The 57,144-nt window shown below is 49.8% G+C and carries 55 protein-coding genes (2 of these 55 running past the window's edge); 39 read left to right on the top strand and 16 right to left on the bottom strand.

All coding sequences use genetic code 11. From position 1 onward, the window contains the following. Positions 1–229, top strand: the 3' end of a protein-coding gene (locus SIB46_RS07570) for a galactose mutarotase (protein WP_413295560.1). It extends 626 nt beyond the left edge of the window; 229 of the gene's 855 nt are visible here — the last part of the coding sequence; the start codon falls outside the window, past its left edge; its stop codon occupies positions 227–229. On the opposite strand, the gene SIB46_RS07565 is transcribed toward SIB46_RS07570, so the two are convergent. After that, positions 208–1,344: an FAD-binding oxidoreductase gene (locus SIB46_RS07565; protein ID WP_413295559.1), complete on the bottom strand. Its 1,137-nt coding sequence runs from the start codon at positions 1,342–1,344 to the stop codon at positions 208–210. The genes SIB46_RS07570 and SIB46_RS07565 overlap by 22 nt on opposite strands. 8 nt (positions 1,345–1,352) lie before the next feature. Here SIB46_RS07565 and SIB46_RS07560 point away from each other — a divergent pair, with 8 nt between their 5' ends. Then, a complete protein-coding gene (locus SIB46_RS07560; RefSeq protein WP_413295558.1) occupies positions 1,353–2,597 on the top strand; it encodes a four-carbon acid sugar kinase family protein in 1,245 nt (414 codons plus the stop codon). On the opposite strand, the gene SIB46_RS07555 is transcribed toward SIB46_RS07560, so the two are convergent. Next, positions 2,557–3,828, bottom strand: a complete 1,272-nt coding sequence (locus SIB46_RS07555; RefSeq protein ID WP_413295557.1) for a (Fe-S)-binding protein — start codon at positions 3,826–3,828, stop codon at positions 2,557–2,559. The two genes, SIB46_RS07560 and SIB46_RS07555, sit on opposite strands and share 41 nt — an antisense overlap. A gap of 57 nt (positions 3,829–3,885) precedes the next feature. Between SIB46_RS07555 and SIB46_RS07550 the strand changes: the two genes are divergently transcribed. Genes SIB46_RS07550 through SIB46_RS07535 form a run of 4 tightly spaced genes read left to right on the top strand, consistent with a single transcriptional unit; the run spans position 3,886 to position 7,355 of the window. Further along, positions 3,886–5,733, top strand: a complete 1,848-nt coding sequence (locus SIB46_RS07550) for a carbamoyltransferase (RefSeq protein WP_413297737.1) — start codon at positions 3,886–3,888, stop codon at positions 5,731–5,733. 5 nt (positions 5,734–5,738) lie between these two features. Continuing rightward, entirely contained in the window at positions 5,739–6,131 is a 393-nt protein-coding gene (locus SIB46_RS07545; RefSeq protein ID WP_413295556.1) for an SxtJ family membrane protein, read from the top strand. Positions 6,132–6,154: 23 nt separating this feature from the next. After that, positions 6,155–6,316, top strand: a complete 162-nt coding sequence (locus SIB46_RS07540) for a DUF5989 family protein (protein ID WP_413295555.1) — start codon at positions 6,155–6,157, stop codon at positions 6,314–6,316. Positions 6,317–6,368: 52 nt separating this feature from the next. Next, positions 6,369–7,355: an SGNH/GDSL hydrolase family protein gene (locus SIB46_RS07535; protein ID WP_413295554.1), complete on the top strand. Its 987-nt coding sequence runs from the start codon at positions 6,369–6,371 to the stop codon at positions 7,353–7,355. Positions 7,356–7,378: 23 nt separating this feature from the next. On the opposite strand, the gene SIB46_RS07530 is transcribed toward SIB46_RS07535, so the two are convergent. The 3 genes from SIB46_RS07530 to SIB46_RS07520 form a co-directional block, all read right to left on the bottom strand. After that, complete coding sequence (locus SIB46_RS07530; RefSeq protein ID WP_413295553.1) at positions 7,379–8,554, bottom strand: hypothetical protein; 1,176 nt, start codon at positions 8,552–8,554, stop codon at positions 7,379–7,381. 15 nt (positions 8,555–8,569) lie between these two features. Beyond that, a complete protein-coding gene (locus tag SIB46_RS07525) occupies positions 8,570–9,571 on the bottom strand; it encodes a hypothetical protein (protein WP_413295552.1) in 1,002 nt (333 codons plus the stop codon). Positions 9,572–9,690: 119 nt separating this feature from the next. Beyond that, entirely contained in the window at positions 9,691–11,115 is a 1,425-nt protein-coding gene (locus SIB46_RS07520; RefSeq protein WP_413295551.1) for an NADP-dependent isocitrate dehydrogenase, read from the bottom strand. A 58-nt stretch (positions 11,116–11,173) separates the two neighbouring features. On the opposite strand from SIB46_RS07520, the gene SIB46_RS07515 reads away from it, so the two are divergent. The 4 genes from SIB46_RS07515 (at position 11,174) to SIB46_RS07500 (ending at position 15,287) form a co-directional block, all read left to right on the top strand. Continuing rightward, on the top strand, positions 11,174–11,581 hold the full coding sequence (locus SIB46_RS07515; RefSeq protein ID WP_413295550.1) for a hypothetical protein: 408 nt from the start codon (positions 11,174–11,176) through the stop codon (positions 11,579–11,581). Between the two features lie 74 nt (positions 11,582–11,655). Next, positions 11,656–12,372 (top strand): heme oxygenase (biliverdin-producing), encoded by a 717-nt coding sequence (locus SIB46_RS07510; protein ID WP_413295549.1) that lies wholly within the window; start codon positions 11,656–11,658, stop codon positions 12,370–12,372. 16 nt (positions 12,373–12,388) lie between these two features. Continuing rightward, on the top strand, positions 12,389–13,381 hold the full coding sequence (locus SIB46_RS07505; protein WP_413297736.1) for a glycosyltransferase: 993 nt from the start codon (positions 12,389–12,391) through the stop codon (positions 13,379–13,381). Positions 13,382–13,409: 28 nt separating this feature from the next. After that, positions 13,410–15,287 carry an ABC transporter ATP-binding protein gene (locus SIB46_RS07500; protein WP_413295548.1) on the top strand — a complete coding sequence of 626 codons (1,878 nt, stop codon included), beginning with the start codon at positions 13,410–13,412 and terminating at the stop codon, positions 15,285–15,287. Between the two features lie 120 nt (positions 15,288–15,407). Here SIB46_RS07500 and hisS read toward each other — a convergent pair whose 3' ends face one another. After that, positions 15,408–16,655, bottom strand: coding sequence for a histidine--tRNA ligase (gene hisS / locus SIB46_RS07495; RefSeq protein WP_413295547.1), 1,248 nt, complete (start codon positions 16,653–16,655; stop codon positions 15,408–15,410). A 74-nt stretch (positions 16,656–16,729) separates the two neighbouring features. Here hisS and galE point away from each other — a divergent pair, with 74 nt between their 5' ends. The 3 genes from galE to SIB46_RS07480 are packed head-to-tail and all read left to right on the top strand — an operon-like array spanning position 16,730 to position 21,821. Beyond that, entirely contained in the window at positions 16,730–17,764 is a 1,035-nt protein-coding gene (gene galE, locus SIB46_RS07490; protein ID WP_413295546.1) for a UDP-glucose 4-epimerase GalE, read from the top strand. Next, on the top strand, positions 17,761–19,803 hold the full coding sequence (gene selD / locus SIB46_RS07485; protein WP_413295545.1) for a selenide, water dikinase SelD: 2,043 nt from the start codon (positions 17,761–17,763) through the stop codon (positions 19,801–19,803). Before galE ends, selD begins: the two co-directional genes overlap by 4 nt. Next, entirely contained in the window at positions 19,803–21,821 is a 2,019-nt protein-coding gene (locus tag SIB46_RS07480) for a tetratricopeptide repeat protein (RefSeq protein WP_413295544.1), read from the top strand. The genes selD and SIB46_RS07480 overlap by 1 nt, the downstream gene beginning before the upstream one ends. On the opposite strand, the gene SIB46_RS07475 is transcribed toward SIB46_RS07480, so the two are convergent. Next, positions 21,796–22,053: a hypothetical protein gene (locus tag SIB46_RS07475; RefSeq protein ID WP_413297735.1), complete on the bottom strand. Its 258-nt coding sequence runs from the start codon at positions 22,051–22,053 to the stop codon at positions 21,796–21,798. The genes SIB46_RS07480 and SIB46_RS07475 overlap by 26 nt on opposite strands. 43 nt (positions 22,054–22,096) lie before the next feature. Between SIB46_RS07475 and SIB46_RS07470 the strand changes: the two genes are divergently transcribed. Next, entirely contained in the window at positions 22,097–22,969 is an 873-nt protein-coding gene (locus SIB46_RS07470) for a glycosyltransferase family 2 protein (RefSeq protein ID WP_413295543.1), read from the top strand. Here the strand turns inward: SIB46_RS07470 and SIB46_RS07465 are convergent. Beyond that, the gene (locus tag SIB46_RS07465; protein WP_413295542.1) at positions 22,953–24,218 is read right to left on the bottom strand and encodes a CCA tRNA nucleotidyltransferase; all 1,266 of its coding nucleotides are present in this window, start codon (positions 24,216–24,218) and stop codon (positions 22,953–22,955) included. The two genes, SIB46_RS07470 and SIB46_RS07465, sit on opposite strands and share 17 nt — an antisense overlap. An 85-nt stretch (positions 24,219–24,303) precedes the next feature. Here SIB46_RS07465 and SIB46_RS07460 point away from each other — a divergent pair, with 85 nt between their 5' ends. Genes SIB46_RS07460 through SIB46_RS07450 form a run of 3 tightly spaced genes read left to right on the top strand, consistent with a single transcriptional unit; the run spans position 24,304 to position 27,985 of the window. Beyond that, entirely contained in the window at positions 24,304–25,692 is a 1,389-nt protein-coding gene (locus tag SIB46_RS07460) for a glycosyltransferase (protein WP_413295541.1), read from the top strand. Then, positions 25,689–26,840 carry a glycosyltransferase gene (locus SIB46_RS07455; RefSeq protein ID WP_413295540.1) on the top strand — a complete coding sequence of 384 codons (1,152 nt, stop codon included), beginning with the start codon at positions 25,689–25,691 and terminating at the stop codon, positions 26,838–26,840. The genes SIB46_RS07460 and SIB46_RS07455 overlap by 4 nt, the downstream gene beginning before the upstream one ends. Next, positions 26,831–27,985 carry an O-antigen ligase family protein gene (locus tag SIB46_RS07450; protein WP_413295539.1) on the top strand — a complete coding sequence of 385 codons (1,155 nt, stop codon included), beginning with the start codon at positions 26,831–26,833 and terminating at the stop codon, positions 27,983–27,985. The genes SIB46_RS07455 and SIB46_RS07450 overlap by 10 nt, the downstream gene beginning before the upstream one ends. Positions 27,986–27,988: 3 nt before the next feature. Here the strand turns inward: SIB46_RS07450 and SIB46_RS07445 are convergent, their stop codons facing one another. After that, positions 27,989–28,963 (bottom strand): GDP-L-fucose synthase family protein, encoded by a 975-nt coding sequence (locus tag SIB46_RS07445; protein ID WP_413295538.1) that lies wholly within the window; start codon positions 28,961–28,963, stop codon positions 27,989–27,991. A gap of 7 nt (positions 28,964–28,970) precedes the next feature. Beyond that, positions 28,971–30,065 (bottom strand): GDP-mannose 4,6-dehydratase, encoded by a 1,095-nt coding sequence (gene gmd, locus SIB46_RS07440; RefSeq protein ID WP_413295537.1) that lies wholly within the window; start codon positions 30,063–30,065, stop codon positions 28,971–28,973. A 62-nt stretch (positions 30,066–30,127) separates the two neighbouring features. Here gmd and SIB46_RS07435 point away from each other — a divergent pair, with 62 nt between their 5' ends. The 20 genes from SIB46_RS07435 (at position 30,128) to SIB46_RS07340 (ending at position 54,389) form a co-directional block, all read left to right on the top strand. After that, positions 30,128–31,522: a nucleotide sugar dehydrogenase gene (locus SIB46_RS07435; protein WP_413295536.1), complete on the top strand. Its 1,395-nt coding sequence runs from the start codon at positions 30,128–30,130 to the stop codon at positions 31,520–31,522. Beyond that, complete coding sequence (locus SIB46_RS07430) at positions 31,522–32,475, top strand: UDP-glucuronic acid decarboxylase family protein (protein WP_413295535.1); 954 nt, start codon at positions 31,522–31,524, stop codon at positions 32,473–32,475. The genes SIB46_RS07435 and SIB46_RS07430 overlap by 1 nt, the downstream gene beginning before the upstream one ends. After that, positions 32,472–33,494, top strand: a complete 1,023-nt coding sequence (locus SIB46_RS07425) for an NAD-dependent epimerase (protein ID WP_413295534.1) — start codon at positions 32,472–32,474, stop codon at positions 33,492–33,494. The genes SIB46_RS07430 and SIB46_RS07425 overlap by 4 nt, the downstream gene beginning before the upstream one ends. Continuing rightward, the gene (locus SIB46_RS07420) at positions 33,484–35,319 is read left to right on the top strand and encodes an ABC transporter ATP-binding protein (protein WP_413295533.1); all 1,836 of its coding nucleotides are present in this window, start codon (positions 33,484–33,486) and stop codon (positions 35,317–35,319) included. Before SIB46_RS07425 ends, SIB46_RS07420 begins: the two co-directional genes overlap by 11 nt. Next, positions 35,316–36,548 carry a hypothetical protein gene (locus SIB46_RS07415; protein ID WP_413295532.1) on the top strand — a complete coding sequence of 411 codons (1,233 nt, stop codon included), beginning with the start codon at positions 35,316–35,318 and terminating at the stop codon, positions 36,546–36,548. The genes SIB46_RS07420 and SIB46_RS07415 overlap by 4 nt, the downstream gene beginning before the upstream one ends. Before the next feature lies 1 nt (position 36,549). Further along, complete coding sequence (locus SIB46_RS07410) at positions 36,550–37,590, top strand: glycosyltransferase (protein ID WP_413295531.1); 1,041 nt, start codon at positions 36,550–36,552, stop codon at positions 37,588–37,590. Positions 37,591–37,641: 51 nt separating this feature from the next. Then, positions 37,642–38,769: a glycosyltransferase gene (locus tag SIB46_RS07405; protein ID WP_413295530.1), complete on the top strand. Its 1,128-nt coding sequence runs from the start codon at positions 37,642–37,644 to the stop codon at positions 38,767–38,769. After that, positions 38,769–39,869 carry a glycosyltransferase gene (locus SIB46_RS07400; RefSeq protein ID WP_413295529.1) on the top strand — a complete coding sequence of 367 codons (1,101 nt, stop codon included), beginning with the start codon at positions 38,769–38,771 and terminating at the stop codon, positions 39,867–39,869. Before SIB46_RS07405 ends, SIB46_RS07400 begins: the two co-directional genes overlap by 1 nt. Then, positions 39,866–41,002 carry a hypothetical protein gene (locus tag SIB46_RS07395; protein ID WP_413295528.1) on the top strand — a complete coding sequence of 379 codons (1,137 nt, stop codon included), beginning with the start codon at positions 39,866–39,868 and terminating at the stop codon, positions 41,000–41,002. The genes SIB46_RS07400 and SIB46_RS07395 overlap by 4 nt, the downstream gene beginning before the upstream one ends. Further along, a complete protein-coding gene (locus tag SIB46_RS07390; RefSeq protein ID WP_413295527.1) occupies positions 40,999–42,210 on the top strand; it encodes a glycosyltransferase family 4 protein in 1,212 nt (403 codons plus the stop codon). Before SIB46_RS07395 ends, SIB46_RS07390 begins: the two co-directional genes overlap by 4 nt. 332 nt (positions 42,211–42,542) lie before the next feature. Then, positions 42,543–43,418, top strand: a complete 876-nt coding sequence (locus tag SIB46_RS07385; protein WP_413295526.1) for a glycosyltransferase — start codon at positions 42,543–42,545, stop codon at positions 43,416–43,418. Then, on the top strand, positions 43,418–44,758 hold the full coding sequence (locus SIB46_RS07380) for a hypothetical protein (RefSeq protein WP_413295525.1): 1,341 nt from the start codon (positions 43,418–43,420) through the stop codon (positions 44,756–44,758). The genes SIB46_RS07385 and SIB46_RS07380 overlap by 1 nt, the downstream gene beginning before the upstream one ends. A gap of 7 nt (positions 44,759–44,765) precedes the next feature. Next, on the top strand, positions 44,766–45,860 hold the full coding sequence (locus SIB46_RS07375; protein WP_413295524.1) for a glycosyltransferase: 1,095 nt from the start codon (positions 44,766–44,768) through the stop codon (positions 45,858–45,860). Beyond that, the gene (locus SIB46_RS07370; protein ID WP_413295523.1) at positions 45,857–46,990 is read left to right on the top strand and encodes a glycosyltransferase; all 1,134 of its coding nucleotides are present in this window, start codon (positions 45,857–45,859) and stop codon (positions 46,988–46,990) included. Before SIB46_RS07375 ends, SIB46_RS07370 begins: the two co-directional genes overlap by 4 nt. 24 nt (positions 46,991–47,014) lie before the next feature. Further along, on the top strand, positions 47,015–47,767 hold the full coding sequence (locus SIB46_RS07365) for a glycosyltransferase family 2 protein (RefSeq protein ID WP_413295522.1): 753 nt from the start codon (positions 47,015–47,017) through the stop codon (positions 47,765–47,767). After that, the gene (locus SIB46_RS07360; RefSeq protein WP_413295521.1) at positions 47,764–48,330 is read left to right on the top strand and encodes a putative colanic acid biosynthesis acetyltransferase; all 567 of its coding nucleotides are present in this window, start codon (positions 47,764–47,766) and stop codon (positions 48,328–48,330) included. The genes SIB46_RS07365 and SIB46_RS07360 overlap by 4 nt, the downstream gene beginning before the upstream one ends. 277 nt (positions 48,331–48,607) lie before the next feature. Then, on the top strand, positions 48,608–50,530 hold the full coding sequence (locus SIB46_RS07355; protein WP_413295520.1) for a polysaccharide biosynthesis protein: 1,923 nt from the start codon (positions 48,608–48,610) through the stop codon (positions 50,528–50,530). A gap of 96 nt (positions 50,531–50,626) precedes the next feature. Further along, positions 50,627–52,132, top strand: coding sequence for an oligosaccharide flippase family protein (locus tag SIB46_RS07350; RefSeq protein WP_413295519.1), 1,506 nt, complete (start codon positions 50,627–50,629; stop codon positions 52,130–52,132). Between the two features lie 90 nt (positions 52,133–52,222). Continuing rightward, positions 52,223–53,494, top strand: coding sequence for a glycosyltransferase family 2 protein (locus tag SIB46_RS07345; RefSeq protein ID WP_413295518.1), 1,272 nt, complete (start codon positions 52,223–52,225; stop codon positions 53,492–53,494). Between the two features lie 121 nt (positions 53,495–53,615). After that, positions 53,616–54,389 carry a TylF/MycF/NovP-related O-methyltransferase gene (locus tag SIB46_RS07340; RefSeq protein ID WP_413295517.1) on the top strand — a complete coding sequence of 258 codons (774 nt, stop codon included), beginning with the start codon at positions 53,616–53,618 and terminating at the stop codon, positions 54,387–54,389. Positions 54,390–54,434: 45 nt separating this feature from the next. Here SIB46_RS07340 and SIB46_RS07335 read toward each other — a convergent pair whose 3' ends face one another. The 6 genes from SIB46_RS07335 to SIB46_RS07310 form a co-directional block, all read right to left on the bottom strand. Further along, entirely contained in the window at positions 54,435–54,635 is a 201-nt protein-coding gene (locus SIB46_RS07335; RefSeq protein ID WP_011934625.1) for a photosystem II reaction center protein J, read from the bottom strand. Positions 54,636–54,645: 10 nt separating this feature from the next. Beyond that, positions 54,646–54,765: a photosystem II reaction center protein L gene (locus SIB46_RS07330; protein WP_011934626.1), complete on the bottom strand. Its 120-nt coding sequence runs from the start codon at positions 54,763–54,765 to the stop codon at positions 54,646–54,648. An 11-nt stretch (positions 54,766–54,776) separates the two neighbouring features. Beyond that, a complete protein-coding gene (psbF, locus tag SIB46_RS07325) occupies positions 54,777–54,914 on the bottom strand; it encodes a cytochrome b559 subunit beta (RefSeq protein WP_011934627.1) in 138 nt (45 codons plus the stop codon). Between the two features lie 6 nt (positions 54,915–54,920). Further along, positions 54,921–55,172 carry a cytochrome b559 subunit alpha gene (gene psbE / locus SIB46_RS07320; RefSeq protein WP_011934628.1) on the bottom strand — a complete coding sequence of 84 codons (252 nt, stop codon included), beginning with the start codon at positions 55,170–55,172 and terminating at the stop codon, positions 54,921–54,923. Positions 55,173–55,242: 70 nt separating this feature from the next. Continuing rightward, positions 55,243–56,238 carry a photosynthesis system II assembly factor Ycf48 gene (locus tag SIB46_RS07315; protein ID WP_413295516.1) on the bottom strand — a complete coding sequence of 332 codons (996 nt, stop codon included), beginning with the start codon at positions 56,236–56,238 and terminating at the stop codon, positions 55,243–55,245. Beyond that, a complete protein-coding gene (locus SIB46_RS07310) occupies positions 56,235–56,624 on the bottom strand; it encodes a rubredoxin (RefSeq protein ID WP_413295515.1) in 390 nt (129 codons plus the stop codon). The genes SIB46_RS07315 and SIB46_RS07310 overlap by 4 nt, the downstream gene beginning before the upstream one ends. Positions 56,625–56,719: 95 nt before the next feature. On the opposite strand from SIB46_RS07310, the gene SIB46_RS07305 reads away from it, so the two are divergent. Beyond that, entirely contained in the window at positions 56,720–57,082 is a 363-nt protein-coding gene (locus tag SIB46_RS07305; protein WP_011934631.1) for an NAD(P)H-quinone oxidoreductase subunit 3, read from the top strand. A gap of 6 nt (positions 57,083–57,088) precedes the next feature. Beyond that, a protein-coding gene (locus tag SIB46_RS07300; RefSeq protein WP_413295514.1) for an NADH dehydrogenase subunit K crosses the window boundary here: on the top strand, positions 57,089–57,144 show its beginning. The gene runs 673 nt beyond the window's last position; 56 of the gene's 729 nt are visible here — the first part of the coding sequence; its start codon is at positions 57,089–57,091; the stop codon falls past the right edge of the window.

Genomic DNA, 57,144 nt, shown 5'->3' with positions numbered 1-57,144 from the left:
GACCGGGAATGTGGCTGTGGTGGATGCTGCGGCTGGCCAGAAGCTCACGATGGAGCTCAGCGATCCCTGGAACTTGGCGGTCTTTTGGACCGATCCTCCACGGTCGATGGTCTGCATGGAGCCCTGGACGGGGCCGCGCCAGAGCCTGATCAGTGGTGATCGCAAGCTTGAGCTGGCCCCTGGGGAACAGCGCAGCCTCTGCACCCGCTACGTGGTGAGCGCCGCTTGAACTCCCGGTAGGCGGCCGCGGCTGAGTTGCTGCAGCGGGTCGAACTGGCGTTTCACTGCCTCGATGATCGGACGCGCTGGAGCATTTCCCCAGGCCTGGATCTGTTGATCTGGGGGTGCCTGCAGCACCGTCAGGTAGCCCCCTAGGGATTCGCATTGCTGGCGCAGGTTTGCAACTTGGTGGCTGGCCGCTTGGCCGGTGGCCAGCCCGAGTCCGCTGGCGGCACCCAGCTGCAGTGTCCAGGGCTTGATGGCTGCCAGGCCAAGCAGGACATCAGAGCGTTGGGGTTCCACGCCAATCCGCAGCAGCCATGATCCCTGCTCAACCACTTCGGGGCTGGGTTCCCAGTCCTGGGCCTGCAGGTTGAGTTCCGAGGCCACGGAAGCCTTGAGCTGCTCTTGCTGCTGCTGCAAACCCTCAGGGTTGAGGCTCACCAGCGATAACCACAAACTGATCTCGCCTGCTTGATGCTTCCATTCCAGACGCTCTAGGGCCAGGGGGCTATGGAGCAAAAGCTCTTGGCGCAGTTGCTGCAGGGCAGGTAGAGAACCCTGCATGGCAAAGCACTTCCGGTGGCTCGGCAGCGGTTGGGTGCGCAGGGTGAGCTGGGTGATTAAGGCCAAGCTGCCCCAGCTGCCGGTGAGCAGGCGCATTAGGTCGTAGCCCGCTACGTTTTTCACTACTTGACCGCCGGCTCGGGCCGTTGTGCCATCGCTGCGCAGCAGGCTGATGCCGATCACTTGGTCTTTGAGCCCCATGGCCTTGTGGCGCAGTGGGCCACTGACGCCCCGTGCCACCACACCGCCGATGCTGCTGGGGCCAGCCAGTGGTGGATCGATGGGCAGCCACTGCCCTTGTTCAGCCAGCACGGCTTGAAGTTCGCCGAGCGCCATGCCGGCTTCCACCGTCACGGTGAAATCGCCGGTTGCATGCTCCAGCACTTGGTTGTGATGATGCAGGCTCAGGACTGAGCTTTGGAGTTGGGGTTGCGGGCCCCAGTGCAGATGGTTACCCAACCCGCTGGGGATCCAAGGGGAGGCCTGGCTGTGCAGTTCACGCACCAGCTCCACCAGCTCATGCCGTTCGGGCGTTAGGAGTGGAGCCTGATCCGGCATGCCAGGTAATGGCGAGCAGCCCCAAGATCATCGTCTTTGACGATGACCCCACTGGCTCGCAGACCCTGCGGGGTTGTCCTCTGTTGTTGGAGTTCAGCACGGCCAGCCTGCAGGCGGGCTTGACCGACCCCTCACCGCTGCTGTTTTTGTTGACCAACAGCCGTGCCTTGGAGCTCGAGCAGGTGCGGCAGCAGCTCACGGCCCTGTGCCAGCGCCTAAAGCCTTTGCTGGCGCAATTGGAGCGGCCTTGGCTGGTGGTGAGCCGCGGCGATTCCACCCTGCGCGGACACACGCCACTCGAGTTGGAAGTGATCCGCTCTGAACTAGGGCCGTTTGCCGCCAATTTGCTGGTGCCAGCGTTTCCGCAGGGTGGGCGCACCACCTCAGCAGGAGTGCACCTGTTGGATGGGAAGCCGCTGCATCACTCGGCGTTTGCCCTCGATCGCCGCTTTGGCTATCCCAGCAGCGATCTGCCCCAATGGCTTGAGCACAAAACAGCTGGAGCGATCCCGGCTGATTCTGTGACGCGGCTGAAGCCAGCCGATTCTTTGGCAGAGCTGAAGATGGGGCAGTGGGCTGTGCTCGATGCCAGCAGCCCCAATGATTTGGATGTAATCGGTGAGCAGGTGATCGCTGAGCTGGCTTTTGGGCGGAAGCATCTCTGCCAAAGCGCCGCCAGCTTGCTGAATGGCCTCAGTGGGATGCCGTCAGTGCCGCTAAAGCCCACGGAATTGCCGTCGATCGCTGCTCCTGGGTTGGTGCTGGTGGGCTCCCATGTGCCGCTGACCGATGCCCAGCTGGTGGATTTGCTTGAGCAGCCCGGCTGCTGCGGGGTGGAGTTCAGCCTGGATGAGCCCCAAGAGCTCTCTGCGCTCACAGCCCAGCTTCAGCAGTTGTTGAACACCGGCGTCACGCCCGTGCTGTTCAGCAGCCGCGGCGAACGGCCTGGCTACAGCCCAGCGAAGCAAAGGGAGTTGGCGCTGCAGATGGCCCAAGTGGTGATGGCCCTTGAGCCGCCCTTGGGGTACGTGATTGCCAAAGGCGGCACCACCAGCCTCACGTTTTTGCAGCAGGGATTGCAGTTACAGCAGGTGCGCCTTGTAGGTCAGTTGTTGCCGGGTTTGTCCCTAGTGCAGCCGTCTGTTTCTCACCCCCGCTTTGGCCGGCTGGCTGTGGTGACATTCCCCGGCAATTTGGGGGAGGCGAGCACCCTTAGACGTTGCTGGCAGTTGCTGGAAGCAGCCCGGCGCTGATGGCGAGCAGTTGCATCGGGTGCAGCACGGGCGGACCATCCGGGCCGAGATGCTGGCGAATCTGCAGGCTGCAGCCAATGTTGGCGCTGGCGATCAGCTGCGCTCCAGTGTCGGATAGATCAGCGGCTTTGAGCTGGCCCAGGGCAGCGGCTTCTTCGGGCTGCACCAGGTTGTAAATCCCCGCACTGCCGCAGCACACACCGGCTTCGGTGGCTTCTCGCAGTTGCAGCTCAGGGATGGCGCGCAGCAATTGCCGCGGTTGAGCGGCGATGCCCTGGCCGTGAATCATGTGGCAAGCATCGTGATAAGCCACCGCTTTCGGCAGGGGTTCAAGCCTGGCTTGGAACGCCTCGCTCAAGCCGATTTGGCTGAGAAACTCATGCACATCCAGAACAGGTGCTGAAAAGCCCGCTTCGCCGGGCAGAAGCTCCCCGTATTGCTTGAGGGTGTGGCCGCAACCGGAGGCTGCCACCAGCACGGCATCCAGGGGCTCCCCCTCGAACTGCTTCACTAAATCCCGGGCTAGATCGCGGGTTTGCTCGAGCTGCCCTTGGTGATGGCTGGCCGCGCCGCAGCAGCCTTGGCTAGCTGGCAGCACCACCTCCACACCATTGGCTTGCAGCACAGCGATGGTGGCGTGATTGACCGCTGGATCAAACACCCGCTGCACGCAGCCCAGCACCAAGCCCACCCGTGCACGCTGTTTGCCTGTCGCTGGTAGTACGCCTTGGGGGTCAGGGCCAAAGGCGCCTGGCGGTAGTGCCGGCAGGAGCTGCTCCATGGCAGCAACTTCCGGACCGAAAAGCTTTATCAGGCCGCTGAGGCGAGCCAGGCGTTGCAGCGGTCCACCGGCATAGAGCCGAAAAGGTTGCAGCAGAGCGCGGAGGCGTGGTGGGTAAGGGATCACACCCAGGAGCAAGCGCCTCAGTTGCTGCTGCCAGGGGCTCCTTAATTCGGCTTGGTTGAGCTGCGGTCGAACCTGTTCAATCAGCTGGTCGTAGCGCACCCCAGCAGGGCAAGCGCTGACGCAGGCAAAGCAGCCCAGGCAACTATCGAAATGGGGGGCCACGGCGGCATCGAGTTCCAGCTCACCGGCAGCGATAGCCTTGAGGGTGTGGATGCGCCCCCTGGGGGAGTCCATCTCTGTGCCGAGCACCCGGTAGCTGGCACAGGTCGGCAGGCAAAAACCGCAGTGCACGCAGGGGTCGCTAGCGGGCAATGAGTTGCTCATCAGTGCAGTCTGGCTTTTGAAGGCGCCTCATGGGAGACTGCGCGCCCCGGCTGGTATCTGGTGCGCATCCTCGGCCTCTCTGCCTACTACCACGACAGCGCAGCTGCTCTGGTGGTCGATGGTGTGGCTGCAGCAGCTGCTCAGGAGGAGCGCTTCAGCCGCAAAAAGCACGATTCCCGCTTCCCGCAGCATGCGGTGCGTTATTGCCTCGAAAGCCAAGGGCTGACCTTGCCTGATCTCGACGCGGTCATTTACTACGAAAAGCCGCTGCTCACTTTTGAGCGCTTGCTGGAGACCTATCTCGGCGCTGCACCCCGTGGAGGGCGTTCGTTTGTGGCGGCCATGCAGGTGTGGCTGAAGGAAAAGCTGTTCCTCAAAACCGAGCTCAAAAAACAGCTCAAGGCGGTGGCCGAATCGATGGGCTCAGAGGCTGAGCTTCCCGAGCTGCTGTTCAGTGAGCACCACCTCTCCCATGCAGGTGCTGCCTTCTACCCCAGCCCGTTTGAGTCCGCAGCTGTGCTCTGCATGGATGGGGTTGGTGAATGGGCCACCACCTCAGCCTGGCTAGGTGATGGCAGCAGCCTCAAGCCGCTTTGGGAAATCAACTTCCCCCACTCCTTAGGCCTGCTCTATTCGGCCTTTACCTATTACTGCGGTTTCAAGGTCAATTCCGGTGAATACAAATTGATGGGCTTGGCCCCTTATGGCGAGCCCAAGTACGTCGATCAGATCAAAGACCATCTGATTGATATCAAGCCCGATGGCACCTACCGGCTGGATCTGAGCTTCTTCAAGTTCCATCGCGGCTTCCGCATGACCGGCCGCAAGTTCCACAAGTTGTTCGGCAGGCCGCCGCGCAAAGGGGAAACCGAGCTCACCCAGTTCCACATGGATCTGGCCGCTTCAATCCAGGTGGTCACTGAAGAGATTGTGGTCAAGTTGGCCCGCAGCATTCAGCAGGAAACCGGTGCTCGCAATCTCTGCTTGAGCGGCGGTGTGGCCCTCAATTGCGTGGCCAATGGCAAGTTGCTGCGCGAAGGCATTTTTGATCAGGTTTGGATTCAACCAGCCAGTGGTGATGCAGGCTCAGCCCTTGGGGCTGCTTTGGTGGCTTGGCATCAGCACTTTGATAAGCCGCGCCAGGTGCAGAGCGGTGATGGCATGAAGGGCACCTATTTGGGCCCCCGCTTTGAGAACGCCGAAATTTGCTCCTATCTCGAGCAGATCAAGGCCCCCTTTTACGCCCTGGAAGATCCCCAGTTGTTTGAGCGTTTGGCTGAACTGCTGGATCAGGGCAAGGTGATCGGTTGGTTTAACGGCGCCATGGAATTCGGACCCCGTTCACTGGGCGGGCGCTCAATCATTGGCGATCCACGCAATCAGCAGATGCAGAGCGTGATGAATTTGAAGATCAAATATCGCGAGAGCTTCCGCCCCTTTGCTCCTTCGGTGTTGGAAGAAGAGGTGAGCAATCAGTTTGAGCTGACCAGCAAGAGCCCTTACATGCTTCTGGTGGCGCCCGTGAAAGAGACCCTCTGCAAACCGATGACGGCTGAGCAGGAGAAGCTGTTTGGCATCGACAAGCTCAACATCGCTCGCTCGGAGCTTCCGGCAATCACCCATGTGGACTACTCCGCCCGGGTTCAGACCGTGAGCCCCAGAACTAACCCCCGTTACTACAACCTGATCAAGAGTTTTCAGCGCCGCACGGGCTGCCCCACGGTGGTGAACACCTCCTTCAACGTGCGCGGTGAGCCCATCGTTTGCACGCCGCAGGATGCTTACCGCTGCTTCATGCGCACCGAGATGGATGTATTGGTGCTGGAAAATCAGCTGCTGCTCAAGGAAGAGCAGCCCGTGGAAGAGCGTGATGAGCGCTGGATGCAGGAATTCGAACTCGATTGATCACCATGACCACCTCGCCCACCACCAAGCAGCTCCGAGAGTTCGGCCTGCTGCTCGCCATAGTCTTCCCGCTGCTGTTGGGATGGCTTCTGCCAGCCCTCAGGGGCCATGGCTTCCATGCCTGGACCCTATGGATTGCGATTCCAGCACTGAGTTTGGGTTTAATCGCTCCGCGCACCCTGCGGCAGCCCTACCAGTGGTGGATGGCCTTGGGCCATGCCCTGGGGTGGTTTAACAGCCACATCATTCTTGGGGCAGTGTTTTTGCTGGTGTTGCAACCCATCGCATTCGTGATGCGCCTGACGGGCTATGACCCCCTGCGGCGGCGTACCCAGCAACTGACCACCTACCGGGAAAAACGCCACACAGCTGGTATTAATCTGACTCGCATCTTTTAAAGCCTAACGGCAGTTGTTCTCGTATGGATGCCTTTCTCGATCTGACCAAAGATGTCTGGGATTTTTTGCGGGTCCGCAAGAAGTATTGGCTAGCCCCATTAATTATCACCATCGTATTAATGGGCGCATTGATTGTTTTCACCCAGGGTTCTGTTGTGGCGCCCTTTATCTATTCCATTTTTTAATTCTATGAAGCTCCATCTAAGGGGTGTGTTGATTACTGTCTGCACATCCCTGATGGCGCTTGTTTTTCTTGAACTTGCTTATCGAGGCTATTCTTTTATTTCAAAAAGGCAAAAGCTGTATCAACAAGACTCCTTAACGGGGTGGTCTCCACGCCCTAATGTTTCTTATTCAAAAACCCTTGTTTCCTCAAAGGGAAGATCCTATGAAGGTAGATACACTACCGATAAGCATGGATTGCGGTTTTCGCCCAAAAATTTGAGCGTTAAGGATTCGAAGGCTAATAAAAAACTTTTAGTCATTGGTGATTCATTTACTGGTGATTTTTATAGTTCAGATTCAGAGGCATGGTTTGCTTATATAGCAAAGGAGTTGCCTCTGGACGTGTATGCATACGGGATGGGAGGCTCAGGTACTTTTCAACAGCACCTTGCATTCCAAAGGCTTTATCCAATTATTGAGCCCGACATTCTACTCATCCAAGTTTGTTCCAACGACCCTCAAAATGACTCATATTTGCATAGCTATAATTCAATAGTCAAAAACCAAGATCTCCGCAGGCCTTATTATTATCGAGGCCAAAAGGTTTATAGAAATGGAGTCTTGGAGTCCTCGTACCGAGCTTTGTATGACTACTCTGATTTATTTAAGAGGTTTGATTTAATTCATCAATTGAATCAATTTTCGCGAACTCAATCTTATTCGATAAGGCCCACCAGTCAAGAAGAGCTCAATGAGCAGATCTCTAACTGGAAGCATATATATAGGAAGTATGTTGCTTCTGCGCGTGATCTAGGAGTTAAAGACGTCTGGTCTGTTAGTTGTAATTCTGGAGAGGATGCCAGCTTATTTCACTCCGCATGGCTTGATGAATCAAGTGATCTTGGAGTGAAAACCTTTACCTCTTTTGCGTCTTCTATCTCTGATGCTAAAGAGTCTGGTCAGGATGTTTTTTTCGCGGATGGAGGTCATCTATCCGACATTGGCAATCAAATTGCCGGTCAAGCTCTCGCGCAAGAGATTATTCAATATCAAAAATAAAAAACTGACCAAATAGCAATCAGTTATTTGGATGCCTGCGATGTAATTTGGCTAAGCATTTGGCTTGTGCATTTGTAGATTTTATTGGATCCACGCTCGTTTTGATGGCCATCTTTTTCGTAATAGTCTTCGCTATTTAGATCGCATTTAGTGACATGACCATTAGGCAATAAATTGTTTGCAACATTAAGAACTTTTTTGCTGATAGGGGATATCTGACCTGTCGCAGCTTCATTGCGCTCGGGAATCCAAACCAGTCCAACATTTTCTTTGCCGTACAAATCAATGTGATCTCTGAAATGAGCTAGGCCGTGGCCTACAGCCTGCTTGAGATCTTTTTGATATTGAGTTGGAGGTTTCCCATCAAAACAAGGGTTGCCAATGACACTTGATATTTGCCGTATCAGCTCGCTTTTACCGCAAAGTCCATAACGAAGACGTTTATCCAAGGTTCTGTGGCGCTTGTTGATTAAGCTTGATGCTCGATCAGTGAGCTCCTCTTCAGATTGCTCGTTCCCTGCAATCGACTGATAATAGTGTTTACGGCATTTCTTAGAGTCACTTAAACATTGAAGGTCCTGGTCATTCCACCCACCCCGATTGAGTCGAGCAAAATCTTGTCCAATAACAACATAAATGGCTTTTTTTATATTCATTTTTTCCGATAGATTTTTACTGATTTGATCCCAGCGACCAATCCCTGTTCCTTGATACCCAAAATTGAGTAGTTGAGTATCAGAGCTTTGAGGGTTTGTTTCCCAGTCGTTCTCTAAATTGTAAAACCATGGGGTTGTTGCCTGGGGCTCAGTGAAGGAATCCCCAAAGACTGCGATTGATTTTTTTGTTGGGTTGAAATCTCGTGATTGTACTAATCCAATGTTGTTGGTGGTCGACCAAATCGAATATTCTGCTTTAGGTTTTTGGCCGGGATAGCCATAAAAAACATGCCAGTTGATGGCCGAGTTGGGCTTGTACCACTGGGCTGATGTGCCATCGGCAAAAGTTTTGTTGGTGTTTACTCCCTCGCTGACAAACATATAACGATGCTTCCATTCGTAGTAGTTTTTTGGAAGTCCTCTTGCGACAAATTCAGCCAAGCCGAAGCAGACAGCGCTAACCGTTAGCAGCAGAATGGCTGATTTACATCCGCTTCTCTTGCCGGAGCGTGTTGCTTGATCAGGTCGTTTCATCTCGTTCATGAACGTAGGAAAATATTATTCTTTGTTCATTTTCTCCAGTGATTGGCTAACGCATTTATATATTTTGCGCGAGCCCTCTTCGTTCTGATGGCCATCTTTCTCGTGGTAATCGTTTGGGCCCAACTCGCAAAGGATGATATTTTCTTTTGGGATATGATTCCCTGCAAAGCGAATTAATTTTCGGCTGAGTGGAGATTTGTTCCCAGTTGCAGCTTCATTTCTTTCTGGTATCCAAACCAAGTGCACATTCTCTTTTCCGTATAGCTCGATGTGCTTTTTAAAAAAGTAAAATCCCGTTCCCATCTGCTGCTGGAGTGAGGTCTGATATTCAGTAGGGGGGCTCTTGTAGCAGGGCTTGCCTGTCAGGCTAGATACTTGTCTGAGCAGTTCGCTTGACCCGCAAAGCGCAAACGTTATACGGTCATTCAATTGATGATGTCTACCTGCGATTTCTTGGCTTGCTCTTGTCCTGAGTGTTTTAGTGGATTGATCATTCCCTAAGATTGGTTGGTAATACAAACCAGGGCAGCTTTTTGTTGTGTCAAAGCAATCCAAGTCTCCTTCGCTCCAGCCGCTTTGGTTTAGTCGTGCAAAATCTTGAGAGATGGCTACGTAAACAGCTTTTTTTATTTTGTAATCATCTTTCAGATTGTTTGTAATTTGGTCCCATCGGCCTATTCCTGTGCCTTGATACCCAAAGTTTAAGAGTTGAAAGTTGCTGTTTGGAGAAATGCTATTCCAATGATTTTCCAGTGAGTAAAACCAAGGGTTTGTCGCTTGAGGCTCTGTAAAGGAGTCACCAAAGATGGCTATGGATTCCTTCGCTGGTTCAAAATTCCTGGATTGTATAAGTCCAATATCGTTGCTGGTAAGCCAGACTGAGTATTCTAACTTTGGTTTATGGAATGGGTAGCCATAGAAGACGGTCCAGTTGATTGCTTTGTTTGGCTTATACCATTGGGTTGTGCTTCCGTCTTTTAGGGTTTTATTTGTGATGACTCCTTCGCTTAAAAACATATAGCGATGTTGCCATTCATAGTAATTTTTGGGTAATAATCTTGAGGCTAATTCTGCCCCGGCTAGGCACAACGTTGCTACCCCAAATCCCAGAAGCCATGAATATCGTCGTCTTGTCATCAGAAATGTTCGATGACAGCATCAGCAAAGCCTGAGCAGCTCAGTGGATCCACGGGTGGCTCCATCAAGCGGGCCAAGTCATAGGTCACTTTCTGGTCTTCGATCGCGCCGCTGAGTCCTTTGGTGATTAGATCAGCCGCTTCTTGCCAGCCCATGAATTCCAGCATCATTACGCCGCTGAGAATCACTGAGCCGGGGTTGATCTTGTCGAGGCCCGCGTGCTTGGGAGCGGTGCCGTGGGTGGCCTCGAAAATGGCTGCCTTATCTCCGATATTGGCGCCTGGTGCCATGCCCAAGCCGCCTACAACAGCAGCGGCTGCATCGGAGATGTAGTCGCCATTGAGGTTCAACGTTGCCAGGATCGAATACTCCTGAGGGCGGGTCTGAATTTGCTGGAAGATGCTGTCGGCGATTCGGTCGTCGATCAGCACCATCTCTTTCCAGCGACCGGCTCCATGGCTGGCGCCGATGCTGCTGAGCACGCCATCCACCTCAGCATCGATCGCGGCTTGTTTTTCAGGCGTGAGGTTGTCGTAGCCCGGTTCAATCAGCCGTGAGTTGTCTGATATTGAAAGGTTTGGATTGCGGTCTTTGTTGTCGAGAATCCAGCTTTCGCGTTCGGTCACGCAATCAGCGCGGAATTCCGTGGTGGCGAGCTCATAGCCCCAGTCTCTAAATGCACCCTCGGTGAATTTCATGATGTTGCCCTTGTGAACCAAGGTCACATGTCGCTGTTTGCCTTGCAGGCGCAGCGCGTGCTGGATGGCACGGCGCACATGGCGTTGCGTCCCCTCTTTGCTCACCGGCTTGATGCCAATCCCTGAGCCAGCGCGGATGGTTTTGTTGCCCAGCTTCGGGGTGGCGGGGATCACTGTTTCATTCAGGTGCCTCAGTAGTTCTTGCCCCACAGGGTCATCGGCGGCCCACTCAATACCGATGTAGATGTCTTCGGTGTTTTCCCGATAGACCACAACATCAAGGTCCTGGGGCCGCTTGTGGGGGCTTGGCGTTCCGCTGTAGTAGCGGCAAGGCCGCACGCAGGAATACAGATCAAAGATCTGGCGCAGTGCCACGTTCAGCGAGCGGATCCCACCACCGATGGGGGTGGTGAGCGGTCCTTTGATCGCGACGCCGTATTGCTCGATTGCCGTCAGGGTGTCCTGGGGCAGGTACTGATAGGTGCCGTAGAGGTCGCAGGCCTCATCGCCGGCATAGACCTTGAACCACTCGATTGCTTTGCTGCCGCCGTAGGCCTTGGCCACAGCGGCATCGATCACTCTCTGGGTTGCAGGCCAGATATCCACCCCGGTGCCATCGCCGCGGATAAACGGAACGATCGGGTTGTCGGGCACCACCGGTTGGCCGTTTTCAAAGCGGATGACGCCGCCGCTTGTTGGAGGTGTGAGCTTCTCGTAACGAACCATGGGATGCGCAAGCCGGAGGTTGTCGGCATCGTGAGCCTAGAGATCGACCTGCGCTGTCATGAATGCCGCTGAGCAGGCCCGCAGCGTTGAATTGGCTCAGTTGATTGCTTCGGCGCTCAATCAGTTCAGGCAGCGCTTCCCCGAGCTGAAGCCCAATTTGCGGCCTTGGCGTGATGACCCGCAAACACGCGCCTTTGCTGAAGGCAGCTCATTGGATCTGGCCTTTCATCTACCCGGCTGGAGCCCCCGCTGGCAATGCCGCAGCCTCCTGGTTCAGCTCCGGCTGGCTGATGCCGAGCAGCCACGCCTGATGGGGATGCTGATCAGTGGCATGACCTTTCAAGGTGAGCAGTGGCGTCTGGCGACTGTGGGGCCTTGGACTGTGAGCGGTGAACGCGTGCCTGATGAAGCGATTTGCGACCAGCTTGAGCAGGTGTGCCGCGACCTGGTTGCACCGCTGCCGTAACCCTTCGCAACCAGATTGCACCTGATCCCAGTGATGGCACTTACGTTGGACAACTGTTAACCGCGTCTGGCCCCATGGCTGTTGCCCTCGCTGCCCAGCTCCGTGAAGGGACAAAGAAATCCCACACGATGGCGGAGAACACCGGCTTTGTGAGCTGCTTCCTCAAGGGAGTGGTCGACAAGCTGAGCTACCGGAAGTTGGTGGCTGACCTCTATTTCGTATACGAGGCGATGGAGGAAGAAATGCACCGCCTCAAAGACCACCCAGTGCTGGCCCCGATTGCTTTTGAGCAACTCGACCGCCGTCAGGCCCTTGAGGAAGATCTCACTTTCTACTTCGGTGCCGACTGGCGCAACCAAGTGGAAATCTCGCCGGCGGCCAAGGAATATGTCGCCCGCATTCGCGAAGTGGCTCAGAGCTCTCCTGAGCTGCTGGTGGGTCACCACTACACCCGCTACTTGGGTGACCTCTCCGGTGGTCAGATCCTCAAGACCATTGCTCAAAAGGCGATGAACAACCCCACCGATGACGGGCTGCACTTCTATGTGTTCCCTCAGATCGAGGATGAGAAAGCCTTTAAGACCACCTATCGCACAGCGATGGATGAGTTACCGATCGATCAACCGATGGCTGATCGCATCGTGGAAGAGGCCAACCATGCGTTCCACCTCAACATGAGGATGTTCCAGGAGTTGGAAGGCAATCTGGTCGCAGCCATCGGCAAGGTTCTGTTTGGCTTCCTGACCCGTCGTCAGCGGACCGGCAGTACCGAGGAGCCTGTGGCTGCTTGAGGTGAGTCAACGCCCTTTGCGTTTTTTGGTCCCCGGTACCGGGGACCTTTTCCGTTGCGGGGGCCTGTCAGTTGAGCTGCAGAGCGCCCGTCTTTGCGAGGGGTTAGCCCCCAGAGTTGAACTGGTGACCTACCGGCGCCGGGAGTCAGGGAGGTTGTTCCTGCTTGATCTGCTGAAGCAGGAACAATCGCCTGGTGAGGCCCTTTGGATCGTGAGTTGGGGATTTCATGTGCCCCAACTCCTGCGGAAGTTGAGGAGCAGGCCAGTGGCTTATCACGCCCACAGCAGCTGCTATGGCTTTGATTTGCCCGCTGGCGTGCCCGTGTTGGCGGTGAGCCGCAACACCCTCGGCTATTGGGGCGATCGTGCACCCAGATCACCGCTGCAATGGGTGCCCAATGCCATCGATTCAGGCTTTGGCGGTGGCAGCGGTGAGCGTCCCATTGATGTTCTCGTGCAGGCCCGTAAGAGCAGCGCTTATGTGCGTAACCGGCTGCTGCCAGCCCTTCGGCAGAGGGGCTTGATGGTGGAATTGCAGCAGGGCTGGGTGGACGATCTCAGTGATTTGTTCCGCAGCGCCAAGGTGGTGCTCTACGACTCGGCCGATCATTGGCGCAGGGCCGGGGTAAGTGAAGGCTTTGGTCTGCCGCCGATTGAAGCGTTGGCCTGTGGTTGCGTGGTCTTCAGCAGCTTCAACCACGCTTTGGCCGACACCTTGGATCCAGGTCATCTGGGGTGGCAGATCGGCCGCGGCACGCTCAGCGCCGATCTGGATCGCATCACAGCGGCAGCACGTTCACCTCAGCAGTGGCTGCCAAAGCAAAAAATGCTGCAGCGTTTGCTGGCCAGCCACAGCGAATCCGCGGTTCGCCAGCGATGGCGTGAGGCCTTGGAGGTGGTGAATGACCATTGGGATCGTGTTTTGGGTGGTGAGCAGCCGCTTAGTGCCATTGCCCCTTGGCGTTTGCGCTGGGGCCGGCGGTTCAGCCGGTTGCGCCGCCGCAGCTGAGTTGCCGTGCCGGCCATAGGGTGGGCTCGTGGCAAAAGCATCTGTTCAAGACAAGGGTTTCCGGGCATGGTTCAGCCGCCGCAGCAAAACGGTGGATCTGCTGCTGCGCTTGTTAAGCCACTTGCCGCAGCAACGTCGGCGCAGTCTTTGGCGTTTGCTTCCCTTTTCTGTCTTGCCGGGTTTACTTGACCTGGCGCTGGTGGCCGTTGGTGCCCGCATGGTGGGCTCGTTGGTGGGTTCACGCCTGGCTGATCAGATCCCAGGCATCAAGGTTTTTGGTGGCAACCAGTTCGATCAGAGCCTCTGGTTGGTCGCACTGTTTATTGGTTTGGCATGGTGCGCTTCGTTATCCAAGTTGTTTCTGCAGCTCTTTCAGGAGCGCGTGACCGCACGTATTTGGCGTGATCTATCCAACCAAATTCACGAAAGGGTCCTGCGTCAGGGCTATGGCTATCACCTCACAAGAAGTACAGCTGAACTCACAACACTGATTCTCTCCAATGTGCGTCAGGCGGCGAGCGGTGTGATTAGCCCGTCGTTGCGGATGGTGAGCGCCACCGTTTCGATTTTGTTGTTGTCCTTTGGCATTCTCTGGATTGGACGATTCCCTGGTTTTCTCCTGCTGATCACCGTGGTGCTCTGCTATTTGGGGCTCTCAACAACAGTCACGCCATACTTGCGCCACTCTCGTAAGCAAAATCTTCGTTTGGAGGTTCGATCAACGCATCTGCTGTTGGAATCATTGGGTTCCGTTCGAGATATCACTCTGACTGGAACTGAGCAGCATTTTCAAAATAGTTTTAGTCGCACAGGCGAACGTGCTCGTCATTATGCACTTCGCTCTGTTTTGCTCCCCATCCTTCCGAGGCAACTCATTGAGCCTTTGGGGATCACTCTTATCTTCGCAATTGGTGCGATTCCTGCGCTTTTGCAGGGGGATCCGCGTCAGGTGCTTGGAATTCTTCCATTTCTTTCGGCCTTGGCCATCGCAGCTCAGCGGTTAACGCCGCCTTTGCAGCAGCTTTTCCACTCGCTCACTGAATTGCGAGGTGGTCTACCCCAAGTGAGTCATGCGGTTGATTTGCTTGAACTTCCGATGGAGCGATTCACGCTTCGCTGTGAAGGAGTTCCAACACCCGCAGGTGTTCTTCCAAATCACACGATTCGTTTGAGAGATGCCTGGTATCGCTACCCGAACAGTGATGAGTGGGTTCTCAAAGGCATCAATCTCACAGTGCCAATGGGTTCGCGCATCGCGCTGGTCGGTAAAACAGGTTGTGGGAAATCCACAATTGCTCATTTATTGCTTGGCTTATTGCAGCCTGAGCTCGGAGAATTTGAGCTTGATGGGAATCCACTGACTCCTCAAGAACTCCCTGCATGGCAAGCCAATTGCGCCATGGTTCCTCAGAATATTCAGCTATTGGATTCGAGCGTCAGGGCCAATGTTGCCTTTGGTATTGATGATGAACTGGTTGATGATGACCGGATTTGGGAATCTCTAGAGGCTGCACAGCTGGCCGATTATGTTGCCGATTTGCCCTTTGGGCTGCTCACTCAAATTGGAGAAAATGGTCATCAGCTTTCCGGCGGTCAACGCCAGCGCTTAGCGTTAGCTCGTGCTTTTTACAGGGGGGCTAATGTTCTGGTGTTAGATGAAGCCACTAGCGCTCTCGATAACCGCACTGAGTCTGAGGTGATTAACGCACTTGAAGTGGTTGGTCGACGTTGCACCATGATTGTGATCGCTCACCGCCTGAGCACAATTGCCCGCTGTGATCGCATCTATGAGATTGAAAGTGGTCAAGTCAAAGCTTCTGGATCTTTTGAAGAGTTGCAAGATCGTTCAACAACTTTTCAAGATCTGGCTCATTTGGAGCGTTTGGCTGCCTCTCCGCGCGACTGAGCAGAGTCGTTGTTGGGAGTTTTTGCTTGAGCAGCAGTATTGATTCTCTGCGGACAAAATTTTGGTTTTGATAACTGCTTCCCAGTGAAAATCTTGGGTTTCAGAATCAGAACCATGTCATCAACTGCTTGGCCAGTCTTTTTCCAATGTTTCCAGATTGAGAGCTTGGCTTTCACCGTTTTGTAGATCCTTGAGTTGAAGCACGCCACGCTCGGCTTCTTCCTCTCCAATCAAGACGGCCCAACGCGCACCACTTTTGCCGGCGCGTTTCAGCTGCTTTCCAAAGCCTGAACCGCTGAGGTCCAGCTCAACAGATTGATTCATTTTTCGCAGACGACGTGCCACTTGGACGGCCAAGGCTTCGGCGGTTTTCCCTTGGCTCACCACAACGGCATTGGGTGTGTTGCTGAGTCCTATTCCTTCGCCGAGCAGCAGCATTAGTCGCTCCAGACCCATGGCCCAGCCGATACAGCCGGTGGCTGGTCCACCAAGCTGCTCAACCAGGCCGTCGTAGCGGCCTCCTCCACAGACAGTGGCCTGTGCGCCAAGCGCATCGCTGGTGATTTCAAAAGCCGTGTGGCCGTAGTAGTCGAGCCCCCGCACCAGCCGTGGATTGCAGACAAAGGGAATGCCAAGAGCGGATAGCCCACTTTTGACCTGCTCATAGCGGTTGCGGCTGTCTTCACTAAGCGCCTGCTCCAAGTTCGGTGCCTCTTGGAGCAGCTCCTGTGTCTGAGGGTTTTTGGAATCAAGGATGCGCAGCGGGTTGGTGCTGAGTCGCTGTTGGGAATCGGGATCCAGTTGGTCTTGGCGTTGTTCAAGCCACCCCACCAGTGCGCTGCGATAGGCCTGCCGGTCTTCACGGCTGCCAAGAGAGTTGAGCTCCAGCTGCAGTTGGCCAAGCCCCAAGGCATCAAGGAGATCCCAGGCGATCGCGATTGCCTCGACGTCGCTGCGTGGGTCAGAGAACCCAAGGCATTCCAGCCCGATTTGGTGGAACTGGCGCTGGCGGCCGCCTTGGGGCCGCTCATAGCGAAACATCGCTCCGCTGTACCAAAGCTTCTGTGGACCCTGGCTTAACAGGCCATGCTGGATTGCAGCCCTTACAACGCTGGCGGTGCCTTCAGGGCGCAGGGTGCAGAAGCGATCGCCCCGATCGCTGAAGCTATACATCTCTTTGCCCACCACATCGGTGCCTTCCCCGATGCCGCGGGCGAACAACTCGGTGGCCTCAAGCAGAGGTGTGCGTATTTCGCTTACGCAGGCGCGGCGGAAGTGGTTGCGTGCTGTGGCTTCAAGCCATTGCCAGCGCGCTGTTGCCTCAGGCAGCAGATCCACCATGCCCCGCAGGGTCTGCAGCTGTTCCAAGGCTTCATGCACCGCTGACGCGCCACATCCTGCCTCTCCGCGCAGAATGAGCCATTAATGCTGTGATTGCCGCGATGGCATCCCTGCTGATCACAGGCGGTGCTGGCTTCATTGGCAGCCACACGCTGCTGGTGCTGCTGGACGCTGGCCACGAGCTGGTGGTGCTCGACAACTTTGCCAACAGTTCCCCCATCGCCTTGGATCGGGTTTTGGAATTGGCGTCCCTTGATGCCGCCGGCCGTTTGCACCGTGTCGAGGGCGATGTGCGCTCGGCAGCGGATTTGGACCGGGCTTTCACTGCGCCTGCTGCTCCGATCACAGGTGTTGTGCATTTCGCCGGCCGCAAAGCAGTGCGGGAGTCAGTGGAGAACCCACTGCTGTATTGGGATGTGAATCTGGGAGGAACACGGGCGCTGGCGGAGGCGATGGGCCGCCATGGTTGTGATCTGGTGGTGTTCAGCAGCACAGCCACGGTCTACGGCGAGCCGGATGTGTTTCCGCTCACTGAATCGATGCCAACGCCGCCCGTGCATCCCTACGCCCAAACAAAGCTGGCTGCTGAGCAGATGTTGGCGGCTCTTGTGCAGAGCCAGGGCTGGAGGGTGGCATCGCTGCGTTACTTCAATCCCGTCGGGGCCCATCCCAGTGGTCGCATTGGCGAAGACCCCACTGGAATTCCCAACAACCTCTTCCCGTACATCACCCAGGTCGCGGCCGGGCGATTGGAGCTGCTACGGGTGTTTGGGGATGACTACCCCACCCGCGATGGCAGCGGAGAGCGCGACTACATCCACGTGATGGATTTGGCTGAGGCCCATGCGGTCACCCTCGATCACCTTTTGCAGCAGCAGGGGCCAACCCAGATCACGCTCAACCTCGGAACCGGGGAGGCGCGTTCGGTCTTGGAGGTGGTGCAGGCTTTTGAGCAGGCCAACGGCATCCCCATTCCCTATGAGGTTTTGCCACGGCGTGCCGGTGATGTGCCCAAGTTGGAGGCGTCGCCAGAGTCTGCAGCCCAGGTGTTGGGTTGGCGCGCTAGACGCACCTTGGAAGAGATGTGCCGTGACGGCTGGGCTTGGCAACATTCCAATCCCAACGGGTACAGGTGAGCCAGCTGCTGCTTGCTGGTGGTGGCCATACCCATGCGCTTCTGCTGCGGCGTTGGGCGATGCACCCTTCCAGTCGTCCAGCCGCTGAGGCCATCACACTGGTGAGTGCCGGTTCCACCAGCCTTTATTCAGGCTTGATTCCTGCTGCGCTGCAGGGTGCACTGCCTATCGATGATTGCGCCATCGATCTGCGGGAGCTTTGCCGAAGGTCTGCCGTGGGGTTTGTGCAAGCCCGCATCATCGGTTTGGACGTGCAGTCCCGCGAATTACGGCTTGAGGGAGAAAGGCCAGCGCTTCGTTTTGATTGGCTCAGCCTCAACCTTGGCGCCACTGTCCAGTGTCCAGATCAAGCCGATTGCTTGCCGATCAAGCCACTGGAGCCAGTGTTGAAGGCGCTGGCCAAGCTGTCTCCCGGTGATCGCGTGCGCGTTGTCGGAAGCGGCGCAGCGGCAGTGGAGGTGAGTCTGGCCTTGGCTGCCCGCGGCTTGCTGGTGCAGTTGGTGGCACGGGAACGGCAGCGGATCTTTTGGGGCCGGTTTGAAGCCGTTCTGCGGGCGGTTTCGGTCCAGATCGTGCAGGCGCCTCAGGGCTCAGTGAGGTTGGAGCTGCATTGCACGGGGAGTCGTGGTCACCGCTGGCTGGCCTCAGCTGGATTGCCAGTGGATGGTCATGGACGGGTGCTCACCCAGTCCACCCTTCGCAGCCTGGGCAATGAGCGCATTTTTGCCGTGGGTGATTGCGCTGTGGTGTCCAACCAACCGCGCCCGGCGAGTGGTGTTTGGGCTGTGCGGGCTGCCCCAGTACTGGCTCGCAATTTGAAACGTGCTCTGGGGGGTGAATCTCTGCGGTCTTGGCATCCTCAACGCCGAGCCTTGCAGTTGCTTGGCGATGGCCGTAGCGGCGCTTGGGCTCTTTGGGGGACTTGGGGCATCGGACCTAGCCGGTGGTTATGGCACTGGAAACAGCTCTTGGATCAGCGCTTCATGGCCATGCTGCATCCAGCGGCGATGACACCTGCTGAACCGATGCTCTGTTGCGGCTGCGCCGCAAAGTTGCCGGAGCAACCGCTGATGGCTGCTCTGACGAGGCTCCAGGGGGGGCGGCCGCCACTGGCTGAGGACGCGGCCAGCTTCGTAACACCTGGCCAGCTGGATCCGTGGTGGCAGAGCGTGGATGGTTTTCCAGCCTTGGTGGCCGATCCTTGGCTGAATGGACGGCTCACCGCTTTGCATGCCTGCTCAGATCTTTGGGCTTGCGGTGTGCCTGTTGCCCACGCCCAAGCACTGGTCACCATGCCCCAGGCAGCGAGCAACCAGCAGGAGGACCTCTTGTTGCAGACCTTGGCGGGCGTGCGCTCAGTTCTGCAGCCCCAAGGGGCTGCACTGATTGGTGGACACACCCTGCAGTCGCGTGAGCCAGCGGATCTCCTGAGGCCCCTCAGCGTGCAGCTCAGCTTGGCGCTGGTGATCAATGGCCGTCAGCACGAGAGTCAAACCACGTGGGGCAAGGGACCTTTGCACGCTGGTGATGCCTTGCTGCTTACGCGCGGGATCGGTTCTGGCGTGTTGTTTGCAGCTGCCATGGCCGGTGCTGCGGCTCCTGGGTGGATCGATGCGGCCTTGACTCAGATGCAGCGTTCCCAGGCACCGCTTCTCCCTGTGCTGCATCAGCACGGTTGCCATGCCTGCACTGACATCACTGGTTTTGGATTGCTGGGCCATCTCAACGAGATGCTGGAGGCCTCTGCTGCTGGCTTGCAGGTGGTTTTGGATGCTGAGGCCGTGCCGGCTTTTTCTGGCGCCCTTGAGCTGCTGGCTCAGGGTTGGCGCAGCAGCTTGGCTCCGGCGAATGGGGGAGCCCTGCAGCGTTGGCCGCGCTTGCAGGGTGTGAGGGCCGAATTGTTCGTGGATCCCCAGACCTGTGGCCCCCTCTTGGTGGCTTTGCCCCAGGAGCAGGCTGGTGCCTGTGTTCAAAGCCTGGAGCGTCTGGGGTGGCTTGATGCAACGGTGATTGGTCGCGTTCAGCAGGAGGGGGGGTGATGGCTGCGCGAGTGTTCTGGCTTCTCTTGGCGTTGCTTTGGGGGTTGAGCACCCTCTGGGACCGCCTTTGGCTGAGCTGGGATCAGCGTCTGCCCTCTTGGGATCAGGCCGACTATCTCAATAGCGCCATGGACCATGGACGCGCCTTGGGCCTGCTCCCAGGAGGCGGCTGGGAAGGCTGGCAAGCCTTGCTGGATCACTCCCCCAAGATTCCTCCGCTGGCGTCCTTGGTGAATGGCACGGTGCTGGCGATGGCCGGTGATCATCCTGATCAAGCTGCTTGGAGCCTCAGCCTTTGGTTTGCTGTGTTGCTTGTGGGGGTAGCGCTGTGGGGTCGCCAGCTCGGCGGGCCGGCCCTGGGTTTGCTGGCAGCTCTGCTGTGTGTGTTGGCCCCAGGGCTCGCTGAGTGGCGCGTCGACTATGTCCTGGAAATTCCACTGTGCGCTGGCTGCGTTTGGGCGTTGTGGTTGCTGGGGCGGTGGCTGCGCCCTGGAGGAGCGAGTTGGTCAGCAGCGTTTGTGGCCGCTCTGGCTATCGCTGCCGCCTTGCTGATCAAACAGAGTGCCCTGTTGCTCTTGCTTGGCCCCGCTCTTTGGGCTGCTTGGGTGGGCTGCCGGGAGCGGAGCCGGCGCCTGCAATTGTTGGCAGCCCTTGCCTTTGTGCTGGCTCTTGTTGCCCCATGGCTGGGTCACAACCTCATCACGGTGATTGGGGGCACCAACCGCGCCACCCTCGAATCAGCCGCCCGTGAGGGTGATCCGACGGCTCTGACCTTGGCTGGATGGCTTTGGTACCCAAGCCGTCTGCCTCAGTTGATCGGCACTGTGCCGTTGGTTGTCGGCCTGGCTGGGGGGTTGTTGGCGCTGTGGAAAAGAAGCCGTCCGCGTTGGGATTGGTGCTGGCTGTGGGGTGTGGTGCTGAGTGGCTGGTTGTTCACCACTTTGAGCCCCAATAAAGACCTTCGTTATTTGGGCCCGCTGTTGCCATTTCTGGCGCTTCTGCTGGCTCGCGGATGGTTGCTGCTTTGCCAAGCCCTGCAACCGGCGTTGCGTTGGCCCTTGCTGGGTTTGGGGGTGGTCTTGACGGCCGGATTCAGTCTCCAGGCCAGGCAGCAGGCACTGCTGGGGCCTGCTGCCTTCCCCCAGCCTCTGGAAGACATCGTTACCTTCATTCAGGGTGATGACCCTGGCCGTCGGCGCACCGTGATCGTGGTCCCGAGCCGGCCCCAACTCAATCAGCACAGCGTTAGTTATTTCGGCCGCCGTGATGGGGGCGGGTTAGTGGGCCGTCAGCTCGGCAGCAGCCGCAACGACATTGCCCCCGCCTTGGAGCAAGCCGAGTTGGTGGTGCTGGCAACGGGTGCTCAGGGCTCGGTGCGCCGCAGCGCTGCCAAGTTCAGTGATGCCATTCGCAGCAGTGGTGTTTTTGCCCTTCGGCAGGAGTGGCCGCGGCCTGAGGGCGGCACCTATGAGCTTTGGGAGCGCCGTGGTTCCGCAGTGAAACCCGTGCCGTTTGATCAGCGTTTCCCCGCTCTGGCTGCAGGATTGGGAGCAGGTCCGGCAGGCCTTGATCCTGTATTCAGCGCTGTTGCCACAGAGCATCAGCTGGATGGCCACCGGCTGTATCAACAGAGGGTGCGGCAGCAGGCATTGGCCCGTTTGCAGAGCGATCCAGATGATCAGGAAGCGCTTTGGAGTCTGGGCTTGTTGGCTGTGTTGCAAAACCGGCCGCTGCAGGCGGATCAGTGGTTTGCGCGTTTGCAGCAGCTCGAGCCAAATAGCCCTTGGCCTGCGGCCTATCGGGCTGTCGTGCTGACGGCAGCAGGCCGGCTTTGGTCAGCGGCGGCTGTGGCTAATAGCGCCAACCAGCGCACTCCCTCAGCTGTGCTGGTGGGCTTGGCTGATCTCAGTGGCGTGATGGGTGCCCAGCTCTGGCGCTTGCCATCGGCGCTCAAGAGCATTCCTGCCGCGGTTGCGGTGGTGGAGCAGCAGCTCAGCCAGCCGGAATCAGGGCGCTGAGCTTGTCGCGGAAATCGCCCTTGGGCATGCCGCCTTTGAGCTCGCCATGGATTACAAACTCACCCTCGGGGTCACTAACGATCAGATAGGTGGGCCAGCCCATCCCTTCTTTGTTGGGGTATTGGGCCATCAGCACCTTGCGGTATTTCCGGTAGGTCTCGGTGTCTTGAAGCATCACACTGACGAAGCCAAGCCCAAGCTCTTCGGCCACCTTGCCGTCGTAGTGGCTCATGCGATGGCAGGTGCCACAGTCTTCTGAGCTGAACTTGAGAACGGTGGGCACGGTGTTGCCTCTGGTAGTGGTGAGCGTTGCTTATCACAGCCAGAGCCCTCTGACGAGCCTTGCTGCCGATCTTGGTCGTCAGTCTCAGCGCCTGCAGCTTTGGCTGGTGGTGGACAACGCGCCTCAATCAGCGCCGCTCGATCCTGTTCCGTTGCAAGAGGTTCTCGGGGAGGTGCCTCTGCGCTTGCTCCAAGGTCAGGAAGGTGCTGGCTTTGCTGCGGGTTGCAACGCTGCCTTTGAGCATCTGGAGCATCAAGGTCATCGCGGTTGGATTTGGCTGCTCAACCCCGACATTCGCTTGCCTGAGGGGGATGAGCTGGATCGCTTGCAGATTTGGGTGCAAGACCAAGATCTGCGTTCGGTCGCGGGAACAGCCGTTCGCGATGATTTTGGGCAGCTAGAGGCCAGCGCGGGCTGGATTGACCCAGGCCTCAATTTCCGTCGTCGTCGCATCCAAGCAAGCCAGGTTGATTCGTCCTTAGCTCCACTGGCTGTGGATTGGCTCAGTGGCTGCAGCTTGATTCTTTGTCCAACAGCCCACCAGCCACAAGCTCGGTTTGATCCGGCCTATCCGCTGTATTACGAAGATCTGGATCTCAGCCGCCGGTTGGCAGCCAGCGGTGCTCCTTTGTTGTGGTTACCCGCGCCGGAATTGGGGCATCAGCGCGGAGAAGGCAGCCGCACACCTTCCAGCCGGCGCTTACACCTGTCCACCCGCAGCTATTGCCGCTACCTCCATCAGCACTGTGCTCGTTGGGTTCTAGTTGTGCGGTTACTGCGTTTGATACTCACAGCCCTGCTGCGGTTGCCTCTTCAACCAAGGCGCGGTTGGGCCGTGTTGAGTGGCATCAGGGTTGCTGGTTGAGCGCAATTGAGCGCTGCCGGCGTAGCTCCTCGCCCAGAGCTGGCCCGCTGGACCAGCCCCCTCTCAGGAGTTCTTGGGCGCTGATAGGGCTCTGAATTAAGCGCCAGCGCCATAGCCAGCGGAGTAGGGGGCGCCGCCAGGGAGTGAAGTTGGGCCCGACCAGCAGAAGCATCAAGATGGGTTGGTTAGCCACTCCTCTGCTTTCAAGCTGATGGGTCCACTGGCTTGGGCTCCACTCCAACCCTGCTGGCAGCTGTTGCAGCCATTGGCGCATCTCCAGGCTCTTCTCTAAGTGGTTTTGCAGCCCCTGCGGCAACTGCAGCCGTTCCCCTAAATAGGCAATCTCGTTGTTTGCTTCTGGAGCCAGGAGCAGCAGCCCCAGCAACTGCAGTGATCCGACAGGTACAGGTACGGAAGTCTTGCTCTGCAATGCCCTCCCCCATTGGCAGAGATGTTGCAGCCAGGCCAGGCCACCAGCAGGCAGCAGTTTCCACTGGGGAACCAGTAATTCCAGTCCCCCCCATTGCTGCAGCAATTTCACAGCTGTTGGCCAGCAAGGTTCTGCAAACAGCAGCTCCAATTCCATCCGCAGGCGAGCGGCCAAGGCCGGAGCATCCAGAGGCCATGGCCACTGATGGAGCACTGCTTTTGCTTGTGTTGCAGAGTCTGGTGAGAGGGTCAGGTTGAGCCTGGCTCCGTATCTCACCCCTCGTACGAGCCGTGTTGGGTCATCGCTAAGGCTGCTGGGATGCAAAAGCTCCAGTTGGCGTGTTTCCAGAGCTCTAGCCCCATGGAAGGGGTCCAATAAGGGCTGCCCCTGCGCTGGAAGCCGTTGGGCAATCGCATTGAGGCTGAAGTCTCTGCGGTGCAGATCGTCCTCAAGGGACCCCAGGCTCACGCAAGGGTGGGCGCCGGGGAAGGCGTAATGCTCAACGCGTGCTGAGCTGAGATCGCACAGCAATGGTCCAGTTGGGGTGAGCAGCTGCAGCTGGGCTGTGCCGAAGGCCTCAAAGCCTTGGCTGTTCTGCAGCACGAACCCCTTGGGCAGGCTGCTGGCCTTCTCCACAGCAGCCTTCAGTTCGAGCGCCGGCCAGGCCCTGGAACCTTCCACAACAAGATCTAGATCCTTGCTGGGTTGGCTAAAGCCCAAAAGCTGGTCGCGCACAGCTCCTCCCACAAGGCTGAGTCGCAGCCCTTGCTGAGTTGCAAGCTGCTCCAACCACTTCAACCAGAGATCGCTGCTGCTCAAGGGGGAGCGTGGGTACTGGCTTGCGGACTTAATGTGCCGCCACTTCTAGGCGGCTGTGAACCCTTCTCTGCAGGATCCCTCGGCATTGACCAAGATCCGGCGACGTCTGCTGGTTCCTGTTCGCTTCATCATCAAGCTGGAACGCTGGCGCGGCAATCGTCTGGCGGATTGGTTGCGTCGTCGCATTATTGCCGCGCAGCCTGGGTTGGAGTCTTTGCCTTGGCGGCTGAGCACAGATAAGGATTTTGTTCTCTGGACACCTGCGTCTTGGCACCTCAGCAGAGCTGATCACCGTCGACTTGATCGGTTACTGCGGATTCGCCAAGCTCGTAGCAATGCGCAGGTTGTGAGTTGCGATGACTGGGTCCCGTCCCGCAATGGTGATCGGTTGCGCTGGCGAGAGAAAGGGCAACTTGACTCCTATTTAGATGCCCAAACAGGTTTTTTTGATGGTCCGTTGCTGTTGGCAAGCTCATTGATTGCTCAGCATGGACTGCCTCCTGAAGACCCAGCTCTTCGTCCCCAGTGGCGATTAACCGTATTTCGTGAAATCGGATTGACCCGATGGACCCATGTCCCATTACCACTAGCTGTGTGTTCTCAGTACAAGCACGAACCTGCGCAACCAGCTAAGCCAAAAAATCAAGAACTTATCAGTGTCTTGATTCCAAGTGGAGGCTTTTTCAAGTCAGTTAATGGTCGCGGCACAATGTTGTTTCGCCATTGCCTCACAACCTTGCTACAACGATCTGACTATCGAAATCTAGAGATTATTCTTGTAGATGGTGGCGAGTTTACTGATGAGCAAATTCTTGAATTTAAAAATATTGTAGAGGCTTCTCTTGGCCCTAATCGGTGGATCCACTGTAGCGATTTTCGTCCTTACAGCTACAGCTTGAGAATGAATCTTGCTGCATCAAGTGCCTCAGGAAAATACTTATTGCAGCTCAATGACGACACTGAGCTTTTGGAACCTGAGGCCCTTGGTTCCATGACTGCTTTGTTGGAGGATCCCACGATTGGTGTTGTTGGAAGCTTGCTCTTGTATCCGGGTGGTCGCGTCCAACATGGTGGTGTGGCAATTGATAACGTTGCTCCAAGTCATCCTTGGGCAGGCTTATGGCCTAAACGCTTGCCTGTTGGCCTCTTGGCCGCACCGCGTCAGTTCCAGGCAGTCACAGCAGCGGTTTGCATGTGCCGCACTGCTCTTTGGAGTTCTCTGAACGGCTTACGGGAAGATCTACCTGTCAATTACGGCGATGTTGATTTTTGCCTTAGAGCACGTGAATTAGGTTTATCAGTGATTTTAGATCCAGCCAGCCGTTGGACTCATTTTGAATCAGCAAGCCGTACTTTGGCTAAAGTTCCAGCTGAACTTCCTCGCTTTCGTGAGCTTTGGACCGAGAAGTTGGGTGGCCGTCGCTGCATCGATCCCTATTCATCTCGATGGCGTGAACTGAGGAGGGCTGTATGAATAAAAACAATATTTTTTGGATCTATACCCACAATTTCACGAATACGGGTGCTCCGCTTGTCTTGGCAGACATTGTTCGAGAGTTGGCAGAGAATGGTATGCGAACACAACTCCGGCTGATTAGTTGGGGTGGAAAACATGATCAGCGTCATTCCAAGCTCCATACGGAGCTATCTCAAGAGGGCTTTTCCTGTGAAATTCTTGAACTAGGTGAACTGCCACCTACGCCTAAGTTCAATGATCGGATTCTATTAAATAGCCTGGCTGTGCCAGAAGATGTTGTGAATCTTGCTCAAACATGGCTTGAGCAAGGGCAGATCAGCCGTCTTGATTGGTTTGCGCACGAAGCCAATCCCAGGATTTGGTTGCCTCATTCAGCTCAAACACAAAGATTAAAGTTGCTTTTAGAAAATGAGAATGTGCGCCTGAGGGTTCCCTCTCAGCTGATTTTGAAACGCTATCAACATTGGCTTGACTACTTTGGTAAAAATCTAGAGCGTCAGATTCCAAAGCTTTCTTTTGACAAGAAGTCTCAAGTTCTGGTTAATTCACCAACACCATCTTTTGACACACTTCATTTTCAGCTCACTGCGATGGCTGGAGCAGGTCAAAAGGGACACCTTTGGTTGCTGCGAGTGCTCGAACAAGCTCTCGCTCAATCAGATGCCCAACAAAAGCATCTGAGGCCAATCGAGCTCTCCTTTATTGGCTTAGAGCAAGGACCATACGCAGCATTCACTCGTGAAGTTATTCGCCGTGGTCAAAAATTGTTAGGGGACTCATTTCATTGGACGCATCATGGTGCTAAATCCGATGCGCTACGAGCAATGGTGAAAGCCAATGTTGCTGTCTGTTGCTCACTTGAAGAAACCTTCTCCCTGGTTTCGGCTGAATCGATGGCATTGGGCCACCCGCTATTAAGAAGTCAGACAGGTGGTTGGTCTGAGCAGCTAGATGATGGAATTAACGGCTTCGATCTTGGATTGCCTGGTCCTGAACTCCGGCCCGAGCATGTTGAGTTAATTTCCAAACTCCGTAATCCGAACATTGTTAGTAATTCTCAATTAGATCGTATGTCGAAATCTGCGCGACAAAAAGCCTCTGAATTCCTGTCTATTAACTATGTTGATTGGTTGCTATGTCAGTAAGCCCATTCTTTTTAACCTGGTTTGTTACCCCTATTGATTTTCTCTTGCCGGTATCAATTACTTTATTTCTGCTTCCAGGACTAGATCCCGGCTTAAGCACGATTCCAGTTTTTATATGGCTTTTTATTAACTTCCAAATTTCAAAACAATCGCAGCGTTTCTTTGCATTGCCATTGATTTTTGCTTTGCTCTTTTCTGCACATAGTTTATTTGTTAATTCTGCTCCACACCCTGTCTCAATTACAGATGCTTTGCTTTTTGCGGTGGCGCTTGGATCCTCGGCTTTTGTGAACACGCATAGGTGGAAACGTATTTTTATTCTGCTTCCGCTTTCATTGCTTCCCTCTCTTTCATTGGTTACGTCAAGACCTTGGATTCCCAATGAGTTAGCAGGCGTCAATCAAAATGCCTATTTAATTGGATTGGCTTCTTTGGCTGCATTCTCGCTTTTATTCTTTATCCCTAAATCTCATTTTCTGTGCGGGATTGCGGTTGTCTTTCTCTTAATATCATGCTCACTTCTTTGGATGACAGGCTCAAGAGCTGCCCTTGTTTCAGTTATAGTTTCGATGTATGCCGGATTATTTAATAAATTTGGCTTTCGCTCAAGAGTGGTTAGATTTTTTACGATTGGTGGTGCCTTGGCATTGCTTATTCTTTTGACTAGAACTTTATATCTTTATTTTAATTATCCCCCTGATGCCAGTCCTTTCTTTGGCTCTGAATTAGGCCGACTTGAGGCTCTGAAGTGTTTCCTCAAGCTTCCTTTTAGTAATGAAGGGAATTTAGTTTATGGCTCAGGTTTTGAGTCTTTGAAAGAGCTTTGCTCATCACCAGTAAAAATTCTTTCTTCATCTCCTGATCATGCACACAACCTGTATGTTCAAGTATGGGCTGGTTCAGGGTTAATGGGTCTTATCGCTCTTGGCTCGCTTGCATATATTATGTGTTCGACGTATCGAGCACTCCCAAAAAGTGCGAACTCATTAATTGATAGTACATGGATCATGTTTCTGTTTTATGTCGGTATCTCAGGTATATTTGATCTCTCTTATGCCCATTGGCCTGTAACAGTTTTCTGGTCTGGGTTATTTCTTGGGATGCCATTTTCTGGCTCTTTTTCGAAGAGGCTTGTAGATGGTTAACAGCTATTGTGTGTAACCCATCTTGCTCTGGTAATCAGAAACCACCTGCTCAAGGCCTGCCTCTAGATCTATTTGCGCTTCCCAACCCAGGCTTTTGAGTTTGTTGACATTTAGAAGTTTGCGCGGAGTTCCGTCTGGCTTGCTTTCATCCCAAATGATTTTCCCTTCATATCCTGTCATTTGAGCCAATAGACTAGCTAAAGCCTTGATACTAATGTCACGACCTGTGCCAACATTGAGTATGTCCGGCTCCTTGCCAGGCTGTTTAATCTGCCAGTGTTCTAGGCAAAATACAGCAGCATCTGCTAAATCATCAACGTGAAGGAATTCTCTCTTTGGTGATCCAGTCCCCCAGCAAACCACTTCCTTTAGTTGATTGACTTTTGCCTCGCTAAATCGTCTAATTAAGGCTGCCATTACGTGGCTATGGCTTGGATGATAGTTATCTCCAGGCCCATAGAGGTTTGTTGGCATTAGGCTGATTGCGTCAAAATTATGCTGAAGGCGTAATGCTCGGCAAAGTTGAATGCCAGCAATTTTTGCAGTTGCATACCATTCGTTTGTTGTCTCCAAAGCACCAGTCAATAGGCTTTCTTCCTTGATGGGCTGTGCAGCAAGCTTTGGATAAATACAGCTACTTCCCAAGAACAGAAGGCGTCGTACGCCATGTTTCCAGGCCTCTTCAATGACATTGTTTTGTATTTTTAGATTTTCAAGAAGAAAATCAGCTGGGTAGTTGTTGTTGGCTAGTATTCCCCCAACTTTTGCAGCTGCTAGCACGACTACATCGGGCTTTTGTCTGCTGAACCAGCTTTTAACAGCAGAGGCGTTGCTTAAATCAAGTTCATCTCGAGTTGCTGTCAATTGGTTTTTGTAGCCTTGCGCCTTCAATGCACGGCAGATCGCATTCCCCGCCATTCCACGATGGCCTGCAATGAAGATTCGATCATTCTTATTAATCAGAAAAGTGGCGCTCATTCGTCAATCACTCTTGTGCAGTGCCGACAACAGTGAAGCCTTCTCGGCGCAAACAAGCTTCTTTGCTGGCATCTTCTCGGTCGTGATCAATCATTTCTTTGACAAGTTCTTCCAACGTAGTGGTGGGGGTCCAGCCGAGCTTGCTGTGTGCTTTGGTTGGATCACCCAAGAGAGTCTCGACCTCAGCTGGTCTGAAGTACCTGGGGTCAATTCTCACAACGACCTCATTGGTGTCTGTCCGGCGACCTATTTCGTTGAGCTCGGTGCCATCCCATGTAATCCCACCCCATCCCAGAGCTTTTGCGCTCAGTTCAATAAATCGTCTCACAGATTCTTGCCGACCAGTTGCAATAACGAAATCTTCAGGACTGTCTTGTTGCAGCATCCGCCACTGCATTTCGACATAGTCGCGCGCATGTCCCCAGTCGCGTAGAGAGTCGAGGTTACCCATGTAGAGGCAATCCTCTAGGCCTGCATCAATACGGGCTAAGCCTCTGGTGATTTTCCGTGTAACGAACGTCTCACCACGCCTTGGACTCTCATGGTTGAACAACAGACCGTTGCAGCAATACATCCCGTAGCTTTCGCGGTAGTTCACCGTTATCCAGTAGCCGTAAAGCTTTGCCACCCCGTAGGGACTTCGCGGATAGAAAGGGGTGCTCTCTCGTTGCGGTGTCTCTTGCACGAGACCATAGAGCTCGCTTGTGCTGGCTTGATAGATCCGTGTTTTTTGCGTTAGACCCAGCATCCGTACGGCCTCAAGGATTCTTAAGGTGCCAAGAGCGTCGCAATTGGCGGTGTATTCAGGAGCTTCGAAACTTACCGCTACATGGCTTTGGGCTCCCAGGTTGTAAATCTCATCGGGCTGCACCTGCTGAATGATCCTGATCAGGTTGCTGCTGTCGGTGAGGTCGCCGTAGTGCAGCACTAGTTGGGGGCTTTCTTCGTGAGGATCCTGATACAGGTGGTCGATACGGCTCGTGTTGAAACTGCTTGCCCGGCGCTTGATTCCATGCACCTCATACCCCTTCTCCAGGAGCAGCTCAGCTAAGTAGCTCCCGTCTTGGCCAGTGATGCCAGTGATCAAAGCGATCTTGGCCATGGTGCAAAGGCATTGAGCTACGCAGTGTATGGGGCAAAATGCCCAAGCTTGGAACCTGTTGGATGACCCCCCCTCCCGTTCGCTCAATTTGTTGCATGGGAGCTGGTTACGTCGGGGGTCCAACGATGGCTGTCATTGCAGACCATTGTCCTGAGATCCAGGTCACGGTCGTCGATCTCAATGCCGAGAGGATTGCTGCTTGGAATGCCCCAGACCTGACCTGCTTGCCTGTCTACGAACCAGGTCTTGACGCTGTCGTGGCCAGGTCGCGTGGCCGCAATCTGCATTTCAGCACCGAAGTCGATGCTGCAATTGCCTCTGCGGACATGGTGTTTCTGTCTGTCAATACCCCAACAAAAACCCGAGGCGTTGGCGCTGGGCAGGCCTCTGATTTGCGCTGGATTGAAGCCTGTACGCGCCAGGTTGCTGAAGCTGCTCAGGGCCACACCATTGTTGTGGAAAAAAGCACTCTTCCAGTGCGTACAGCCGAGACAGTTCAAACCATCCTGTCCGCATCTCAACAAAGTGGGGATGGGACCGCAAAAAGTTTTTCTGTTCTCTCCAATCCTGAGTTTCTTGCGGAGGGCACTGCTATTGCTGATTTGGAGTCACCGGATCGAGTGCTTATTGGGGGACAGGATGCTGACGCTCTAGAGGCATTGGCTGGTATTTACAGCCAATGGGTTCCTAGTGAGCGTATTTTGCGTACCAATTTGTGGAGCAGTGAGCTCAGCAAACTGACGGCCAATGCTTTTCTCGCTCAGCGAGTGTCATCGATTAATTCAATTGCAGCACTTTGTGAAGCTACTGGGGCTGATGTCAAGGAAGTGGCATGCGCGATTGGGACTGATTCACGAATTGGTTCTCGCTTTCTTAAGAGCGGGCCTGGTTTTGGTGGTAGTTGTTTCCAGAAGGATATTCTCAACCTCGTTTATCTCTGTCGTCACTATGGCTTAGTTGAGGTTGCTGAGTACTGGGAGCAAGTTGTCAGTCTGAATAATTGGCAGCAGCGACGTATTGCAAAATTGGTTGTTCAGCGGCTTTTTAATACGGTTGCAGGTAAGACGATTGCTTTACTTGGCTTTGCTTTTAAAGCTGATACGAATGACACTAGAGAATCACCAGCGATTCGTATTGCAAAAGATCTTCTGGAGGAAGGGGCTCAGCTCAGTATTTTTGATCCAAAGGTTTCTACTGAGCAGATTCAGCGTGATTTAGGAGTCCCACCGACTGATGGAGATTCTAGTTGGAAGCAAGCAACTGACCCTGTGCTTGCTTGTCAAGGGGCTGATGCTGTTTTGATCCTTACGGAATGGAATCATTTCAACAGTCTGGATTGGAAGGCTGTCTCTTCTGTCATGCGGCGCCCTGCTTGGTTGTTTGACACCAGAGCAACAGCTGATAAACAAGCAGCCCTTTCTGCTGGATTACAAGTTTGGACCGTGGGAGAAGGCTAATGACACAAAGGCACTTGGTAACTGGTGGGGCTGGTTTTGTCGGCTCTCACCTTGTTGATCGTTTGATGGAGCGTGGTGATGAAGTTATTTGTTTGGATAACTACTTCACAGGACGAAAGGAAAACATTCGTCATTGGATAGGTCATCCGAATTTTGAGTTGATTCGGCACGATGTCACTGAGCCAATTAAATTGGAGGTAGACCGGATATGGCATTTGGCCTGTCCAGCCTCACCAGTTCATTATCAGTTCAACCCCATCAAAACTGCTAAGACTAGTTTTTTGGGCACATACAACATGCTTGGTTTGGCCCGTCGTGTTGGGGCCCGTCTGCTCTTGGCAAGCACTAGTGAGGTGTATGGCGATCCCGAAGTGCATCCGCAGCCTGAAAGTTATCGAGGCTGCGTAAATCCGATTGGTATTCGCAGCTGCTATGACGAAGGCAAACGCATTGCTGAAACGCTTTGTTTTGATTACCACCGAATGCATGGTGTGCAGGTTCGTGTAGCTCGCATCTTCAATACCTATGGGCCTCGTATGTTGGAAAATGATGGCCGTGTGGTCAGTAACTTCATCGTTCAGGCGCTTCGGGGTCAGCCGCTTACCCTCTATGGCGAAGGGACTCAAACACGTTCATTTTGTTATGTGGATGATTTGGTACAGGGCTTTCTGAAATTGATGGAGAGCGACAATACTGGCCCAATGAATCTTGGCAATCCTGGTGAATTCACCATTCGTCAATTGGCCGAATTAGTTCGTGATCGCATCAATCCCTCCCTAGAGTTTGTGTTGGAGCCCCTGCCTCAGGACGATCCATTGCAACGACAACCGGTTATTGAGCTTGCCAAGAGTGCATTAAATTGGCACCCCAAAATTAATCTTTCCGAAGGACTAGATGCCACGATAGCTGATTTCAAAAAACGACTTATACCTTCCCAAGAGGCGGAGTCATGATTTCCAAGGTTATCGTTACAGGAGCCGCAGGTTTCATAGGAGCTGCAGTATCGGAGCGCTTGTTAAGCGATGGAGTCTCTGTTGTTGGTGTTGATAATTTAAACTCCTATTATGACCGAACTCTAAAACTCTCTAGATTAAAACGAATCGAATCCATTAATAAAAACCTCGATTGGAGTTTCCTTGAATTAGATATAGCTGACCAGGCTGCTGTTCATAATTTATTTCGAGATGTCAAACCGAGTGCTGTTGTCCATTTGGCAGCCCAGGCCGGCGTTCGGTACTCTCTTCAGAATCCATCTGCATACATACAGAGTAATTTAGTGGGTTTTGGGCATATTCTTGAAGGGTGCAGAGAACAACATATAGAGCATCTTGTATATGCTTCTAGTAGTTCAGTATATGGTGGCAATAAGAATGTTCCATTCCAAGAAACACAGGCTGTAGATCATCCCGTCAGTCTTTATGCTGCATCTAAAAAAGCGAATGAGTTAATGGCTCACAGCTATAGCCATTTATATGGGTTTCCTGCAACTGGGCTGCGCTTTTTTACTGTCTATGGTCCATGGGGGCGTCCCGATATGGCCCCCATGCTCTTTGCAAATGCAATATTGAAAGGGTTACCCATCAAAGTGTTCAACAACGGTAATATGTCCAGAGATTTTACTTTTATAGACGACATTGTGGAGGGGATAGTGCGTGTTTTGGCTAAGCCCGCAACTCCTAGTCCTGATTTTAATTCTCACATTCCAGACTCATCGTGTAGCTGGGCCCCACACCGAATTTTCAACATAGGGAATAGCTCACCAACCTCCCTGCTGAATTTCATTGAAGCATTGGAAGTTTCTTTGGGTATCACAGCTATAAAGCAATTTGAGCCTATGCAACCTGGTGATGTGCAGTCAACAGCTGCTGATACGCGCTTGCTCGAATCTTGGATTGGCTTCTCTCCTTCGACACACCTGAGTCACGGAATCGATAGATTCACACGTTGGTACCGGGATTATTATGGCTATTGATATTTATTCTAAATTACATTATTTTCTATCGAGGAAATTCCTAAGGACTCCGGCAAATCATTTAATACTTAAAACAGCCGTTAGAAATTGGCCTTTAATATTAGTCAGCTTTTCAACAAGCCTTGTTTCAGCGCTTTCTGAGGGTGCCACTTTAGGAGTTATTTATTTAGCTGTAGATGTCATTTCTTCAGGGTCAAAAGATGTCACCCCCTTAGGCCTTTTCACCCTCCCATGGTCTGGCACATCTCTTGTCATTGTATTGATGTTGTTTGCTGTATTTGCTCAGGCAATGCAGTCATCCATGAAATACGTAAATAAGGTTTGCGTAGGCTTTTTCTCTGCAAAAACTGGTGCAACCATAACAGGTTTGATTCATCGCCAGATTTTAGGCTTCTCATTTCCCTGTGCTAGCCGGTTTAAGGTCGGAGAATTAACTAACTACGCTGCTAGTGGTCCTGCAGCAGTTCAAATAGAAATTGAGGCAATAAGTGATCTATGTGTCGGATTGATCATGTCACTTACATATATTTTCGTTCTCTTGACTATTTCGCCTTGGTTGCTGTTAATTGCAATTGTACTGGCTTTGGCAATCTCTTTACTGCAAAAATTTCTAGAGCCGCGTTTACGAAGAGGTGCTCTCAGGCAAGCCTCGATAGCTCAATCGATCAGTGCACGCGCTGTCGAAGACTATCAAGCTTTGCGACTTCTTCATACAACCGGAAAACTTGATTACACCGATAAAAAATTTCAGTCGTTGTTGTCAGAGATGGAATCCGCCAATCTGCGTCAAACCCAAAAGTTGGCTCTCCTAGATCCAATCACATCTTTCTTGCCCATAGTTGCCGTCTCTTTGATGGTTAGTTTGAGTCTGGTACTCTTTGAAGACAGAGCAAGTAATCTACTGCCAAGTCTGGTTGCTTTTGTCATTGCCTTGCAACGGCTAAATGCCCGCATGGGAGGCATGGCATTGTCATTTAATGCCCTTGCAAATAATGCAGGTTTGTTGCAGCTTACCAATGAAATATTAGAGACTAGAGACAAGCAATATCGCCGCACAACGGGAGTTGATTTTACCGACAAGTTGAATTCAATTGAGCTAACATCTGTTTCATTGCAATATAATGATAATGCAGACTTTGCTTTGTCAGATGTAAGTTTTCGTATACATGCTGGTCAAACCGTGGCCCTTGTTGGTCCAAGTGGAGCAGGCAAAAGTTCAATTGCTGATTTGCTAATCGGGTTGTATGAGCCAACATTTGGGCAACTCACAATTAACAATACTTTGCTATCATCAATTGCCCTACCCTCTTGGCAGAAAAGATTAGGTGTTGTTAGCCAAGATACCTTTTTATTTAATGCATCTATTGCAGACAACCTTTCTTTTGGACTTGATGACATCTCTTTAGTTGATATCAAACATTCTGCAGCCTTGTCGCAAGCATCAGGCTTCATTGATAAATTGCCTGATGGCTATAATACCCTTGTGGGTGAGCGAGGTTACAAACTTTCAGGTGGACAGCGTCAGCGTTTGTCTTTGGCGCGTGCCCTATTAAAACGGCCTGAGCTGTTAATTCTTGACGAAGCAACGAGCGCTCTTGACACTGAAAGTGAAAGGCTTGTCCAAGATGCTATCCAACGACTTCGGGGAGACTGTACTGTCTTAGTTATTGCACATCGACTAAGCACTATCGTAAATGCTGATCAAATTATTGTTTTAGACCAGGGCAAAATTATTCAAGCAGGAACACATTCCTCTTTGATTAAGACCGATGGTTTGTACCATCGACTCTGGCTACAGCAGTCTAGTCCGACCACGCAACCATGAGGTTCTCTAAGGTCGCTGTCGCATGGGGTATGAAGGAGGAGTCTTACAATCATCCACCATTTTTGCCATCGATTGGGTGTTATATTCCAACTCAGAGAGATGAATTGGAGAAGCTTGTCTCTGCTATTCATTCACAACATGGATCAGAGGCTAGTTTCTATTGGTGTTTCCCTTTTTGGGTTCTAGCAGCCCAGCTCCAGTCCCTAGGGGCTTCACTTGGCGGTATATCTGAGTTCACTTCTAGATCCATAGCTCCAGATTTAATTATCTTGGTTGACCTTCCTGTTAAAAAAAGTGATTTTCATGAATTAATCTCAAACCATAAACATGTACCAATAATATTGCTTGTTGCTGAAACTCCTTTGGAACGTCATGCACAACACTGCATCGCTAACCTGAAGCAATTTGCCCATGTATTGACATACAATAGACTACTTACATGCCCTTCTTATATAAGTCATTATAGATTGCCGTTTAGATTTCACCGCCCTTCAAATCTGTCCTTACTGCGAACTAAGCCACCCTCCAAAAGGTCTTACTTTTGTGCCTATGTTGGAAATGCGCACAGCAGCGGTTGGCGTCGTAATTTCCAATATCACTTGGGCTGGTCAGGCTGGCCCGTTATCTGGCAATACCTGCAAGGTTGGAAAATACCATTTTCCGCTATTTTCCGAGATGAGTATTACGGGGCCTATACGGTACGCCAGTCTTTGGTTTTAGCCTCTTTTGCTTCCTACGGACTAAGCTTTTTCTTGTGTGGTCGTAATTGGTCAAATGGAGGCTCAGGCTGGCTCTCACGCTTGCTGCCTGATCGACGTCTCAAGATTCGGTCTTCTCCTCTGGGTATGCTTCCTGGGAGTAAGGTGACGTCCTTGTGCGATTCAACCTTCACAATCGCATGTGAAAATTACCTGGGCAATTCTGGTTATATTTCAGAAAAGATCTTTGATTCAATGTCAGCTGGAAGTATACCTATTTACATTGGAGCTCCTGGTTCTCTACCTAATGAATTAAAAGATTGTGTTATTAATCTGAGTGATTTTCCAAAGCAGAAGCTTACTTCCGTAGCGTTTCTTTCATCTATTTTCAAAGAACTTTTATCCATGCCTGCAAGTGAGTTAATTAGAAGACAAAAAATGTGCCTTAATTACATTGACAGTTTTCATGAGATGTCCTATGGAGTTGATGTCTTTGTGTCTTCTATTCTGAGGGTTCTCGATAATACTTGAAATGAAGATCTTGATTATAGTTGACCCCGATCATCCTGTTCCACCAGTCTTTTACGGTGGAATTGAGCGCGTGGCTGATTTATTTGCTGCTGAGTTTACTAGGCTCGGACATACCGTAGATCTACTGGCTGGTCCTGGCTCCAGAAGATACGCCTCAGGACGACTCTTTATTCATTATCCTCCTTCAAAGCATAAATTTAGCAGGGCACGTAGAAAGATTCAGTTTCAGCTTCAAAGCATTATCGCATCGAGAGAATGTGATGTTGTCTGCAACTTTGGACGGTTTGACTATCTTGAAAGTCTTTTGTACTTAAAAGTTCCGATTTTGCAGATCTTCGAAAATCCAATTGATCAGCTCCAGGTAGATTTTGCTGAGCAGCGTGTAAGAGGTAAAATTCTTTTCCAGTGCATTAGTTCACATCAACATCAAAGTGTTAAATTCAGTTCTCCAAGCATAATGGTCCCGAATCCAATTGCTGCAAATAGATATTCTCTGGGCTCCGGAGATGGCGGCTATTTGGCATTTCTTGGTCGTTTAACCTCAAATAAAGGTGTTGACGTAGCTATCAAAGCAGCACAACTGGCCTCTAAGCCACTCCTGATTGCAGGTCCTGTTCCAAACGAACCAGGTGCAATGGAATTTTTTAAACATAAAATCCAACCTCACCTTTTCTCGGGTCAAGTTCGATGGCTTGGAACTGTTGATGATGTAGTAAAGCAGCATTTACTTGGAAGAGCTGAAGCACTTCTCTTTCCAATTAGATGGGATGAACCCTTTGGGATTGTGATGACAGAATCCTTGGCTTGTGGCACTCCTGTCATTGCGACCAATAGGGCGTCTACTCCTGATGTCGTAAAGGACGGCTTTAATGGATTCCTGTGCTCACCTGAAGAACCTGATCCTCTTGTCTTTGCAGAGGCAGTCCGTAAATTGTCGCGTATCAGCCGCACACAGTGTCGTGCAGATGTCGAGTCAAGATTTGGAATCGAGCCCATTGCTTCTAGATTGCTTGCTCAACTACAAAGCCTTGTCACCGCCTAGTATCAGCACCATTCCAGCCTAGGATTCATTCCTTCAACTGTGTGAGCTCCCATGCATCGATCAAAAAGAACGAAGGTCGATGTTCTGATTGTTTTAATGTCGCTCGTTGCGGAAGGGACCCCTCAACTTGCATTGCAGCTAGCACGGGAATGGAAAGCCAATGGTTTTGAAGTGCAGCTTATGGTTCTTCAGCAAGAACCACTCGACATGTTGGAGGATTTTAATTTAATCGGTATTCCTATCCATTTCTCGCCCATGGGTAGAGGCCTTTCGAGGTATATCAACCTGTTGATTCATACATACACTTTGTGCAGAACATTTAGCGTTCGCAGTATTATGAGTTTCCCCTTGGGTTGGCATGCATTTACTGCAATAGGTGCCCGTCTTGCAGGAACAAGGCATATTTGTGCTTATGTTGGCAATCCCCCTCCTATTTGGACAGGTTCATCATTTCAGAAATTTAAGTTTTTAGTTCAACTTGGGCGACCATTTACCTCCAAACTTATTTGCTGTTCAGATTATTTGTATGATCTAACAATCAGAGATTTTCAAGTGTCCGCCTTTGAGGCAACTACTATCTACAATTCCTGTGATTTAGAGGCCTTTGTTAGCCCAAAACCTAGATCACCGATCCCAGCTACCCCACCTCGTGTTGTGATGACAGCTCGTCTTGAAGTACATAAGGATCAACCAACACTTATCAGAGCTGCCTCTATTCTTAAGTCACAAGGGACCCCTGTTGAGGTATGGCTGATTGGTGAAGGTAGTCGACGACCTGAACTTGAGCAGTTGATTAACCAGCTTGAACTCAATGACTATGTGAAACTTCTAGGATCTCGACGAGATGTTGCTGACCTTTTAAGCCAATGCGATGTTTTTGCTTTTCAGGCACTTAAAGATGAAGGTTTTGGTATTGCACTTGCTGAAGCAATGGCAGCTAAAGTTCCTATTGTTGCAACAGATGTAGGAGCTTGTCGGGAAGTCTTATTAGGTAATACCTGTGGCTTATTAGTAAAGGAGAGAGATCCTTCTGCAATGGCTAAAGGGATTCTTCATGTTCTTTCCAATAAGACTGAAACCCAGCAACGAGTCAAAGCAGCATATGAGAGGGCTATAAGCAAGTTCTCTGTACCAGAAAGTGCTGTTTCTTATGGTCGTGAACTCGGCTTTATCCTCTAATGACATCTAACAAACTACTTCATGTCTTGTCTGGTTTTCATGCGGCTGGCATAGAGAACTTGGCTCTTCAATTGATTCGAAGTACTCCGAATAACTTCGCCTCTTATCTACTTAATATTGACCCCTCTTCTACTAATTTGCTGCCAACATTTCAGCAATTGATTTCTGCTGGAAATTTACAGGCTATCTATCAGACAACAAATCGTGGAATATCCCTATTTGTTCGACTTATATTATTGCCAAAATTCCACACATTTGATTCAGTGGTTATATATCCTTGTAACCTTTCTTTGTTGTGGCTGATTGCGGCATTTCGCTTGAATGGTCCGAAGGTAATTGCAATTTGTCTGCAAAATACTGCTCCACGGGCTTCAATTAAGCGCTTCAAATGGTTCTGTTTGCTTAGAGCCCTTCTTTTTTTACGTGTTCATTTAGTCTGTTGTTCTGATGCAGTGGCTGATTCAATTAAAGGGTTGCTTCCTGTGCACTACTCATGCAAGGTTATTCCCAATGGATGTGCTACAGATTTAATTGCCGCTCGTTCTTTGAATTCACTGTCTCTTACTCATAAATCTAATGCATTTAAGGTGATGATGGTTGCACGCTTGGATCAAATCAAAGATCAAGCTACTCTTATCAAAGCTTTTGCTAACGCCAGTAACCCAGACTGGGAACTTTATTTAGTTGGTGACGGTCCAACTAGAAGTTCTCTAGAGAGCCTAGTCCAAAGGTACGACCTCGCTTCTTCAGTCAATTTCCTTGGGAATCGTCTTGATGTTCCTGAACTGCTTGGCTCTGTTGATTGCTTTGCTTTCTCTACGACTGCTTCAGAAGGATTTGGCATTGTCTTGATTGAAGCAATGGCAGCTGGCCTACCTGTCATTGCCTCTGATGTACCTGCTTGTCGTGAGGTGCTAGATCATGGCAATGCAGGATTATTAGTTCCCTGCGCTAATATTCAATCTTGGTGTGATGCTTTATTTAAAGTATTCTCTGATGAGTCATTTAGAACTTCCTTATCCCAGGCATCCTCTAAGCGTGCTAAGGACTACGATATCCAGATGTCAGCTGATGCTTGGTTTACATTGCTAGATCAATGACTTATCAACTTGTATGTTGCGGCAATCCCAACGAGATATCAACCTGGAGCAACATTCCATACTATATTCTTCATGCGGCTTCGAAGAAAGGCTTACTAGTAGCTGGGCCAAGTCTTGACCCCAGCAGACTTCTTTTTAGACGTTTGCTTTGGAATATCTCTAGATTATTTTTGACCGGTAAGCCTGGCGGATTTCAATACAGTAAATCAAGCGTTAATTCTTTATGGTCGCAAGCAATTTCCCAAGGATTTAGTCCAAGTCAGAATCTTCAATTTCTCAGTCATTTCCCGTTATTACCTCCTTACCCATATCCAGATAACTGGAAAGTTAGTTTTTATATTGATGCAACAAATAAGCAGTTATTTGAGATTTACCAGACAGGCCATAGACTCTCTCACTCACTCAAACAAGACGTTTTTGCCCGTGAACGTAATGCGTATTTGTCTGCTGGTGCTGTAATAACCATGTCCAAGTGGGCAGCGCAATCTGTAATCAATGATTATCAAATACCTTCCGATCGCGTCCATATTGTTCCTGCCGGAGCTAACTTTAATTGTTCAGTCCTTAACCGATTAGACATCAATCTGACACTTCCTGCTCCTACTCATGCGTTACCGCTTAAATTAGGATTTTTGGGGAAGGACTGGCAGCGTAAGGGTGGTCCCTTTGTTCTCCAGTTAGCCTCTTATTTAAATTCAATTGGTATACCAGCAATTGTCCGAGTTGTAGGTCCTTCATTATCTGATCTACCTAAATCTCCACTTATTCAATACGTTGGTTTTATTGACAAGCACACGGAGCATTCAAAATTTATACGTGAAATTTCCAGTTGGCATTTTGGAACTCTGTTCTCGTTGTTTGAGGCTTACGGTATTTCAAACGTTGAGTGTTTTCGTCTTGCTGTCCCGGTCCTTACCCATGACGTTGGAGGGATCTCATCTACCTTTACTGGAGATGAATGTGGGAAACTATTTTCCGCCTATCCGTCTGTTGAAACTGTTGGCAATTATATTTCCCATTTGATGTCTGATTACGACTCTTATTTGCTTATGAGATCTCGTTTAGCCATTAATTCGTTGAACTTTGAGTGGCAGAACTCAGTTGCTCGTATTTGCGACATTTTATATTCATGAAAATAGTTACAGCAGCCTCTGGACGACGAGACTCTTATCAAGTCGCTATTGCTTTATATGAAGCAAAACTTTTACAGTGTCATGTAACTGATTTCTATTTACCTGATAAATTTCTTCCAGTCGTTCAAGCTTCTTATTGCTCACAGTTTCGCCTATTTGACAAGCTGAGCCAAAGGAACTCGTCTCTTCTTCCATCACAATATGTCCATAGTAGCCGACGCCTCGTATTCACTCGTTTTTTTCAATCCCTTTTCCCTTCACTTTCAGGTCGATTCGGTGATGACCAGGATCCCATAAGTTGGAGTGCATTGCGGATTGCTGAAAAGTATGGCTCTGCTTTTTTGCTTCATATGGGCTACGCCTATCAAGCATTTGTAGCATCATCTTCAGCTAATATCAAAAAAGGTTTAGTTCAATATCATCCTCACATAGGTGAAAGTTCTAAAATTTTGCTTCGTGATTTAGAACGTTACCCACTACTTACTAATGCTAAAGCTCAGATATTGGCTGACCTCAGGGATACTACCAACCAAACCGAACTTTCCCTTTCTGATCTTGTGATCTGTAACAGCAGTTTCACTGCATATACCTGTGTTAAAACAGGCATACCACATGACCGAATTAAAGTTATTCCATTTGGCATTGATTATATTCCTTCTCTCCAGCTTCATTCTTTCGATAAAAGCACTAAGTGTAATTTTCTTTATGTCGGAAGTGGACTGCATAGGAAAGGCTTACATCATCTACTTGAGGCCTGGTCATCAGCAAACTTGTCCCATTCTAAATTAACCATTGTCTGCCGCCATTGCGACCCTCAGATACAAACATCCTATTCTTTGGCATCTTCTGTAGACATCTTACCTTCGGTTACTGCTAATCATTTAGATCATCTTTTTAACACTTCTGATGTTTTTGTTATGCCTTCCCTCGTTGAAGGCTTCGGATATGTCTATCTCGAGGCTTTATCCCGCGGCTGTTTTTGTCTAGGCACTGCTAACACTGGCCTTCCTGACATTGCAGATCAAACTTGTTCAGAGATCATTCCAGCTGGCGATCCTCTTTCTCTTAGTCAATCCCTTCAAAATCTCGAATATAAGGTTCTTTCTCATGGAATCGATCGCGAGTACATTATTTCGTATGCACAACAGTGGTCATGGTCAAGATTTCGTACTGACTTAGTTAAGTCTGTTCAATCTGAACTTCTATAGTCTAATCAGTTATGTCTCATAATTCTGAATCTACTATCCTTATCGCCCTCCATAAAATTGGTCCATACCATCACGCACGTCTAGAGTCCTTAGCATTAACTTCTAAGCATAAATTGATCGTAATTGAGACTCGTCCCAATTCACTTGAGTATCCCTGGGATTCTAATGCACAAACATCTTTATACACTTTAGTCCAACTGCAGGGTGCTTCCAGTGCTGAGACTGATCCCCCTCCCTCAAGATTACGATCCCAAATCTTCCACTGCATTAACCTTTACAAACCCTCCCATGTTGTCATTGTTGGTTGGGCTGACAGAGCCTATCTACAGCTAATGATTACTTCCAATAATGCTCGTATACCATGCATTATTGTTAGTGACAGCAGAAAAATTGACAGTACTAGGAAGTTATTTCTTGAGTTCTTAAAAAGACTTTTACTTCGATCTGTCAGTTCAGCACTTGTCGCAGGAACTGATAGCAGGTCTTATCTAAGCTCGCTTGGTTTCCCATCCACCGCTATCTTCCAGCCTTGGGATGTCGTTGATAACCTTTTTTTTCAAAACTATCACTCTGTTGCCAGTAATAGTTCCCCTGCCCAACATCAACCTTTTATTTGTGTAGGTCGCTTTATTCCTGAAAAGAATCATAATTATTTGATCGATGCATACTGTCAGTACCAATTGTCAGGTGGTTCTCGAGAGTTATTGCTGCTCGGCCATGGGCCTCTCGAGACCGACCTCATAAATAAGTGTAAACTCTTACCTAAACCAAGTCGGGTTACTTTTCATTCTTTTGTTCAGCTTGACGAACTTGCGGCTATTTATAAGAAATCCTTCGCTCTTATTCTTTGCAGTCTTAAAGATACTTGGGGTTTGGTTGTGAATGAAGCTATTGCATCTGGCTTGCCTGTTGTCGTCAGTAATTGCTGTGGTTGTTCAATTGATCTCGTTGAACACAATTTTTCCGGTTTTATCATCGACCCAACCAACATCGATGACTTGGTTCATGTAATGCATACAATTGACGCTCAGTCAGAATCCCAGCGCACTACAATGATAAATAATGCTAGGGCCAATCTAGAATTGTATAGTCCTCTAAGTTTTGCTGATGGATTGCAAAATGCCATCGTTTACGCCTCACGTAATCCGCGTTACTCTGGTATAGGCACACTGGTTTCTCGATTGATTTCTTTTTTCTCTAGGCATTAATGATTTTTTCAGCCTCTGAAACTATCATCCTCTTTCTGCTGAGCATCTCTATTGCTTTCGAGTGCTTCCTGGCGATCCGTTCAAAGTCTTGGATTGAAATCTACAGGCCAACTTTGTTTGTCGCCGTTCTTCTTGTTTTTTATGCCCTAGTTGGGCCCTTGAGAGCTGTATTGTCCTCTGGTGAAGTATCAAATTTCGTTGGTACATCTGGAACTTTTTACCGTGGCATTGAGCACCGCGAATTTCTAGTCTGGGGATGGCTAGCAGCTTTAATCTTTTATATATCATTCCTTTCTGGTTATCACCTCTTCCGACCTTCTGTAAAGCCAAGAAAGTCCTTCAATTCCAAACTAAGCTCAATTCGTAAATCTGGCACTATTCTTTGTTGGTTAGGTCTAGTTCCATACCTTCTTGTTTACGGAGATCGAGTTATTGGAATGTTAAATCCCTTTTCACCTTCAAATTTTAATGCTTCCTTCTTTGGATTTTCTGGTCTCAATCTAGGTGCATTTGAAAATTACTTTATGCTTGCTATCAACCTTTTGATTCCTGGCGTTGTCATTAAATTTGCTGTTTGGTTGCGTACCAGGGCCCATTCATTTTCCTTGGCTGTTTGGACATTAGTTGCATCCGCAATCTATTTGTCAGAGGCCTTCCGTTATCGCATATTACTTCTTTTAGTTCCTATTCTTTTGCTCTGGCTTTTTTACAACAAGCTTCGTCCAAAGCTCGTTTTCCTTGTTCTTTTCATGTTTCTCTTCATTGGACTCAATGGAGCTCTTAGTATTACACGTACTAATTCCTTTGTTCGCGGTGTTGATATAACAGCATTGTCAAATTACTCTCCTTTTGAGGTCTTTACTTCAAGCTTTGAAGAAGCAGGTGTTTTTCTCACTAGCTCCGCAATTATCAGCCATACTCCTTCATCCATTCCACACAGTTACCTAAAGCCTTTTTCTACATCTTTACTTCAACCAATTCCACGTCAGCTTTTCCCTAATAAACCGGATGGATCATATTCTTCCTCAGCAAGAGAAGTAGTGTATGGAACACCAAATTCTTATACTGCCTATTTAAACTTTGCAGAATATTATTTAGCTTTTGGTTGGCTTGGAGTTGTTGCATTTAGTTTTATTTTCGGCTTAATTTGTAAACGTTTATGGTTGTGGTTTCTTTGGCGTCAATTTGAACCACTTCCTCAAGCAGTTTATTTGTTAAATGCTTCATTTATTTATGTGATCATCAGTAGAGGTTATCTTCCCCAGGCCTTCATGCTTTACTGTTTCACTGTTCTCCCTTCATTTCTTTGTTATCGCTACCTTTTAACTAAGAGGTTTTAATTGTTCAATGCCATTAGAGCCTGTCCACATCTCCTATTCGCCCTCAAGCTCCGATGGCGGTATTGCTGTATCTATCTCACAGCTCTTAGAAGCTCAACAGTCATCAGGTATTTTCTCCCGTTGGCTTAATTTTGACTCCTATTCATTACTTTCAAGAGATAGTCAACTAAAATCTTCTATTGATATTCTCGCTCCTAATATCCTTCATCTCCACGGTCTCTGGAGAGCTCACACAAGATTGGTTGCTTCATTTCAAAGTTCATCAATTCCTTTTATTATTTCACCCCACGGCATGATGGATTCGTGGGCGATGGCCCATTCACCGCTCAAAAAGTTGATTTCCCTAAGGCTATGGGAATCAAAAGCTTTCCGTAAAGCAGCCTGTATTCATGCACTTTGTGCAGAAGAAGCATTGTCTATTCGTCATTATTTTCCAGAACAGCCTATTGCGGTTATTCCAAATGGTATAAAACTCCCATCACTCTCTCCTCGAGACCTCCCTCCCCCTCTCTGGCATGAGATAATTCCTCCTCAAGACAAAGTTCTACTGTACCTAGGCCGTTATCACCATAAAAAGGGCTTAGAACCACTTCTAACTGCCTGGCAGTCATTAGCCGATGAAGCCAACCATTTTGGGTGGTGGCTCTGTTTTGTAGGTTATGGTGATGATGGAAAGCTACAAAGCCAACTAAGTAATTTCCCTATATCTCGTTGCCTTGCATATGGGCCAGCTTATAACGAGACTAAGTTCTCTTCATATCAGCATGCTTCTGCATTTATTCTCCCTTCATATTCAGAGGGGTTACCAATGGCTGCTTTGGAGGCTATGTCTTTTAGTTTGCCTTGCCTGCTAAGTGCAGCTTGCAATCTCCCAGATGCATTTTCGCTTAACGCCGCTTTAGCTGCTGAGCCTGATACTTCATCACTTACCCACTCGCTGCGCAAGCTATTTCATCTCAATCCTTCCTCTTTATCTGCTATGGGGGCTTCTGCTCGTGCGCTCGTTTCAGGAACTTATGATTGGGCAACTGTTACCAAGCAGTTTGCACTCCTCTATGGATGGGTCCTGGGAAAAAATGAGAAACCAAGTTTTATTATATGAAAATAGTAGCTCTTACTGATTCAATTGGCGAAAGTGCAGGTGGCTTGGCTCATGCAACATATCATCTGGCTGTCGCTGTTTCTAAAGAAAGTTCTACTAAAGACATCTCTATCTTGTGCCATACAGACTTTGATGAGCTTGATACTACAGCCAAGATTTCTGACTTCTCTCAATTAGAAATCCGCAAAGTCAAATCTTTTAGGAATCCTATTTATCCTATTTCCTTAAGGCTTGGTAAGCATTTGCAGGATTTAACCCCTGACGTTGTTCACTTGCGTGGTCTATGGCGTCAGGGCAGTCTTGTCTCACTCCAATGGAAACAAAGGTCACCATCCAAGGTTCTTATAGTTCAGCCCGCTGGTATGTTAGAGCCATGGGCTCGCTCTAGGAATCTATTTGCCAAAAAGCTCTTTTTCCATTTTATTGAGTCTAAGCTCTTTGATATTTGCGATTACGTTCATGCCACTTCAACTGCTGAGGCTCAGAACTTAATTGCACTTGGCATTCCTTCCTCTAAAGTTTTTGTGATTGAGGAGGGCATACCTCTGCCACCAGTCTTTCACCGTTCCAATTCGTCAAATCCAGTCAAGACTTTACTTTTTCTCTCGCGTATACATCCCAAAAAAGGACTAGATTTGTTGATCGATGCGTGGTCACTTGTTAGGCCTGTGAATTGGAAATGTCGAATTGTAGGTATGGGCGACCCTTCGTATATTCGTTATTTACGGCATAAGACGAAGCTTCTTCATATCTCAGATCAACTTATTTTCGAGGGACCCCTTTACGGTGAATTCAAAGACTATGCCTATCAATCGTCTCATGCTTTTATTCTTCCCTCATACAGTGAAAACTTTGGAATTGCCGTTGCTGAAGCCATGTCCTGGAGTTTACCTGTGATAACCACTAATCAGACTCCATGGAGTATTTTATCTAATAATAATATGGGTTGGTATATTCAGCCTAATCTAAATTCTGTCAGCCGAGCACTCTTTGAGTTGTCACTCAAAACTGACGAAGAACTGATGAATATGGGTTTAAATTGCCGTAATTATGTCTCTAGAAAATATTCCTGGAGCGCCATTGGTGCAAAGATGAACAAATTTTATGATAAAGTTTTCACTATATCTTGAGAGCCTTGTGCTTTTCATGTTTCAGTGAAGCCCACATTTTCTATTATCATTCCAACCTTTAACTGCCTTCATCTACTACGTCGTGCTGTCAATAGTGTCTACTCATTGTCATGTCCCTCGCACTTGTACGAATTGATTGTTATTGATGGTGGTAGTTGTGATGGAACAATTGACTATCTAATTTCTAATTCTGAGAGCATCAGCTATTGGGTCAGTGAACCCGATAGTGGCCTTTACGAAGCGTGGAACAAAGGTCTTTCAGTTGCTGTCGGCGACTGGATTCTTTTTCTTGGCTCCGATGATTCTCTCCATCATGATGCCCTCACTCAATACTGTACCTTCATCTCAAACCACCCTGAATATGATTACATCTCTGCACAAGTAACACTTATTTCCCCTAATGGATCTCAGCGTATTGTAGGCAAACCCTGGGTCTGGAAGTATTTTCGGCATTTCATGCGCACTGCCCATGTCGCTTCTGTCCATCGTCGCGAACTCTTCACTCGATTCGGCCTTTTTTCTATGTCTTACACAGCCTGCGCTGATTACGAGTTCTTCCTACGGATTGGACCTCGCTTGCGTGCCGGTTTTATGCCTTCTGTCGTTGCATCAATGGCCACAGGTGGTGTGAGCCAATCATCATTACTACCACTTTTAGAGTCTCGAAGAATGAAGATTCAACTCGGTGTAATATCACCTTTTCGTGCAAATATTGATTTTCTTTATTCTGCTACTATTTGGCTTCTTAGGCGTATACGTCTTAATATCTCACTATGACATCCGACTCTTTCCACAAGTCCGTTCAACTGCTTGATCAATATTCTTTAATCTATGAATCCTCTTTTTTGCATAAAGCAAGACGTATTCTCTGGTACTTTCCGTTTCGTTGGCTAGTATCAAGTCAAATTCCAGGGACTATTTGGCGTAAGTTTATTTTGCGTTTATTTGGTGCAAGTGTTGGTAAACATGGTCGTATCAAGCCTGGTTTAACTGTCACCAGTCCCTGGCATTTGTCTGTTGGCGACTACTGTTGGATTGGGGAGAACACCTGGATTGATAATTTGGCCCAGGTAACTATCTCTGATCATGTTTGTATCTCCCAGCTGGTTTATCTGTGCACAGGAAATCATAATTATAAAACTGAGTCTTTCGATCTATTATTGTCGCCCATTATGATTGAAGGCCAGTCTTGGATAGGTGCTAATGCTACTTTGGCACCTGGTACTTATATTGGCTTTGGTGCCGTTATTACTCTTGGAAGCGTTGTTTCAGGGATGGTTCCCCCTTATTCAATTGTTAAGGGCAATCCTTCTGCTGTTATTGGTCTTCGCCCATGTTGATTCTGATTTTTTAATTCTTTAACACAATAATCATTTATCTTTAATTTGTGCCTATTGTCCATATCTTCAGTTTTCCAGCTTTTTTATTAATAGCATTTGCTTTGTTCCCTCTCTCTTGCTGTGCATATAACCTAAATCTAGAGAGTTGTAGTTTCAATTTTCCTCTTTCTTTTTGCCTGCACTAATGGATTTGGGTCTTATTCCCCATAATCATGTGTCTTATCGGTTTTGACCTCAACATCGCCTATAATTCTATTTCCATTTCGGCCTGCTGCTGATGGCCGTCCGTTTTTTTCCACAGCTTCCTGAAGTCTTTCGTTACCTTCGGCAAGTCTTCTCCGCAGACCGACATCTTCTGGTTCGTCGCTTAGTTCTTCTTTTTACAGACACAGTTGTTCTTGTTTTCAGCTTCTGGGCCTCATTTGCACTTCGACTTAGTGAGCCATGGCCGCCTGCTCTTGTTTCAAGCATTCCATTATTAGCTCCCTTTCTGATTCTTGGAATTTCCATATTATTGGTCACTGGTTGGTATAGAAGTCTTACTAGAAGTATTGGTAGCCACTCTTTCTATACTCTCATTCCTAGAACCGCTCTGATCGTTCTTTTACTCTTTTTTACTACCAACCTATTTACATTCACTGATCCACCTCGATCATTTTGGCTTCTCCTTTGGGGGGTTTTGACCGTTGGTTTGCTTTTATCTCGTGTCATAGCACGTGATCTATTGCATTATAGAGCTCATCTATTCACAGTAACTGGTCGTAAAGTTCCGACTATAGTTTTTGGTGCTGGTGCTGCTGGCACTCGTTTAATCCAGGAACTTCGTAACCATCCAGATTTTCATCTTGTAGCTGTTTTTGACGATTCTTCCAGTCTATGGAATAGAAAAATACAAGGACTTCCAATTTGCAATCCTGATGCCATTTTTGATATCAAATCAAAGTTCCGCGTATCTCAAGTACTTCTTGCAATACCTTCTGCGCCTCTCAGTCGTCGAAGGCAGTTAGTTAGCGATTTAGGAGGACTCGGCCTGCGTGTCTTGTCAATTCCATCAATAGCAGATATTGCAAGTGGTCGCCACCGCGTTAGTGAACTTAAAACAGTATCAATCGAAGATGTATTAGGCAGAGAGCCATCCACCCCACTTAATCACCTTCTTGTCCCATTAGCCCACAATCGAAATTTTTTAATTACTGGTGCTGGAGGCAGTATAGGTTCCGAGCTTTCTCGTCAAGTCGTATCCCTCGGTGCTAATACATTAGTCCTTGTTGATCACAGCGAGTTTGCTCTCTATAAAATTTCACAAGAACTTTCTCTGTTGAATTGCTCAACTCATATAGTCTCTTCTTTGTGTGATGTTAAAGATCAGGCTAATCTTGAATTATTGTGCCAAAAATATACCGTAAATGTACTTCTTCATGCTGCTGCTTACAAGCACGTACCTTTAGTTGAATCCAACATCTGTTCTGCAGTTGAGAATAATATTAATGCCACTATTTCTGCCCTTCAGGCAGCACGCAACTGTAATCTTAGTCATTTTACTCTCATCTCTACAGACAAGGCTGTACGTCCTACTAATGTTATGGGTGCTAGCAAACGCGTGTGTGAGCTTTTGGTCCAGGATGCAGCTAATGAGATTCGGCCTAGTAAAACAGGCCCTGTTTGCTCAATGGTGCGTTTCGGTAATGTACTCAACTCAAGCGGCTCAGTTATACCTCTTTTCCGACAGCAAATTGCATCGGGAGGACCCGTAACAGTTACCCATCCTCAAGTTACAAGATACTTCATGACCATTCCTGAGGCTGTACAGCTCGTATTGCAAGCTACTTCGCTATCAGCTGGTGGTGAAGTCTTTGTACTCGACATGGGTGACCCAGTACTTATATATGATCTGGCTCGACAGATGATACAATTATCTGGTTTTTCTTTAAAAGATTCATCAAATCCATCTGGAGACATATCCATAGAATTCACCGGTTTGCGTCCTGGTGAAAAGTTATACGAAGAATTGATTATTGATTCAACCGTAGAAAAAACAGAGCACCATCTAATTTTTAAAGCCCGAGAAAATACTGTCCCATCTGATTTGTTGTTTTCTTCACTCTCTAGGTTGCAGTCTTCATTTATATCAAAAAGCACCACACAAATTCTGCATGAATTAAATCTCCTAGTCCCTGAATTTCACCAAATTGGTTTCTGATCCTCTTTGTACCTCTTGTTATGTCACTCCTTTTATTCCTATTCTTTTTTCTATCACCAGCTCATCTCTAACTTACTGACCTTATCTTGAGATAAAGTGGCTTCTCGTCAACTAAGCATTACATCAAACTATCTGGCTACATTTTGGTCAGGCTTTGCATCTTTTATCTTTATCCCTCAGTATATTAGTCTTTTAGGGCTTGAGCAATTTGCTCTTGTTTCCCTATTCATTCTCTTTCAGTCCTGGCTACCCCTTTTGGACTTCGGAATAGGACAAACACTTACACGTGAAATATCCATATATCAATCCCGTGGCACATCACTATCTTCTGTCTGTCAGCTTATTAGATCATCTGAATACTTGTCTTTTTTCATTTCTCTTATCTTCCTTGTTGGTTTTCTTTTGTTATCCCCTTCTATTAATTCAATAATACTCAAGCCAGACACCTCACTAGCTCCTTCTAATGTTTTGTTAGCTTTGCAGCTGATGGGTGTATCTCTGTTTCTGAGATTCCTTGAGTCTGTGTATAGAAATGTTCTTTTAGGTGGCCAATTTTACCTTCAATCTAGTTCAATCCAATTCATCCGATCTACGCTTACATCTATTATTGTTGTCCCAGTTTTGTATTTCTTTGGGGCAAATCTCATAGTATTTTTTATCTGGCAGTTATTTGTTTCTCTATTTACACTCGTTGTTTCTCTTGTTTCAGTTTACCGCTTATTTTCGATCCCAATCTTACGCAACCAAGCCTCCTTGCAAAGTATCTCCCATCTCCGGCACTTTGCATCCTCGCTTGCTCTGATCAATATATTTGCATTGTTGTTGGTCCAATTTGACAAGATATTAATATTCCAGCTTTTGTCTCTTGATGATTTTGCTATATATTCAACTGCTGCATCCGTTGCAAGTTCTCTCACACTGTTCTTGTCTCCCTTGTCATCATTTTTCTATCCTATTTACTGTACTGATTACGGTTCCCGTGATTTCCGTTCTCTAACTTCAAATTTTCACTTGTCAGCCCAGCTTATTTCAGTTCTTGCTTGTACATCGTGTCTTTCTATATTTTTCTTCGCTAATCCCCTGCTTTCCGTTTGGTTAAATAATACCTCCGTTTCAATACCAGCCCTGCCTGTTTTGCAAGTTTTGGCTATAGCTATTTTAATTAATACCTTTGTAACTCCTATCTACCAACTACTTCTTGCCCTTGGTGTAACTACGCTCACTTTGTATATGACAGTAATTTTTTGCTTTCTCTTTTTCCCAATTGGTTACATCTCTATATCTTCATTGGGAACGCTTGGGGCTGCATATTCGTTTCTTTCCATGAATATTATGGCTTTCATTGTGTTGGCATCTGGAACATTTACCCGCCATCTTTCATCGGCATTTTCAAGTTGGATAATTTATGACATTTGTCTTCCTTTCTTCTCTGCTCTCCTTTTCCTCATACTAGTTGCCAAACCCCTTTTCTCTTACTTTATCTCATTAGATCTCAATCCTTTTTTCGCGTTTATTTTGATCTCACCCTTTACTCTTTTATGCACTGCCTGCTCTGCACCCAGAATACGTCTAATTATTTCACGACTAATCTCCAATGCATAATCCACCGCTATTCAGGCACTTTCCTGATTTACCTTCTTTATTGTCAAACTATCTCTAGAGCTGTCCTGCTATTATCGTCAAGACTTTCAATTGATTTTGGCTTCAGGTTTTTCGGTTGTAATCCCAACTCGTAATCGAGCTGATACTTTGGCTTACGCTGTTGAAAGCGTACTGAATCAGTCTTATTCTAACTTCGAAATTATTATATCTGATAATAATAGTAAGGACTCGACGCCTGATCTAGTCCGTTCCTTTGAAGATCCGCGTATTAAATATTTTCGCTCTAATCAAGATTTGCCTATGGTAAAGAGTTTTGAATTTGCCATCTCTCACGTTACAAGGGATTGGATGTGCCTTATAGGTGATGATGATGCCCTTCTTCCTGACGCCCTTAAAAAGGCAGCGCATATATTTACCACTACCAATCTTCCTGCTATTTGCACCCAAACCGCCATTTACTATTGGCCTGGTATTTTCCAGCTTGAACATGGTTTATTAGCCATATCTCTCCAGAATTCATTTGAAGTGCGTTCCACCTCAAAGATGATCCCGAATGTAATGAATGGATTATCACCTTATTGCGAGTTGCCAATGCTTTATACGGGGTCTTTTGTTCAAACTAGTATAGTTAATTCCCTTAAGGACTTGTCTCCACACTGTCTATTTTACCACTCTATGACACCTGATGTGTATTCATCACTTTCCATTAGTCATATTATTGATGCGTATGCATATACAACCGATATCTATGCCATAGCTGGTCTCTCCGGTAAAAGTAATGGTGCTAACTATATTCAGTCCGACGCTACCAAAAACTTATCTTCCATTACAAAGGATTTTTTCTCTGTCCCTGGCATTCAAAGTCACCCATCCCTTCCGTTGAATTCGAATTCTGTGCCCATTCAGTCAATGCATTTTTTTGTCTATGAAACATACCTCCAACTCCCAGCTTCTGTTAAGGCTTTGTCTGCTTATACCGCCGATCCAACTCGTCAGTTACAAATCATTTTAGCCAAATCTCGTCGATTTAATCGTGTTGAAACTCTTCAGATGGTTCATGCTTATTGTCATCTCCACTCTGTCTCGCCTTCTCGCATTATCAATCCACTAGTTTTACTCCTGAGACTTCGGTTTCGGCTCTCCCTTGCTTTCTCCCGTCTTGTAACACTTGGCTATCGCTTCCATGTAGGGCCAAGTTCCTCTAACGATATCAACAATATTCTTGACGCTGTCTCTCTCATTGGTTCCATTAGAGCCCTCCGTCCTTCGCCCCTACTGTGTTTTTTCTCTCAAATTAAACGTGTCTTTTTAATGTCCAGTAGTTCACGTGCTTTTATTTCAAATGTTCGTCAGCTGAGATGATCCGCCGCCTTACCGTAATCCTTTTTGCCTTTCTGCATCTCACTTGATCTGTTTTTATGCGCACTTCTTGCTTGACAAAACTTACATCCTCTCATAGTTTGTCTATTATTACTTTCCTGTGTTGATTCAATTCTTTCGCCGTTCTTTGCGTAAATTTGTTCATTTCCTCCCCCTATCTCTTCGTCAGGAGATCGGCTGTATCTTTGCTCTCCAACGCTGGGACTTTACTTATGCTTCCGACGGGCTACTCACTGTTCATAATTCAGACTTCCTTAGAGAAGCCTCTTTTTTAGATGCCTATACAACCGGCAAGGCTACTCATTCGTGGGGCCAGGATGACATAGCTTGGAGAGCACATGTTTGTTGTTGGGCTGCCTCCAGTGCACTCCGATTAGATGGTGACTTTGTTGAATGTGGAGTTAACCGCGGTGGCTTGAGCGCTACTGTCATGCGCTTTATTGATTTTGCCAATGTTGATAAAACCTTCTACCTTCTTGACACCTTCCAAGGTCTTGTTGAGCGATATAGCTCAGTAACTGAGCGAGAAAACCAGCTTCAGAGAGGTGGTTACCAGGATTGCCTGGAAGACGTCCGTTCAACTTTTAGTCAGTATGACAACGTCAAAATTGTTCCAGGCGCTGTCCCTGAAACGCTTCCGCTTGTATCTACAGACCGAATTGCTTACTTGTCCATAGACATGAACTGTGTAGAACCGGAAATTGCAGCTATTTCATATTTTTGGGACAAGCTTGTCCCCGGCGCCATTGTTGTTCTGGATGATTACGGTGTGGCTATGCACATTGCTCAAAAGTTGGCTTTTGATTCTTTCGCTAAACAGATGGGGACTTCAGTTCTCAGTCTTCCTACTGGACAAGGTTTGATCCTTAAAGTCTGAAATAGGTTCCCAATTCCTGTTGTTCCATGCCTCCGTAGCAATCGCTCATGCAGAGCCAACACCCACATAAGACCCATAAAAGAACAGGCCAACCACAAACATCACAGCCATGCCACCGGCTGTTGCGACTAGCCACAACGGTAGAGGACCTTCAGTCCAGCGGCTTTTCCACGGCACTGCTGGTGTGCCATCAGGATTGCGATCGGGTACCCGTCCGTCGGGAAGACCTGATTTCTTACCACTCATGACTTAAGCCTCAGTTGAAGAAGTAGCTGGAGAACAGAACGCCAGTGACAAACACCAGCAACAAACCCAGGTACAGGCTGGTGCGGTTCAGTTCAACTGGCAGGTTGTTGGGGTTGGGGTTGCGGTCCATGGTTTAGAGAATTAGCGACGAACGAACTGCATAGCCGCCAGAGCGCCCAAGAAAAACACCGTTGGGATGCCAAGGGCATGAAGCGATAGCCACCGGACCGTGAAGATCGGATAGTTCCGGGGTGTCGCGGGTGAAGGAGTGGAAGTCATGATGGATCAGTTTTTAAGACGCGTGTCCAGTTGTGACTTGCCCTCATAGCGCTGGCTCACCACTGGTGCTTTGACGTCAGCAGCTTGGAAGTAGCTGTCAGGACGAGGGGTCCCGAAGGCGTCGTAGGCCAGCCCTGTGCTGACGAAAAGGAACCCAGCTAGGAAGATCGCAGGCAGTGTCACTGCATGGATCACCCAGTAACGGATGCTCGTAATGATTTCGAAGAACGGACGTTCCCCGGTTGAGCCGGCGGCCATCTCAACTCCCAGTTCAGCTCGGTGATCCTAAGGGGTCAGGCCGGCTGCTTGAGGCTTCAGTAACAGAGTGTCAGCCCACCCAACGCAGGATGGCGCCTCGCTCTCCCAAGGCAAAGGCCTTATTGCCGCCTAGGAATACAAAGCGAGTGAAATTGCTTGGTGTGGCTGTGCCTACGGGGTCTTTTTCCCACTCTTTGCCGCCATCGGTGCTGACTAGAAGGGTCCCATTGCCGCCACCAGCCCAGATGTTGCCTTGGGGATCCCAAGCCATGTCGAGGTATCCATAGCCATTGGTGATCGGGATTACAGGTTTGCTCCACTCTTCGTAGTCGCCGCCTTCGGGGTTGAAGCGCAGTTGGGCCCCGCGGGTCACCATCCACATTTGTCCATCGGGCTGAAAGCCCATGCTTTGCAGCCTTTGGCTGCTCACCCGTTGGTGCACCTGCCAGTTTGACTGGCCTGGATCCCATGTGGAGAAGAAGTTGCCAAGGCTGCTGACGCTGACGTAACGACCGTCTTTGCCGCGCTCTAGATCGCGAACCGATCCAGCAGCATCAACCACTTCAGCCTGCCAAGTCTTGCCTGCATCACTGCTCTGGTAGATGGCACCAACGTTGGTGGCCAGTTCGGCTTTTTTCGGGCCCAGAGCCGTAATCAGGTAGGGGTCGCCGGGCAGCTTTGTATCGAGGAGCAGGCGGCTCCAGCTTTGACCTGCGTCATCGCTGTGTAGCAGCAGGCCGGGCTGGCCGGCGATCCAGCCCTCATCACCGTTGAAATCGATGCTGATCAAACGAAAGTTTTCATCAGCCGGCAAGTCAATCTCGCGTTCCTCCCAGGTTTCGCCGCCGTTGGTGGTTTCCATGACCAAGCGGTTGCTGCCCACCAAAAAACCGTGCGTTTTGTCGGTGAAGGCCACATCCAACGGATTGGATTCAATCCCCAGTTTTTGGGAGGTCCAGGGGCTGGCTGTTGCCATCGGCAGGCTGGTGGTGACACAACCGCCGAGGCCAAAGGTCAGGCCAACACACAGCAGTAGAGAGAGAAACGAGCGAATCACAGCGATCAACGCAGGGAGTACAGGGAAAGGAAGAAGGCGAAGGCCAGTGCAAAGCCACCAAAGATCAAGACATTTTTTTGGCCTGGCGTCAGCACATTCACGCCCAAGCCGAATTTGAGGTTTTCCTCAAACCCACTGGGCTTATCACGAGGGCCAATATCGCGGAATGCGGCCACTGGGCTGCGGCAGACCGGGCAGCGGAAGCTGACCACATCCAAGGCGCTGAAAGGTGTGCCGGCCTCAATGCCCACCTTTTTCACCCCTTCGGCGGGGTCGTAGACATAGCCGCAGCTGCGGCACTCAAAGCGGTGAGTGTCGGGATTTTCCGCTGGTTCAGTGTCCTCAACGGGTGCTTCGATCAGCACCTCCTCCGGCGTTGACGGTTCCTGCTCCATCGATGCAATCCCGTTGCGACGCCGAACTCTATCGAGCTTGAGCAGCTGTCAGTGCCAGACTGCCGCAAGTGATTTGAGTGGAGCGCCGCTCTCGCATGTTTGTCCTCCCCGGGTATGACGCCTTCCTGGGCTTTTTGTTGATCGCTGCTGCCGTACCAGTTTTGGCCTTGATCACCAATGCCGTGCTGGCGCCGCGCTCGCGTCAGGGTGAGCGCCGACTCACCTACGAATCAGGCATGGAGCCTGTGGGCGGAGCCTGGATTCAGTTCAATATTCGCTATTACATGTTTGCTCTGGTCTTCGTGATTTTCGACGTGGAGACCGTTTTCCTCTACCCCTGGGCTGTGGCGTTCCATCGCCTGGGCCTGCTGGCTTTCATCGAGGCGTTGGTGTTCATTGCCATCTTGGTGGTTGCCCTCGCCTATGCCTGGCGCAAGGGCGCTCTGGAGTGGAGCTGAATCGCTATGTCAGACACCTCGCTTGATTCCTTGCGCGATTTGCGCGCCGCCAGTTGCGGACC

Source organism: Synechococcus sp. MIT S9452 (assembly GCF_047304245.1).
GTDB lineage: Bacteria > Cyanobacteriota > Cyanobacteriia > PCC-6307 > Cyanobiaceae > RCC307.
This window is presented reverse-complemented; position numbering and strand designations above follow the sequence as displayed.

What these genes read in the sequence shown, in the direction of transcription:
- SIB46_RS07565 (WP_413295559.1), bottom strand. Translation starts at nt 1,344, where the DNA reads ATGCCGGATCAGGCTCCACTCCTAACGCCCGAACGGCATGAGCTGGTG.
- SIB46_RS07560 (WP_413295558.1), top strand. Translation starts at nt 1,353, where the DNA reads ATGGCGAGCAGCCCCAAGATCATCGTCTTTGACGATGACCCCACTGGC.
- SIB46_RS07555 (WP_413295557.1), bottom strand. Translation starts at nt 3,828, where the DNA reads ATGAGCAACTCATTGCCCGCTAGCGACCCCTGCGTGCACTGCGGTTTT.
- SIB46_RS07545 (WP_413295556.1), top strand. Translation starts at nt 5,739, where the DNA reads ATGACCACCTCGCCCACCACCAAGCAGCTCCGAGAGTTCGGCCTGCTG.
- SIB46_RS07540 (WP_413295555.1), top strand. Translation starts at nt 6,155, where the DNA reads ATGGATGCCTTTCTCGATCTGACCAAAGATGTCTGGGATTTTTTGCGG.
- SIB46_RS07535 (WP_413295554.1), top strand. Translation starts at nt 6,369, where the DNA reads ATGGCGCTTGTTTTTCTTGAACTTGCTTATCGAGGCTATTCTTTTATT.
- SIB46_RS07530 (WP_413295553.1), bottom strand. Translation starts at nt 8,554, where the DNA reads ATGAACGAGATGAAACGACCTGATCAAGCAACACGCTCCGGCAAGAGA.
- SIB46_RS07525 (WP_413295552.1), bottom strand. Translation starts at nt 9,571, where the DNA reads ATGTTTTTAAGCGAAGGAGTCATCACAAATAAAACCCTAAAAGACGGA.
- SIB46_RS07520 (WP_413295551.1), bottom strand. Translation starts at nt 11,115, where the DNA reads ATGGTTCGTTACGAGAAGCTCACACCTCCAACAAGCGGCGGCGTCATC.
- SIB46_RS07515 (WP_413295550.1), top strand. Translation starts at nt 11,174, where the DNA reads ATGAATGCCGCTGAGCAGGCCCGCAGCGTTGAATTGGCTCAGTTGATT.
- SIB46_RS07510 (WP_413295549.1), top strand. Translation starts at nt 11,656, where the DNA reads ATGGCTGTTGCCCTCGCTGCCCAGCTCCGTGAAGGGACAAAGAAATCC.
- galE (WP_413295546.1), top strand. Translation starts at nt 16,730, where the DNA reads ATGGCATCCCTGCTGATCACAGGCGGTGCTGGCTTCATTGGCAGCCAC.
- SIB46_RS07480 (WP_413295544.1), top strand. Translation starts at nt 19,803, where the DNA reads ATGGCTGCGCGAGTGTTCTGGCTTCTCTTGGCGTTGCTTTGGGGGTTG.
- SIB46_RS07475 (WP_413297735.1), bottom strand. Translation starts at nt 22,053, where the DNA reads ATGAGCCACTACGACGGCAAGGTGGCCGAAGAGCTTGGGCTTGGCTTC.
- SIB46_RS07455 (WP_413295540.1), top strand. Translation starts at nt 25,689, where the DNA reads ATGAATAAAAACAATATTTTTTGGATCTATACCCACAATTTCACGAAT.
- SIB46_RS07450 (WP_413295539.1), top strand. Translation starts at nt 26,831, where the DNA reads ATGTCAGTAAGCCCATTCTTTTTAACCTGGTTTGTTACCCCTATTGAT.
- SIB46_RS07445 (WP_413295538.1), bottom strand. Translation starts at nt 28,963, where the DNA reads ATGAGCGCCACTTTTCTGATTAATAAGAATGATCGAATCTTCATTGCA.
- gmd (WP_413295537.1), bottom strand. Translation starts at nt 30,065, where the DNA reads ATGGCCAAGATCGCTTTGATCACTGGCATCACTGGCCAAGACGGGAGC.
- SIB46_RS07435 (WP_413295536.1), top strand. Translation starts at nt 30,128, where the DNA reads ATGACCCCCCCTCCCGTTCGCTCAATTTGTTGCATGGGAGCTGGTTAC.
- SIB46_RS07430 (WP_413295535.1), top strand. Translation starts at nt 31,522, where the DNA reads ATGACACAAAGGCACTTGGTAACTGGTGGGGCTGGTTTTGTCGGCTCT.
- SIB46_RS07425 (WP_413295534.1), top strand. Translation starts at nt 32,472, where the DNA reads ATGATTTCCAAGGTTATCGTTACAGGAGCCGCAGGTTTCATAGGAGCT.
- SIB46_RS07420 (WP_413295533.1), top strand. Translation starts at nt 33,484, where the DNA reads ATGGCTATTGATATTTATTCTAAATTACATTATTTTCTATCGAGGAAA.
- SIB46_RS07415 (WP_413295532.1), top strand. Translation starts at nt 35,316, where the DNA reads ATGAGGTTCTCTAAGGTCGCTGTCGCATGGGGTATGAAGGAGGAGTCT.
- SIB46_RS07410 (WP_413295531.1), top strand. Translation starts at nt 36,550, where the DNA reads ATGAAGATCTTGATTATAGTTGACCCCGATCATCCTGTTCCACCAGTC.
- SIB46_RS07405 (WP_413295530.1), top strand. Translation starts at nt 37,642, where the DNA reads ATGCATCGATCAAAAAGAACGAAGGTCGATGTTCTGATTGTTTTAATG.
- SIB46_RS07400 (WP_413295529.1), top strand. Translation starts at nt 38,769, where the DNA reads ATGACATCTAACAAACTACTTCATGTCTTGTCTGGTTTTCATGCGGCT.
- SIB46_RS07395 (WP_413295528.1), top strand. Translation starts at nt 39,866, where the DNA reads ATGACTTATCAACTTGTATGTTGCGGCAATCCCAACGAGATATCAACC.
- SIB46_RS07390 (WP_413295527.1), top strand. Translation starts at nt 40,999, where the DNA reads ATGAAAATAGTTACAGCAGCCTCTGGACGACGAGACTCTTATCAAGTC.
- SIB46_RS07385 (WP_413295526.1), top strand. Translation starts at nt 42,543, where the DNA reads ATGATTACTTCCAATAATGCTCGTATACCATGCATTATTGTTAGTGAC.
- SIB46_RS07380 (WP_413295525.1), top strand. Translation starts at nt 43,418, where the DNA reads ATGATTTTTTCAGCCTCTGAAACTATCATCCTCTTTCTGCTGAGCATC.
- SIB46_RS07375 (WP_413295524.1), top strand. Translation starts at nt 44,766, where the DNA reads ATGCCATTAGAGCCTGTCCACATCTCCTATTCGCCCTCAAGCTCCGAT.
- SIB46_RS07370 (WP_413295523.1), top strand. Translation starts at nt 45,857, where the DNA reads ATGAAAATAGTAGCTCTTACTGATTCAATTGGCGAAAGTGCAGGTGGC.
- SIB46_RS07360 (WP_413295521.1), top strand. Translation starts at nt 47,764, where the DNA reads ATGACATCCGACTCTTTCCACAAGTCCGTTCAACTGCTTGATCAATAT.
- SIB46_RS07355 (WP_413295520.1), top strand. Translation starts at nt 48,608, where the DNA reads ATGGCCGTCCGTTTTTTTCCACAGCTTCCTGAAGTCTTTCGTTACCTT.
- SIB46_RS07335 (WP_011934625.1), bottom strand. Translation starts at nt 54,635, where the DNA reads ATGAGTGGTAAGAAATCAGGTCTTCCCGACGGACGGGTACCCGATCGC.
- SIB46_RS07330 (WP_011934626.1), bottom strand. Translation starts at nt 54,765, where the DNA reads ATGGACCGCAACCCCAACCCCAACAACCTGCCAGTTGAACTGAACCGC.
- psbF (WP_011934627.1), bottom strand. Translation starts at nt 54,914, where the DNA reads ATGACTTCCACTCCTTCACCCGCGACACCCCGGAACTATCCGATCTTC.
- psbE (WP_011934628.1), bottom strand. Translation starts at nt 55,172, where the DNA reads ATGGCCGCCGGCTCAACCGGGGAACGTCCGTTCTTCGAAATCATTACG.
- SIB46_RS07310 (WP_413295515.1), bottom strand. Translation starts at nt 56,624, where the DNA reads ATGGAGCAGGAACCGTCAACGCCGGAGGAGGTGCTGATCGAAGCACCC.
- SIB46_RS07305 (WP_011934631.1), top strand. Translation starts at nt 56,720, where the DNA reads ATGTTTGTCCTCCCCGGGTATGACGCCTTCCTGGGCTTTTTGTTGATC.